General features: G+C 67.3%; 51 protein-coding genes and 6 pseudogenes (1 of these 57 only partly in view). 29 read left to right on the plus strand and 28 right to left on the minus strand.

Features of this window, described 5'->3' with window-relative positions; translation table 11 throughout:
* Nucleotides 1-880, plus strand: partial view of an acyl-CoA desaturase gene (locus AB0M70_RS38945; RefSeq protein ID WP_365828002.1) — the 3' portion only. The gene continues 182 nt to the left of window position 1, outside the view; 880 of the gene's 1,062 nt are visible here — the last part of the coding sequence; the start codon falls outside the window, past its left edge; it ends in the stop codon at nucleotides 878-880.
* Nucleotides 881-1,074: 194 nt separating this feature from the next.
* Here the strand turns inward: AB0M70_RS38945 and AB0M70_RS38950 are convergent.
* Nucleotides 1,075-1,155 (minus strand): annotated as a pseudogene (locus AB0M70_RS38950) (IS5/IS1182 family transposase); the annotation flags it as partial.
* A gap of 408 nt (nucleotides 1,156-1,563) precedes the next feature.
* On the opposite strand from AB0M70_RS38950, the gene AB0M70_RS38955 reads away from it, so the two are divergent.
* Nucleotides 1,564-2,007, plus strand: a complete 444-nt coding sequence (locus tag AB0M70_RS38955; protein WP_365828004.1) for a hypothetical protein — start codon at nucleotides 1,564-1,566, stop codon at nucleotides 2,005-2,007.
* 42 nt (nucleotides 2,008-2,049) lie between these two features.
* Here the strand turns inward: AB0M70_RS38955 and AB0M70_RS38960 are convergent, their stop codons facing one another.
* Nucleotides 2,050-2,460, minus strand: a complete 411-nt coding sequence (locus tag AB0M70_RS38960; RefSeq protein WP_365828006.1) for a hypothetical protein — start codon at nucleotides 2,458-2,460, stop codon at nucleotides 2,050-2,052.
* Between AB0M70_RS38960 and AB0M70_RS38965 the strand changes: the two genes are divergently transcribed.
* Nucleotides 2,447-2,755 (plus strand): hypothetical protein, encoded by a 309-nt coding sequence (locus tag AB0M70_RS38965; RefSeq protein ID WP_365828008.1) that lies wholly within the window; start codon nucleotides 2,447-2,449, stop codon nucleotides 2,753-2,755. The genes AB0M70_RS38960 and AB0M70_RS38965 overlap by 14 nt on opposite strands.
* A gap of 79 nt (nucleotides 2,756-2,834) precedes the next feature.
* Entirely contained in the window at nucleotides 2,835-3,422 is a 588-nt protein-coding gene (locus tag AB0M70_RS38970) for a hypothetical protein (RefSeq protein ID WP_365828010.1), read from the plus strand.
* A 941-nt stretch (nucleotides 3,423-4,363) separates the two neighbouring features.
* On the opposite strand, the gene AB0M70_RS38975 is transcribed toward AB0M70_RS38970, so the two are convergent.
* Both AB0M70_RS38975 and AB0M70_RS38980 read right to left on the minus strand, forming a co-directional pair.
* Complete coding sequence (locus AB0M70_RS38975) at nucleotides 4,364-5,479, minus strand: pentapeptide repeat-containing protein (RefSeq protein WP_365828012.1); 1,116 nt, start codon at nucleotides 5,477-5,479, stop codon at nucleotides 4,364-4,366.
* Nucleotides 5,480-5,802: 323 nt separating this feature from the next.
* A complete protein-coding gene (locus tag AB0M70_RS38980; protein ID WP_365828111.1) occupies nucleotides 5,803-6,486 on the minus strand; it encodes an HNH endonuclease family protein in 684 nt (227 codons plus the stop codon).
* Between the two features lie 384 nt (nucleotides 6,487-6,870).
* On the opposite strand from AB0M70_RS38980, the gene AB0M70_RS38985 reads away from it, so the two are divergent.
* Complete coding sequence (locus tag AB0M70_RS38985; protein ID WP_365828014.1) at nucleotides 6,871-7,092, plus strand: DUF6207 family protein; 222 nt, start codon at nucleotides 6,871-6,873, stop codon at nucleotides 7,090-7,092.
* 709 nt (nucleotides 7,093-7,801) lie between these two features.
* Nucleotides 7,802-8,326 (plus strand): hypothetical protein, encoded by a 525-nt coding sequence (locus AB0M70_RS38990; protein WP_365828016.1) that lies wholly within the window; start codon nucleotides 7,802-7,804, stop codon nucleotides 8,324-8,326.
* Nucleotides 8,327-8,703: 377 nt separating this feature from the next.
* Here the strand turns inward: AB0M70_RS38990 and AB0M70_RS38995 are convergent, their stop codons facing one another.
* On the minus strand, nucleotides 8,704-8,844 hold the full coding sequence (locus tag AB0M70_RS38995) for a hypothetical protein (RefSeq protein ID WP_365828018.1): 141 nt from the start codon (nucleotides 8,842-8,844) through the stop codon (nucleotides 8,704-8,706).
* A 585-nt stretch (nucleotides 8,845-9,429) separates the two neighbouring features.
* Between AB0M70_RS38995 and AB0M70_RS39000 the strand changes: the two genes are divergently transcribed.
* From AB0M70_RS39000 to AB0M70_RS39010, 3 genes are all read left to right on the plus strand, one after another.
* Nucleotides 9,430-10,188 (plus strand): hypothetical protein, encoded by a 759-nt coding sequence (locus AB0M70_RS39000; RefSeq protein WP_365828020.1) that lies wholly within the window; start codon nucleotides 9,430-9,432, stop codon nucleotides 10,186-10,188.
* Between the two features lie 237 nt (nucleotides 10,189-10,425).
* The gene (locus AB0M70_RS39005) at nucleotides 10,426-10,920 is read left to right on the plus strand and encodes a hypothetical protein (RefSeq protein ID WP_365828022.1); all 495 of its coding nucleotides are present in this window, start codon (nucleotides 10,426-10,428) and stop codon (nucleotides 10,918-10,920) included.
* A gap of 32 nt (nucleotides 10,921-10,952) precedes the next feature.
* Nucleotides 10,953-12,467, plus strand: a complete 1,515-nt coding sequence (locus AB0M70_RS39010) for an FMN-binding glutamate synthase family protein (RefSeq protein ID WP_365828024.1) — start codon at nucleotides 10,953-10,955, stop codon at nucleotides 12,465-12,467.
* Nucleotides 12,468-12,661: 194 nt separating this feature from the next.
* Here the strand turns inward: AB0M70_RS39010 and AB0M70_RS39015 are convergent, their stop codons facing one another.
* Nucleotides 12,662-14,347: an acetolactate synthase large subunit gene (locus AB0M70_RS39015; RefSeq protein WP_365828026.1), complete on the minus strand. Its 1,686-nt coding sequence runs from the start codon at nucleotides 14,345-14,347 to the stop codon at nucleotides 12,662-12,664.
* Between the two features lie 245 nt (nucleotides 14,348-14,592).
* Here AB0M70_RS39015 and AB0M70_RS39020 point away from each other — a divergent pair, with 245 nt between their 5' ends.
* From AB0M70_RS39020 to AB0M70_RS39035, 4 genes and pseudogenes are all read left to right on the plus strand, one after another.
* Nucleotides 14,593-14,937, plus strand: a complete 345-nt coding sequence (locus tag AB0M70_RS39020) for a cytochrome P450 (RefSeq protein WP_365828028.1) — start codon at nucleotides 14,593-14,595, stop codon at nucleotides 14,935-14,937.
* Nucleotides 14,938-15,044: 107 nt separating this feature from the next.
* Nucleotides 15,045-15,266, plus strand: coding sequence for a hypothetical protein (locus tag AB0M70_RS39025; protein ID WP_365828030.1), 222 nt, complete (start codon nucleotides 15,045-15,047; stop codon nucleotides 15,264-15,266).
* 13 nt (nucleotides 15,267-15,279) lie between these two features.
* Nucleotides 15,280-16,257, plus strand: a pseudogene (locus AB0M70_RS39030) (IS5 family transposase); the annotation flags it as partial.
* 85 nt (nucleotides 16,258-16,342) lie between these two features.
* Nucleotides 16,343-16,502, plus strand: a pseudogene (locus AB0M70_RS39035) (IS5/IS1182 family transposase); the annotation flags it as partial.
* A gap of 15 nt (nucleotides 16,503-16,517) precedes the next feature.
* Here AB0M70_RS39035 and AB0M70_RS39040 read toward each other — a convergent pair.
* Together AB0M70_RS39040 and AB0M70_RS39045 are read right to left on the minus strand one after the other, a co-directional pair.
* The gene (locus tag AB0M70_RS39040; RefSeq protein ID WP_365828032.1) at nucleotides 16,518-20,393 is read right to left on the minus strand and encodes a hypothetical protein; all 3,876 of its coding nucleotides are present in this window, start codon (nucleotides 20,391-20,393) and stop codon (nucleotides 16,518-16,520) included.
* Nucleotides 20,394-21,388: 995 nt separating this feature from the next.
* Nucleotides 21,389-22,210: a protein kinase gene (locus tag AB0M70_RS39045; protein ID WP_365828034.1), complete on the minus strand. Its 822-nt coding sequence runs from the start codon at nucleotides 22,208-22,210 to the stop codon at nucleotides 21,389-21,391.
* A 124-nt stretch (nucleotides 22,211-22,334) separates the two neighbouring features.
* Between AB0M70_RS39045 and AB0M70_RS39050 the strand changes: the two are divergent.
* Nucleotides 22,335-22,556, plus strand: a pseudogene (locus tag AB0M70_RS39050) (DUF6192 family protein); the annotation flags it as partial.
* Between the two features lie 117 nt (nucleotides 22,557-22,673).
* Here AB0M70_RS39050 and AB0M70_RS39055 read toward each other — a convergent pair.
* Nucleotides 22,674-22,763 (minus strand): annotated as a pseudogene (locus tag AB0M70_RS39055) (IS5/IS1182 family transposase); the annotation flags it as partial.
* 5 nt (nucleotides 22,764-22,768) lie between these two features.
* Nucleotides 22,769-23,212 carry a hypothetical protein gene (locus AB0M70_RS39060; protein ID WP_365828036.1) on the minus strand — a complete coding sequence of 148 codons (444 nt, stop codon included), beginning with the start codon at nucleotides 23,210-23,212 and terminating at the stop codon, nucleotides 22,769-22,771.
* Between the two features lie 293 nt (nucleotides 23,213-23,505).
* On the opposite strand from AB0M70_RS39060, the gene AB0M70_RS39065 reads away from it, so the two are divergent.
* A complete protein-coding gene (locus tag AB0M70_RS39065) occupies nucleotides 23,506-24,798 on the plus strand; it encodes an ISL3 family transposase (protein ID WP_365828038.1) in 1,293 nt (430 codons plus the stop codon).
* 725 nt (nucleotides 24,799-25,523) lie between these two features.
* On the opposite strand, the gene AB0M70_RS39070 is transcribed toward AB0M70_RS39065, so the two are convergent.
* Entirely contained in the window at nucleotides 25,524-25,838 is a 315-nt protein-coding gene (locus AB0M70_RS39070) for a hypothetical protein (RefSeq protein ID WP_365828040.1), read from the minus strand.
* Nucleotides 25,839-25,878: 40 nt separating this feature from the next.
* The gene (locus AB0M70_RS39075; RefSeq protein WP_365828042.1) at nucleotides 25,879-26,040 is read right to left on the minus strand and encodes a hypothetical protein; all 162 of its coding nucleotides are present in this window, start codon (nucleotides 26,038-26,040) and stop codon (nucleotides 25,879-25,881) included.
* 549 nt (nucleotides 26,041-26,589) lie between these two features.
* Here AB0M70_RS39075 and AB0M70_RS39080 point away from each other — a divergent pair.
* Complete coding sequence (locus tag AB0M70_RS39080; RefSeq protein ID WP_365828044.1) at nucleotides 26,590-27,726, plus strand: hypothetical protein; 1,137 nt, start codon at nucleotides 26,590-26,592, stop codon at nucleotides 27,724-27,726.
* Nucleotides 27,727-27,986: 260 nt separating this feature from the next.
* Here the strand turns inward: AB0M70_RS39080 and AB0M70_RS39085 are convergent, their stop codons facing one another.
* The gene (locus AB0M70_RS39085) at nucleotides 27,987-28,634 is read right to left on the minus strand and encodes a hypothetical protein (RefSeq protein WP_365828046.1); all 648 of its coding nucleotides are present in this window, start codon (nucleotides 28,632-28,634) and stop codon (nucleotides 27,987-27,989) included.
* Nucleotides 28,631-28,807 (minus strand): hypothetical protein, encoded by a 177-nt coding sequence (locus AB0M70_RS39090; protein WP_363213300.1) that lies wholly within the window; start codon nucleotides 28,805-28,807, stop codon nucleotides 28,631-28,633. Before AB0M70_RS39090 ends, AB0M70_RS39085 begins: the two co-directional genes overlap by 4 nt.
* Before the next feature lie 309 nt (nucleotides 28,808-29,116).
* Here AB0M70_RS39090 and AB0M70_RS39095 point away from each other — a divergent pair, with 309 nt between their 5' ends.
* Entirely contained in the window at nucleotides 29,117-29,428 is a 312-nt protein-coding gene (locus AB0M70_RS39095; RefSeq protein WP_365828048.1) for a hypothetical protein, read from the plus strand.
* Nucleotides 29,429-29,564: 136 nt separating this feature from the next.
* Here AB0M70_RS39095 and AB0M70_RS39100 read toward each other — a convergent pair whose 3' ends face one another.
* The 3 genes from AB0M70_RS39100 to AB0M70_RS39110 all read right to left on the minus strand — a co-directional run bounded on the left by AB0M70_RS39100 (nucleotide 29,565) and on the right by AB0M70_RS39110 (nucleotide 31,788).
* A complete protein-coding gene (locus AB0M70_RS39100; RefSeq protein WP_365828050.1) occupies nucleotides 29,565-30,407 on the minus strand; it encodes a hypothetical protein in 843 nt (280 codons plus the stop codon).
* Nucleotides 30,408-30,527: 120 nt separating this feature from the next.
* Nucleotides 30,528-30,686, minus strand: coding sequence for a hypothetical protein (locus AB0M70_RS39105; RefSeq protein ID WP_365828052.1), 159 nt, complete (start codon nucleotides 30,684-30,686; stop codon nucleotides 30,528-30,530).
* A gap of 223 nt (nucleotides 30,687-30,909) precedes the next feature.
* Nucleotides 30,910-31,788 (minus strand): hypothetical protein, encoded by an 879-nt coding sequence (locus AB0M70_RS39110; RefSeq protein WP_365828054.1) that lies wholly within the window; start codon nucleotides 31,786-31,788, stop codon nucleotides 30,910-30,912.
* 418 nt (nucleotides 31,789-32,206) lie between these two features.
* On the opposite strand from AB0M70_RS39110, the gene AB0M70_RS39115 reads away from it, so the two are divergent.
* Nucleotides 32,207-32,395 carry a hypothetical protein gene (locus tag AB0M70_RS39115; RefSeq protein ID WP_365828056.1) on the plus strand — a complete coding sequence of 63 codons (189 nt, stop codon included), beginning with the start codon at nucleotides 32,207-32,209 and terminating at the stop codon, nucleotides 32,393-32,395.
* A gap of 54 nt (nucleotides 32,396-32,449) precedes the next feature.
* Here the strand turns inward: AB0M70_RS39115 and AB0M70_RS39120 are convergent, their stop codons facing one another.
* From AB0M70_RS39120 to AB0M70_RS39140, 5 genes are all read right to left on the minus strand, one after another.
* Nucleotides 32,450-32,977: a hypothetical protein gene (locus tag AB0M70_RS39120; protein WP_365828058.1), complete on the minus strand. Its 528-nt coding sequence runs from the start codon at nucleotides 32,975-32,977 to the stop codon at nucleotides 32,450-32,452.
* 291 nt (nucleotides 32,978-33,268) lie between these two features.
* Entirely contained in the window at nucleotides 33,269-33,451 is a 183-nt protein-coding gene (locus AB0M70_RS39125; protein ID WP_365828060.1) for a DUF397 domain-containing protein, read from the minus strand.
* 9 nt (nucleotides 33,452-33,460) lie between these two features.
* Entirely contained in the window at nucleotides 33,461-34,315 is an 855-nt protein-coding gene (locus tag AB0M70_RS39130; protein WP_365828062.1) for a helix-turn-helix transcriptional regulator, read from the minus strand.
* 7 nt (nucleotides 34,316-34,322) lie between these two features.
* Nucleotides 34,323-34,847: a DUF6879 family protein gene (locus AB0M70_RS39135; protein ID WP_365828064.1), complete on the minus strand. Its 525-nt coding sequence runs from the start codon at nucleotides 34,845-34,847 to the stop codon at nucleotides 34,323-34,325.
* Complete coding sequence (locus AB0M70_RS39140; protein ID WP_365828066.1) at nucleotides 34,819-35,226, minus strand: hypothetical protein; 408 nt, start codon at nucleotides 35,224-35,226, stop codon at nucleotides 34,819-34,821. The genes AB0M70_RS39135 and AB0M70_RS39140 overlap by 29 nt, the downstream gene beginning before the upstream one ends.
* 454 nt (nucleotides 35,227-35,680) lie before the next feature.
* Here AB0M70_RS39140 and AB0M70_RS39145 point away from each other — a divergent pair, with 454 nt between their 5' ends.
* From AB0M70_RS39145 to AB0M70_RS39180, 8 genes are all read left to right on the plus strand, one after another.
* The gene (locus tag AB0M70_RS39145; RefSeq protein ID WP_365828068.1) at nucleotides 35,681-36,106 is read left to right on the plus strand and encodes a hypothetical protein; all 426 of its coding nucleotides are present in this window, start codon (nucleotides 35,681-35,683) and stop codon (nucleotides 36,104-36,106) included.
* Nucleotides 36,107-36,132: 26 nt separating this feature from the next.
* Entirely contained in the window at nucleotides 36,133-36,615 is a 483-nt protein-coding gene (locus AB0M70_RS39150; RefSeq protein WP_365828070.1) for an ATP-binding protein, read from the plus strand.
* A gap of 227 nt (nucleotides 36,616-36,842) precedes the next feature.
* Complete coding sequence (gene tgmA / locus AB0M70_RS39155; protein ID WP_365828073.1) at nucleotides 36,843-37,139, plus strand: putative ATP-grasp-modified RiPP; 297 nt, start codon at nucleotides 36,843-36,845, stop codon at nucleotides 37,137-37,139.
* Nucleotides 37,139-38,104, plus strand: coding sequence for an ATP-grasp ribosomal peptide maturase (tgmB, locus tag AB0M70_RS39160; RefSeq protein WP_365828075.1), 966 nt, complete (start codon nucleotides 37,139-37,141; stop codon nucleotides 38,102-38,104). The genes tgmA and tgmB overlap by 1 nt, the downstream gene beginning before the upstream one ends.
* Complete coding sequence (locus AB0M70_RS39165; protein ID WP_365828077.1) at nucleotides 38,104-39,240, plus strand: protein-L-isoaspartate(D-aspartate) O-methyltransferase; 1,137 nt, start codon at nucleotides 38,104-38,106, stop codon at nucleotides 39,238-39,240. The genes tgmB and AB0M70_RS39165 overlap by 1 nt, the downstream gene beginning before the upstream one ends.
* A 60-nt stretch (nucleotides 39,241-39,300) precedes the next feature.
* Nucleotides 39,301-39,618 carry a DUF6087 family protein gene (locus tag AB0M70_RS39170; protein ID WP_365828079.1) on the plus strand — a complete coding sequence of 106 codons (318 nt, stop codon included), beginning with the start codon at nucleotides 39,301-39,303 and terminating at the stop codon, nucleotides 39,616-39,618.
* A gap of 436 nt (nucleotides 39,619-40,054) precedes the next feature.
* Complete coding sequence (locus tag AB0M70_RS39175; RefSeq protein ID WP_365828081.1) at nucleotides 40,055-40,477, plus strand: hypothetical protein; 423 nt, start codon at nucleotides 40,055-40,057, stop codon at nucleotides 40,475-40,477.
* Nucleotides 40,478-40,490: 13 nt separating this feature from the next.
* Entirely contained in the window at nucleotides 40,491-40,784 is a 294-nt protein-coding gene (locus AB0M70_RS39180; RefSeq protein ID WP_365828083.1) for a DUF6087 family protein, read from the plus strand.
* Between the two features lie 1,590 nt (nucleotides 40,785-42,374).
* Here AB0M70_RS39180 and AB0M70_RS39185 read toward each other — a convergent pair.
* The 5 genes from AB0M70_RS39185 to AB0M70_RS39205 all read right to left on the minus strand — a co-directional run bounded on the left by AB0M70_RS39185 (nucleotide 42,375) and on the right by AB0M70_RS39205 (nucleotide 44,056).
* The gene (locus AB0M70_RS39185) at nucleotides 42,375-42,794 is read right to left on the minus strand and encodes a hypothetical protein (protein ID WP_365828085.1); all 420 of its coding nucleotides are present in this window, start codon (nucleotides 42,792-42,794) and stop codon (nucleotides 42,375-42,377) included.
* A gap of 14 nt (nucleotides 42,795-42,808) precedes the next feature.
* Complete coding sequence (locus AB0M70_RS39190; protein WP_365828087.1) at nucleotides 42,809-43,060, minus strand: hypothetical protein; 252 nt, start codon at nucleotides 43,058-43,060, stop codon at nucleotides 42,809-42,811.
* The gene (locus tag AB0M70_RS39195; protein ID WP_365828089.1) at nucleotides 43,057-43,428 is read right to left on the minus strand and encodes a PadR family transcriptional regulator; all 372 of its coding nucleotides are present in this window, start codon (nucleotides 43,426-43,428) and stop codon (nucleotides 43,057-43,059) included. Before AB0M70_RS39195 ends, AB0M70_RS39190 begins: the two co-directional genes overlap by 4 nt.
* Before the next feature lie 49 nt (nucleotides 43,429-43,477).
* On the minus strand, nucleotides 43,478-43,702 hold the full coding sequence (locus tag AB0M70_RS39200; protein WP_365828091.1) for a hypothetical protein: 225 nt from the start codon (nucleotides 43,700-43,702) through the stop codon (nucleotides 43,478-43,480).
* A 165-nt stretch (nucleotides 43,703-43,867) separates the two neighbouring features.
* Entirely contained in the window at nucleotides 43,868-44,056 is a 189-nt protein-coding gene (locus AB0M70_RS39205; RefSeq protein WP_365828093.1) for a hypothetical protein, read from the minus strand.
* Nucleotides 44,057-44,225: 169 nt separating this feature from the next.
* Between AB0M70_RS39205 and AB0M70_RS39210 the strand changes: the two genes are divergently transcribed.
* On the plus strand, nucleotides 44,226-45,128 hold the full coding sequence (locus tag AB0M70_RS39210; RefSeq protein WP_365828094.1) for a helix-turn-helix domain-containing protein: 903 nt from the start codon (nucleotides 44,226-44,228) through the stop codon (nucleotides 45,126-45,128).
* A 55-nt stretch (nucleotides 45,129-45,183) separates the two neighbouring features.
* Here AB0M70_RS39210 and AB0M70_RS39215 read toward each other — a convergent pair.
* A pseudogene (locus AB0M70_RS39215) lies at nucleotides 45,184-45,906 on the minus strand (IS5 family transposase); the annotation flags it as partial.
* A gap of 272 nt (nucleotides 45,907-46,178) precedes the next feature.
* Here AB0M70_RS39215 and AB0M70_RS39220 point away from each other — a divergent pair.
* Together AB0M70_RS39220 and AB0M70_RS39225 are read left to right on the plus strand one after the other, a co-directional pair.
* Nucleotides 46,179-47,165: a pentapeptide repeat-containing protein gene (locus AB0M70_RS39220; protein ID WP_365828096.1), complete on the plus strand. Its 987-nt coding sequence runs from the start codon at nucleotides 46,179-46,181 to the stop codon at nucleotides 47,163-47,165.
* Nucleotides 47,166-47,428: 263 nt separating this feature from the next.
* Nucleotides 47,429-48,034, plus strand: a complete 606-nt coding sequence (locus AB0M70_RS39225; RefSeq protein WP_365828099.1) for a hypothetical protein — start codon at nucleotides 47,429-47,431, stop codon at nucleotides 48,032-48,034.
* The last annotated feature ends 220 nt before the right edge of the window (nucleotides 48,035-48,254 follow it).

Consider the following 48,254-nt stretch of genomic DNA (forward strand, 5'->3'; position numbering starts at 1 on the left):
CTTCGTGGTCGTCGGTGACAGCTGGTGGACGCTCGCTGTCGCAGCTTTCCTCGCTCTGGTCTTCGGGCAGATCGCACTCGTCACGCACGACGTCGGCCACCGTCAGGTGTTCCGAACGACTCCGGTGAGCGCGCTGGTCGGTCGTCTCGCCGGCAACCTGGGGATCGGTATGGGGTACGGCTGGTGGCAGGACAAGCACTCGCGCCACCACGCGAACCCCAACCACGAGGAGCTCGATCCCGATGTCGCCCCCGACATTCTGGTCTGGAGCCAGGCGCAGGCCCGAGCGGCCAGCGGCCTGCCCCGCCTGATCGGGAAGGCGCAGGCCTATCTGTTCTTCCCCTTGCTGGCTTTGGAGGGCTTCAACCTGCACGTCGCGGGGGTGCGTGCCCTGGCGGACCGGTCCCTGAAGCAGCGCAGGCTCGAGGGGACGCTGCTGGCCGCGCACTTCCTGCTGTACTTCGGAGTCCTGTTCGTCATGCTCTCCCCGGGCAAGGCAGTGGTGTTCGTCGTTGTGCACCAGTGCCTGTTCGGGCTCTACTTGGGCGCCATCTTCGCCCCGAACCACAAGGGCATGCCCACGTTCACCGGCAACGACCGGCCCGACTTCCTGCGCCGCCAGGTCCTCACCTCCCGCAACGTACGCGGAGGCTGGTTCACGGACGTCGTCCTCGGAGGACTGAACTACCAGATCGAGCATCATCTGTTTCCCAGCATGCCGTCGCCGAACCTGCGCAAGGCCCAACTCCTGGTCCACCGCTACTGTGACGAGCTGGGCGTGGCCTACCTCCAGACCTCGCTCATCGCCTCCTACGGCCAGGCGCTCAAGAGCCTGCACCAGGCGAGCCGCCCCCTGCGGCAGCAGCCCCGATCCATCTGACGCGTTGAGCGCCGGCGGCGAGTTCTCTCCCCCCCCGTGCTGCCGGCCTGCGCGGAAGGCCTCCGGACCGGCCAGGCCGGCGAGGACGAGCACCGGGACGACGACGGGGCGCGTCGGCCCTCTGCTCAAAAGGTTGTCCCGTAAGTTGATCTTGGCGTGGGTGGGGATGCCTCTTGGGCTTGCGGACCCGTTCTCTATCCGGCGAGGGCCAGGTTGTGCAGCCGGGCGATGCCGCGCATGGCGTGATGGACACCGTCGCCTTTCAACCGGCAGTCACTGCCGATCTGGGCCACGACGCGGCCCCACTGGATCTGATCCATGTGGTGATCCCATTCGTGATCAGAGAGGCCGGGGGCGCAGGCCACCGCACGGCAGCCCGGCGTGAGCCGATAGACCGCCTACGCCACGAGCGCGGCCCCGAGACCTTGCCCCCGCCAGCCGCGCTGCGGCAAGCGGCCGCACCTCTGAGACGCGGCCTGGCACGCCGCGCTGACCGGCAGGGACGTTCACTGGCTCGCACGGGATCTTCGACTCCGTGTCCGGTCCCGGGCGCGAGGGAGGGCGGTTTCCGCGGCCGGTCCTGAGCGCTTCGGATCTGCTCGGTCTCGCACCGGAACCTCTCGTCTTGGATCATGTGCCGGGACGTGTGGTGGGGTCGTGAGCTGAACGAGCGGAGTCTCTATATGGCGTTGGTACGTCGGGAGCAGTTTCCGGTCCGAGTCGAGCGGTTCTTGCTCTGGTTGCAGGAGGCCGACGAGGACGTGATCGACGACTGGCCTGAAGGCACGGAGGGGTTGGTGTCGGCGCAGCACGGGCGGGTGGACATCACGTCGGGAGGTCATACGCACACGGCCGTGTTCACGATCGAGGTCTGGGACGCACCGCCAGAGCCGGATCGCACTGTCTCCTGGGAGGCGACAGGGGAGGCAGAGCTGGACTCCGTGAAGGGCCGCCTGCAGTTCCACACGGCCGGCGGGCCGGACAAGAACGGCATCGACCTCGGCACCGCGAACCGGCGCTGGCGGCTGCGCGCTCATGTGGTGGGGCAGGAGAAGGTCGCGGTCCTCGCCGAGCAAGGCGTGCCCGATGGGGTGAAGCGCTTTTTGCTGCAGTTCTGGCCTGTGTGACCCCTCCGGTGGGCGGGGGCTCCCGCCCACCGGTCGTGCCGGTCAGGACACCTTGATCAGGAAACCGTCGTCGGTGCCGTCGATGATGCGGTTCTTGGAGTAGAAGCCGCTCATGATCCTGCCACCGGCTGCGTTGTCGTCCTTGGGGATCGGCCGGGCGGGGAAATTCTTCTTGGGGGCCTTGCCTTGCGGGTCGTACGTCTTCAGGGCCTGCGCAGCGCCTTCGTAGGTGGTGGAGAAAGGGCATTCATCGCACTGCTTGGTCCCGCCCTTTGAGGAGCCGGCTCCCCACTGCGACAAGAACCGCAAGGTGATCTGCCCGGACAGCTGGGCGGCCGATAAGGGGCACGAGGCTGCTTCGACGGTTCCCGATATCCTCGCCACGGACAAGATGTCGTGTGACGAATTCTCTTTCGCTTCCACATCCAACAGTGGTGGCATGCCGAAGGACATGGAAAACCCCAACCCGGTGACTTCTGGTGACCAGTGCGTGCAGACGTGGTCGCGGAAGCTGACCTCCAGCGGTAACTGGCGCCTGTTCGACGACGACCGTCAGGCTCCTCCGAACTGGAAGGAAGTCTGTGGCCGTTCGGGAATGTCGGGGTGGATCAATTCGACTTCGATGAGCCGGTTCCAGTCGTTCGCGAAGGAGTTCCGTCTCACCGACGAGGACCTCTACTTCGTTAAGACTCCGGGATTCGAGAGGTGCGACGCCTCCAAGGCAGTCGTCAAGTGTGACATCCGGTAGTCCTTGAGGACTGACCGTTCAACGGGGCTCTGGGAGCGGTGTGTACCGTTCTCGGGGCCCCTTCGGCATGGGAGAGAGTATGAGTGAGGAACTGACGTGGCTGGCCAACAGCGACGTGACGTGGGCCGGTTACTGCGTGACGCTGGCCCGTGGACTTAAGCCGGATGAGCTGGTGCGGCGCCTGGCGCGGGACGAACCGGGCCCGCTGGGTGAGTACACGGGCGGAACGCTGGAGGATTTCCTGGGGCGCCGGGATGCGCCCGCTAGGGCGGCGGTGCGCTACGGCTCCAGTGCGGGACTGTCCTTCGCGGTGGCGTACGGGGACTGGCCGGGCTCTACGGGGCCGGGGTTCACCGACGGCCTCTCCCGGGAGGCACACATCTTCCAGCTCTCCTACGAGAGTGAAAATCCAAAGGTGCCACCGCCCTCGTTTTCCTACTTTCACCAGGAGACCTACCTGTGCGGCTTCGACCTGTGTCCGTTCCCCGATGTGCGCGGCATAGCACCGGAGCTGATACTCCGTGATGTCCAGGCTGCCGGTATCGCGGGCGAGGAGGACCGTGACGCCGCCCACGCCAAATCTCTGTCGGTGCTGGAAGCCCGGTTCGGCCTGAGTCTCCCCCGACGACAGATACTGGAAGGGCTGTTGCCCGCCGCGACGATCTGACACCACGCCCCGCCGGCGCCAGCGCGTCTCTCCCAGCCAACGCGCAGGCGCGTGGTGATCGCTGCGGTGGGCCGGTGCTCTGCGCTGCGCACCGGGCGGCGGGCTTGGCGCCAGGGCGGGATGGCCGCCCTGGCCTGGTCGGGGGCGCCGACGCTGTCCAAGCCGAGCGATGAACCCTTCGCCGAGCCGGAGACGGCGTCGGCCCGGGGGCCGGGCTGTGCACGGCCGGGAAGGCCAGCGCCGGATGCTGGCCCGCAGCGGGCACCGAACCCTGCGGCAGTGTGCTCTGGGCCTCTCGCCGGGGGCGGGGTGGCGGCTGTTGCACTGGCACGGCGGGTCCTGGCAGACGCCCATGACCAGGGATGCGGCGGTGCGGGCTTGCAACGCGGCGGCGCGGTACCTGGCGGTATGCGAGCGGTGACGCTGTCAGCAGCTACGGGTTGCCTGGGTCTTGGCCGAGTCGGTGGCATAGCCCTCACGTGCCCGGCACCGGCGTAAAGCTCGTGGCCGGGCGGTCGCCTGCGGTGGGGACGGGAAGGGAGGGTGCTCGCCCTTTCGCGTGAGACATGTGACGTCGTGTGGTGCTGCCTCTGGCGGCCATGTGGCCCGGGGATGTCACCCCAGGGGGTGGGGGGTGTGGGGCACATCGAGTGATCGCGTTGTGGGTGTCTCGACGTCCACTTCAGCTTCACTGTGGCGTGCGTGCCTGGGAATTGAAAGTGTGTCAGCGAGCCGTGTCTTGGAGGTGCAGGCAAGGGCGATCAGAAGGCCCCTCAGTCTTGTGCTTCGTTCGCTGGGCTTTGAAGATCTGTGTCCACATCGGTCCTGCCCCCCCGTGGGATCGGGGCTCGATCGGCGGTGCGACCGAGTTTGGTGTCCGTGCCGGTTGTGCTCGGCGGCGCGGTGTTCGGTGCTGGTGAGGGAGCCTGGAAGGTGAAGCGTCACGGTAGCCAGGATGCTGGGAGGGTCAGACCGGGCGCCAAGGGAGTGCCCACCGGGGGCACCAGGTGCCGAGGAGCGGTGCCTTGTGCTCGTGCGAAGTCCACTGTGCCGCCTAAGAACGTGGCGTAGCTGAAGTCCACTGTGCCGCCGAGGAACGCGGCGTCGCTGAAGTCCATGGTGCCGCCGGAGAACGTGGCGCTGCCGAAGTGCACTACGCCGCCGAGGAACGCGGTGTCGCCGAAGTCCACTGTGGCGCCGCAGAACGCGGCGCCGCTGAAGAACACCGCGCCATCAATGAACGCGGCGTCGTCGAAGTGCACCGAGCCGCCAAGGAACGCAGCGCCGAGGAAGTGCACGAGGCCGCCGGAGAACGAGGCGCGGCGCAAGGTCACCGTGGCGCCGGAGAAACTGGCGTTGCTGAAGTCCACCGTGCCGCCGGAGAATCTGGCATTGCTGAAGTCCACCGTGCCCTCGGAGAACGTGGCGTTGCTGAAGTCCACCCTGCCGCCGGAGAAGTCGGCTTCTTGGAAGTTCATGGGGCCGTCGAGGGTGATGCCGCAGAGGTCGAGGTCGGATCCTTGCCAGGAGCCGTATGTGTCGGCGGGGCGTCGGTAGTGGTCGCCGATGAGGCGCAGGATGGTATGGCGGACGGTACGCAGGGCGAGGTAGCGGTGGTGTTCGTCCCTGTGTTCGGAGCTGGTGCCTGGGTCGGGGGTGTGGGGGAGGTGCAGGTAGGCGCACAAAACGTCGACGCAAGTCTGGCGCAGGGCTTGGGTGGGGGCGTCGTCGGCGAGCCCGGTCAGCGCGTGGACGCCGCCCAGGCGCACGGCGGCCGATGCGTCACCGAGTTGGGACACCGCGGTGGTGAAGCGTTCGGTGTGCAGGCGCATGGCCTCGCGTAATGCCCCGTCCTCATCCACCCGCTGGCGGCGATAGGCAACGACCAGGGCAACGAGCGCACCGGCACCGGCCACGACACCGAAGGAGAGTTTGACCAAGTCAAAGAGAGTACCGGAGTCGATGCGGTTCTCCGGCTTGAGACCATGAACGTCCAACAGATGCCAGGCGGTGAAAAACACGCTGCCCGCGGCCAGCAGGGCGATGGCGAACGTCAAGGCCAAGACCGGGCCCACCGGCCACAGTCGCAGGCCGCGCCGCTCCGTGGTGCGGCGAGGAAGTCGAGGGGTCATCCCCTGAAAGACTCCCCGGCCCTCCTGTCCGGTTCCCCCCCCCGCAGCGTCACGCCACAGCTCTCCCTCAGCACTCCGGAGGCCAACCTGCCCACGGCCCGCAGCCCTGGCCTCGGCATGCCCGCGGGAACATGGCTACGCGGTCGCGGTGCGCCCGTTCAGCGGGGGCCAGGACCGCCCTTCGCCGAACGGGCACGCAGCCCAAAGCGGGCAGCAGGTGCAGCGGGATGGGCCCGACAGCACGGCGGCTATCGTGCGAGCTGCACCTTGATGGGTGTGTTGGGGCAGCGGGTGGCGTTCTCGGCCAGGGCGGCTTCTTCGCTGGGGTCGATGGTGAGCTTCCAGCGGGTCTTGACGGCGATCCACTGGCTCACGTACTCACACCGGTTGCCCTCGGCCGGCGGCATCCAGGTGGAGGGATCCTGGTCGGACTTGCTGCGGTTGGACCTCGCCGTGACAGCGATCAAGGCCCGCGCATCGCCGAGGTCGTTGGCGTACGCCTGGCGCTCGGCTGTGCTCCAGTGGTTGGCGCCGGAGTCCCAGGCCTCGGCGAGCGGGATCCGGTGGTCGATGTCGAGGCCGGAGGGGCCGTCGACGTACTGGTCGTCGTACTCCGAATACCAGCGGCCCCCGGACAGCTTGCACTTGGAGCCCTGGTCGGGGGCGGCAAGTGCTTCGGCCTTGAGGACCTCGGCCCGCGTGGTGCAGCCGTCCTTGTCGGCATCCACCCAGTGCTTGAACGAGGTGCGCTGATAGCCGGAGCGGTCCTCATCGGCGATGGTCAGGGCTTTGAGGGCCACCTGCAGCGGCTGGGTGAGCGTCTCCCCGGCCCGGGGCGCCGGGGCCGGGTTGCCGGCGGGGGAGGCCTGGGCGGCGGCGGCAGGGATGACCAGAGCCGCGGCGGCAGTGAGCAGGACGGCGGTGCGGGCGATGACGGGCACAAGTCTCCTCGAAGGATCACGAACTGTTCATGATCTTCGTAGCGAGCCGGTGCCCCCCGCCATGCCGTAGACGGCGCTGGTGTCACCCGCACGAGCGGTAAGTCAGACCGCAGCGCTGCGCCGTGACTGTCCCGACGCTGTATGGGCGCTTGGAACCTTTCAGTCGCGTGTGGGCGGCGGCCTGCTGGCAGCCCCCGTGGTCCTGCTCGTGGTGTGGCGACTGCTCTCGATGGCGTGGGCGCGGGCTGGGCATGCCTCTCTCGCAGCAGGGTTTGGGGACGACCGGCCGACGCCGCACCGCGGCTGCGATTCTCGGACGGGTGAACCGTGGCATGGAGGCGAACTGCCCCTGCCCCAAGGGGCGTCGGTGCAGGCATGACTCGTCCTCCTGCGCATCTCGTTCATTCCGGCTTGGCCCGCATCACCGTGGAGGCCGCAGACGAGCAGACGGCGCTCGCCGTGGCGCATCGCCTGGTGGCCTGCCACAACCTCACCGGGGCCTCGGAGCCGTTCCGGGTACCAGGCCAGGAAGGGATCAGTGTGCGTATGTACGGTGACGCAGTGCCGCTGCCCGCTCCCGGAACGACGGCGGGCTAGTGACTGGCTGTCCGTCCATCCCGGCCGGACCCATGTGCGTTCGCCTTTCCCAGAGCGAGACCGGGCGGGTGCAACTGGCGGTGTGTGGGGGAGGCCTCGCCCGCGCAGCGGAGTCCTTGATCGACCACGGGGACAAGTAGCTCCCCCCGGGGTGCCTGCACCTCGGGGCCGCGCCGCCCGAGGGCTGCCCCGCAAACCGCTGGGATCCTCCCTGCACCGAGTTGCCCACTGCGGTCGCAGACCGCCGCACGCTGTGGAGGAGCATTCTGCGGTGGGCTCTGCCCAACGGTCCCGTGCACGCAGGGCGCCGCGTTGCTGCGCAGCGTCGGCGTCCGTTGGATCCACCCCGAAACCGGAGCCGTACGTGCACTGGGGGCACGGCAGCTGCGAACGTGAGGACGCCGGGCCGGGCGGGCAACGCGAAGGTCCCTCAGCGGGGTCGCGCCTTGCATGTCCAGGGGACGGTGGCTGCCGCGGCCAGGTTGCTCGTTGTCGTCACGACTCGACCGCACCCGCGTGATACCACCACCCGCCCTGGGCACCCGGACCACCCCGCTACCAGGACGGATACCCGACGGAAGGGGACTCCAGCACCAGGGTTGGGATAGCGCGCAGGCCGGCCGCAACGGGCATCCGGGGATTGGTTGTTCACCGGCCTGGGGCGAGGGGCAGTCTCTACGATGGACGCACGCCGCGCCGGGAGGCCCTCATGGAACCGCACACTGAGCCAGAGGCCACCAAGCCGCGCCCCGATTACCCGCCCAAGACGCCCCCGCCGCCGAAGAAACCGCCGTCGCCTCCGCCGCCTCAGGGCCGGATCGACCCGGCGTCCTTCCCGCTCCCGCAGCGCGGATCGCGCACCGGCCGCCCGGTGATGAAGAACCGGCAAGGTGCCGCATGGAATCTTGAGTCCCAGCCGTGGGCGGGCGCCACAGCGTTCAAGGAGGTCAGCGCAAGGCTCACCAAGTGGGGGCTCCGCGTACCGGACCACCTCGAAAGTCTGCTGCGGCACATGGTCGCCATCGTCGTCGCCGACGGCGGCCGCCATGTCAGCGTGCACGTGGCCGAGCAGAACCAGCAGGTGCTCATCCTGGCCCTCAGCCACCGGCCCACAGATACTCCCGCCGCAAAAGACGTACTGCCGCGCATGCTGGAGATGGGCGCGGTGTCCTGCAGTACCGAGATGACCGCCGAGGGACGCCAGGTGTGGGCCGTCCTGGACCTGATGGCATAGAGGCCCGCGCGCCCGCGCCGCCAGCGTGTGCGAACGGGCACCATGACCGAGCTGTCGCCCACAGCGGATCCGAAGGCGGGCGGATCTCGCTGCCATGGGGCTGGAGGTGCACCACGCCCCACCAGCTGCCGGCCCCCGCTCACGAGGGCATGACAGACGTGGACGGTCCGGGTCGCCCTCGCTGACCCCAACCGGTAGGAAGCCTGCGCCACTCGCGGTCCGTACGGGAAGTCCGACGATCTCCGGGAGCGGAGGAACGACCAGCAGTCGCCGCTTCCTGTGGTGGCCGAACAACTACTGAACCCGGACCAACCCTTCAGCCGGGATCTTGAGGACGTCGTCGAGATGACCAACGGCGTGCTGGTAACCGGCCAGCTTCAGCTGTCGGCGCCCTGGGAGGATTCCGTCATCGTCGCCGCCGGGGCCGCTTCGACGACCTGGGTATCGATTCCCTGCCGGGCGCAGAAAGTTTTGATGTCCGCGTCGTCTTCGGCGGAGTGGTTCGAGCGCACGTGCATGCACGCCGCGGCGCCCTCATCTAGGGAGAGCGTGCCACGGTTATCGCCACCGCGTTCCCTTTGCGGCGACCGGTACGGTGGCCGGCATGACCGACGAGGTACAGAGGGCTGCTGCGGCCTGGGGCCGGATCGGGACGTGGCTTCGGGTGCATGCACCCGCCTCCGCCGCGCTGCTGCGGCCGCCGGCGGGTGAAGCTGATATCGCGGCGGCGCAGGCGGCCCTCGGGCTGGAGCTTCCGGTGGCGCTGGCGGCCTGGTACCGGCTGCATGACGGTTTCGACGAGGGCCATGGAGCTGGGCTTGGTCACCAAGCCCAGCAAGGAAGAGCAGGAGATGGCGGGGACCGCGGCAGCGGCGTCCTGAGGTCGGCTGGAGCCGTGGTTCGGGCTGCCCTGTGGGCCTGCCAAAGAACCAACCGCACGTGCCGCGTCGGTCGCGCAAGTCCGCTGTTGCGCCCGCAGGGAGTGCGGCGCAGGGGTGCACGGCCTGGAGCCCGCTGTCTTTCCTGGCCCTACCCGGCGAACGGGCGGGGCCAGTTCTGCCACATGCCTGCCGGACACAATCTTTCTCCGCCACCCTAGGGCCATGCACGCACTGCGCGATATCGAGTACGAGTACCGGGCGTCCCGCATCATCCGGACGCTCAGTGCCATCCGGATGTTCGCGATCTCTTTCGTGACGGTTCAGGGTCTGGCTGCCTTCTACCTCTCCGGGGTGATCACGTGGAAATCGTTGATCATCACATGGCTCGCCGTCGGTGCCAGCTTCGTCCTGGAGCGCGAGTTCGTGCACCTCGTTCTCCCTACCAAGCACACAGGCAGGACCGGAGATGAGGAGCCCGACCAAGAGCCTGCGTACCGGCCGCCCGCGCCGAGGCATCGCGATCGCGAGGCCTATCTGGTTCTCACCCTCTTCGGGTTCCTGAGCTTCGGGCTCTACCATCTGCTCTGGACCTACGACAGCGGCGTTGGCCTTGGCCCCGGGGACGCCCCTGCGATCGCGGCCGTAGCGGTCAGCGCACCGACACTGATCGCCCTGGGACTCGCAGCAGTCCCGCGGATCCTCCGGGCATGGGGAGCCAGGGCACGAGACACGGGGCAGGGCAAGGGAGCAGCCTCCTTTGGGGAGGCCGACGTCATCCGTGCCCAGAAGGAAGGAGAGGCCGCAGTCCTCCGGGCCCAGGCCGAGATGAAGCGGGCCGAAGCCGAGTACCTGCGGGCAGAGAAGGGCCTCGATCCGCTGCCGCCCGCGCAACTCCCGCCGCCCGATCAGCTGCCCGCACTGCCACCGGGATCAGGCAACGGCGCCACCCCCGGCGGAGCCCCGCAACTTCCCAGCGCCTGACCTCGTCGATGCTCCACAATTCAGGCGTCGCTGACAGCTCCTGACATCCTCGCCCTGCAAGAGTTCATTCGACGAAAGCGGAACCGGCCGCGACCGCTGGGAGAGCGAAGCCGCCTCGCTTATCCAAGACCTGTCCGAAGAATGCGGCCTGAGTGCTTCCGTGCGCGTCAGCGCCGGCCATCCGCACGGCACGGCCCATGGCGGCAAAACTGGCACCGTCCATGGTGGACCGCGTTGATGTGGAACCCCCACACCGTCGATGTAGTCGAAGGGTCATACCGCGCCATCGGCGCTCCCGGTTATCGGCATGGCTGCACCACAGCCCGCTTCGGCGTCGGAGCCAAGGGTCCGGTCCTCATCGCCGGCTACCACGGGGATCTTTTCCGGCTGGGCTATCGGTACAACGAGGCGCTGCGACTCAAGGGCACCACCTGTACGACGGGTGGTGTCCGGCCCGCCCTTGGCGTGGGGGACGTCAACTCGATCTGGATCAGGGCCCCCTCCCGACACCGTTGGGAAGTCGACTTGAGCGAAACCATCGACAAGCGGAGCTTCTCCGTGATCGCCGGTAAGGACGACTGCCAACTGGCGGTCTGCTGGGACGCCACCCTCAAGAAGGTCTCCGGCCTCGGCCTCAGCTCCTGCGGCCGCTTCCCCGACCGTGCCGCAAGAGGAGAGCCTTCGCCGCCCTCCCGTGGCATTTCGCCGACGTGGGGTAGCCGGTCGTGGTGAGGTTCGGCCAGTCGAGGAGAGGAACGTCTTTCATGCGTGCTCGGAACATAGGCGCGTCAGCCGCCACGGCGTTGGCGCTGGTGGCCGCCCGCGACCTCGTGCAGAAGAAGCACGCACTGCTGAGGAACTTCCCCGTGCTGGGGCACGCCAGGTACGTGCTGGAGAAGATCGGGCCCGAGCTGCGGCAGTACATTGTGACGTCCAACGACGAGGAACGGCCCTTCAGCCGTGACCAGCGCAGCTGGATCTACGCGTCGGCGAAGGAGGAGAACAACTACTTCGGGTTCGGCACCGACAACGACGTCGAGCACGTGCAGGGTCACGCGTACGTGAAGCAGCGCACGTTCGCCGGCCGGCTGCCCGATCTGCGCGACGCGCAGGCGCCGTTGCCCTCGGCAAAGGTGCTCGGCGGACCACGAGGCCGCGCGAAGGCGTTCCGTCCGGCGAGTGTCGTCAACATCTCGGCGATGAGCTTCGGCTCGCTGTCCGGCGCGGCCGTCACGGCACTCAACAAGGGTGCGGCGCTGGCCGGGACGATGCACAACACCGGCGAGGGCGGCCTGTCGCCTTACCACCTCAACGGTGGGGAACTCGTCTTCCAGATCGGTACGTCGTACTTCGGCTGCCGCGATCAGGACGGGACGTTCAACCTCGACCACCTCAAGTCCGTGGTCGCCAGCGGGCCCGTCAAGGCGATCGAGATCAAGCTCTCGCAGGGTGCGAAGCCGGGGCTCGGCGGCTTGCTGCCGGGCGCGAAGGTGACCGACGAGATCGCCCAGATCCGCGACATCCCCGCGGGCAAGGACTGCGCGTCGCCGTCGCGGCACACCGCGTTTCACGACGTGGACTCGCTGCTTGACTTCGTGGAACTGCTCGCCACGGAGACCGGATTGCCCGTCGGAATCAAGAGCGCCATCGGGGAGATGGGCTTTTGGGAGGAACTCGCCACCCTGATGGAGCGAGGTGATCGAGGGGTCGACTTCGTGACCGTCGACGGCGGCGAGGGCGGCACCGGGGCTGCTCCCCTGATCTTCGCCGACTCGGTGTCGCTGCCGTTCCGCATGGGCTTTGCCCGCGTCTACAGCGTGTTCGCCGAGCGCGGGCTGACCGACGACATCACCTTCATCGGCTCCGGCAAGCTCGGCCTGCCCGAGAACGCCGTCGTCGCGTTCGCCCTCGGCGTCGACATGGTCAACGTGGGCCGTGAGGCGATGCTGTCCATCGGCTGCATCCAGGCGCAGAAGTGCCACACCGACGCATGCCCCACCGGCATAGCCACCCAGAACCCGTGGCTGACGCGCGGCATCGACGCACCCTCGAAGGCGATGCGGGCCGCGGGCTACCTGCGCACCCTGCGCAAGGAGTTGCTGAGGGTCTCAGGTGCCGTCGGCGTCGCCCATCCCTCGCTCATCACCCCCACCGACATCGACATCCTCAACGGCGACTACGACGCCCGCACCCTGGCGAGCGTTTACGGCTACAAGGACGGCTGGGGCTCGCTGGGCCCCAAGCTCGCCGATGAGATCACCGAGCTGCTCACTGCCTGAGCACGTCCTTGCCCCCTCGTCGGGTATGCGCAGATACGACTGCGGCCTGATCAGCACGCGGCGTCAGGCGTGTGCGCCGTCCTGTCCGGGGCGGCCCTCGGGGCGGCCCTCGGGGCGGGACGCTGCGCGCGAGGCGTCACAGCGGCCCGGCCGGCGCGGCCCGTAGGGGAGTCGGGCCGCGCCGCGCGGGCGGGTCAGAGCGCCGAGTCGAGGTGCCCGAGGTGCTCGATGAGGTTCATGTTCTCGGCGTAGTCCACCGGGCAGTTGATGATCGACACGCCCGGGTCCGCCAGTGCCTCACGGAGCGTCGGCAGCAGGTCCTTGGCGGAGGCGATGTGGTAGCCCTTCGCGCCGAAGCTGCGGGCGTACTGGACGATGTCCGGGTTGGTGAAGTCGGTGTTGGAGTTCTCCCCGACCTCCAGGTCCATCTTCCACTTGATGAGCCCGTAGCCGTTGTCCTGCCAGATCAGCACGGTCAGCGGGATGTTCTCGCGGACAGCCGTCTCGATCTCCTGGGAGTGCATGAGGAACGAGCCGTCGCCGACCGCCGCCAGCACCTTCGTCTGCGGCCTGGCGAGCTGGACCGCGAGCGCGCCGGGCAGCGCAAAGCCCATGGTGGACAAGCCGTTGGAGATGAGGCAGGTGTTCGGCGCGTACGTCGGGTAGAGCCGGGCCATCCACATCTTCAGCGCGCCGGTGTCGACCAGCACGATGTCCTCGCGACCGAGCGCGGCGCGGGTGTCGGCGATCACGCGCTGCGGGGCGAGCGGGTAGCGCTCGTTGGCGGCGCCCTGCTCGAGTTCCTTGGCCAGCAGCGCGCGCGTGGCCGCGGTGTCCTTGTCGTCGATGGTCCACCGCAGGCCGTCGAGTGCGGTGGCCAGGGCATCGAGAGAGGCGGAGATGTCGCCGATGATGCCGACATCGACCGAGTAGCTGTCGTCCACCTCCGCCGGGAAGCGGTGAATGTGGATGATCTTCTTGTCACCATCCGGGTTGATCCGGGACGGGTCGAACTCCTGCAACTCGTAGCCGACGGCGATGACGACGTCGGCCTCCTCGAACCCGAAGTTGGTGTAGTCGCGCCGCATGAACCCGAACGTGCCGGTCGCGCACGGGTGGTCGTCGGGCAAGGCGCCCTTGCCGTGGAAGGTGGTCGCCGTCGACACGTCCAGTGCGGTAGCGAACGCCGACAGCGACTCCTCGGCGCCGCCGCGCGCCGCGCCGTGTCCAGCGAGGATCACCGGCCGGCGGGCCTCCCGCAGCAGCTCCACCGCCCGCTCGATCTGCCTCGGGGACGGAGCCTCAGGCTGCACGACGTCCCTGCGCAGCGGGCGCAGGTCCCAGCCGTCCGTCGCCTCGTCGACATCCTCGGGCACGGCGAGGTAGACGGCGCCCGGCCGCTCGGACTCCGCGGTCTTGAACGCACGCCGCACCATCTCCGGGATGGCCTGGGTGGCCGGGACGTCCGCCGACCACTTCGTGACCGGCGCGAACATGCTCACCAGGTCCACGAACTGGTGGGACTCCTTGTAGTTGCGCTCCTTGCCAACCTGCGCGGAGATCGCGACGACGGGCGTGCTGTTCGTCATCGCGTCGGCGACGCCCAGCATCAGGTTGATCGCGCCGGGCCCCAGCGTCGCGGACATCACCCCCGCCGAGCCGGTGAGCCGGCCGTGCATCTCCGCCATGAAGGACGCGGCCTGCTCGTGCCGGACAAGGACGTAGCGGATCTTCTCCGAGCGGGCGAGGGCGTTGGTGAAACGGATGTTCTCCTCGCCGGGCACGCCGAACACCACCTCGACGCCCTCGTTCTCCAGGCAGCGCACCAGGAGTTCGGCCGCTCCGTCGGGGGTCTGCTTCCGGTACTCGGCGTCGCTCACGCTGATCGTGTCCTCTCCCGGGTTTCGTCCGCGCCGATGGGCGGACCGGTCAGTCGTCTACCCCGGCCCACCGCTCAGACGCCTGCGGACCGGGTCTTACGAGCCAGACCCTCGGATTCTTGATCGCCGCCCAGCGTTCCTCGACGTCCCAAACCGCAGCCAGGGTCTGGCGGGTGCTGGACGCCATTGCAGAGCATCGGTGCCGCTCAGGCCACCATCTGGCCATCCACCGATACGACTTCAGGGTGTTGCAGGAACGTCAATTCGACGGGCCTGTGCAGGGCACCACGCGCATCGCCGTGCGGGCCTGCCGGATCGGCGGCATCGACATCGAGGCGGGGCAGAGGGCCGTCGCCTTGTTCGCGGCGGCCCACCGCGACCCGGCCGCCTTCGAGTGGCCGGACGACCTGGTGCTCGACCGCTCCCCGAACCGTCACCTCGGCTACGGGCGGGGGCCGCACTCCTGCATCGGGACGACGGTCGCCCGGGCGGGCCTGCGCGCCCTGGTCGCGGCCCTGGCCGGGCACTTCGCCTGTCTGGAGGCCGCGGGCGAAGTGTGGCTGCACTGTCAGTGCGCTGTGGTCCACTGAAGCGTCGTGCGGGAACGCCAACTGGCTGAGGAGGCCGGGCGGTTGGAGATGGTGCGCGGGCAGAGCTGAGCGGCAAGCTCGCCGAGTTGCGCGGGCATCATGCGGACGTGCGTTCGACGTTAAGGGCGTCTGTGCCGCACGGGCTGAGCGACGACGAGCATGAGCGTCTGCTGGAGCGGCGCGGGAAGCTGCAGTTCGCCGCGCTCGCCGTAGGGGCGGTCATCACAGGCGCCGCGTTCATCGGCTTCCTCGTCTGGCTAGGCGCCTGGTTGAACGATCACTGGGGGATTTATACGGTCCTGCCGCACGCGAAGCCTTCCCGGTCTTGACCCGGGTCCTGCTATGCCGACCGCTGTCCGCCACCGGCCCCGCCGCTATCCCTCCGACACCACCGTCGCCGAATGGGCCCTGCTCGAACCGCTGCTGCCCGTCGAGGCATGCCAGACCAAGACCGGCGGGCACCCCCAGAAGTGGCCCCGCCGGCAGATCGTCGACGCCATCCGCTACCTCGTCGACAACGGGGCGAAATGGAGGTCCCTGCCCGCGGACTTCCCGCCCTGGCAGACCGTCTACGGCTTCTTCGCGCGATGGAACAGGGCCGGAGTGGTCACCTTCATCCGCGACCAACTGCGGTGCCACATCCGCATCAGCAAGGGCCGCTGCCCCTTCCCGGTGACGCTGATCGTCGACTCCCAGTCCGTGAAGGCGGCTTCCACCGTCGGCCGGGACAGCCGCGGCTACGACGCGGGTAAGAAAATCAATGGCCGCAAGAGACACATCGTGGTCGACACCCTGGGCCTGCCCGTGATGATCACGGTGACGGCGGGCGACGTCCGCGACGAGATCATCGCCCGCCACCTGCTCTGGCGCCTGCGGCTCACTCATCCGCACCTCACCCAGGTCTGGGCGGATTCCGCCTACGCCCGGGACCTACTGCCCGCCTGGACCGCGGACCACCTGTGGATGTCCCTGCGGCCCGTGCTGCGGCCCAAGGGCACCTGCGGCTTCGTCGTCTTGCCCCGGCGCTGGAAAGCCGAACGCTCAATCGGCTGGATCATGAACGCCCGCCGCAACGCGCGGGACTACGAGCGACTTCCCCAACATGCCGAAGCCCACCTGAACTGGGCGTTCATCACCCTCATGACCCGACGCCTGACCCGCAAAGGCCCGCACTTGAGCTAGGCGAAGAATCGCCGGTGATCCGGCACCGCATCCCGCAGCGACCTCGCAGCCGCCCGTGCAACGACTCCTCGTTGACGAACGGCCACTCCTGGTACCGCTCCCCGGTGCACTACCTGGGCATCTAGCAGACGTACAGCCTCGTGGTGCTCTCCTGCTCCAGCTGACCCGCAAAGCCCCGCCGTGAACGAGTGCTTGGGGCCGACTCTGCCACGATGACGGACGACGGGCGGTCGTCGAACGCTTCCAGTGTCATGGCATCGCCGGTGAGTTCCAGCTTGTCTCTCGACACACTGGCCGTCCGCTACCGGGCCGGCCTCCACCTCGCGTCACTCATCCTCTGGCTCCGCGAACCCAGCCATGATCATTTGGCAGACAGGTCCTAGCCAGCCGTCCGGGCATCAGGTGGTGGCGCGGAGGGTGTCGCGGAGGCTGGTGGCCGAGTCGGCGAGGGCTTGCAGTTCGAGGGTGCGGGGGTCGGGAGGGGCGGGGGCCCCGAAGAGGAGGAGGCCGATGAGGCGGTCAAGGAGGGCGACGGCGCGGGTGCGGTCTGCAGGAGGGCCGCTGCGGAGGGTGTCGGCGAGGCCGAGGATCAGCGCGGTGGCTTCGGCCGCGGCATCTCGTTGGCGGGTGCGTTCCGCGGCCGGATCGGGAGCGCCGGGGACGACCGAGGTCTCGTGGTGGCGCTGGGACAGGCTGGTGAGGGCCTCGGCGAGGTCGAGACCGTGATCGCCTGGCAGGGCGGCGTGGACACGGCGGAGCAGGTCGGCGGCGTGGACGCTGGGGCCGGAATCCGGTGAGCCGAAGGAGGCCACCCCGATCAGGCGGGACAGGAGGGGAGCCATGCGCCTCAGGTCCGATTGTGCTGGCGCGGCCTGGACCAGAGGGCCGAGGAGTGCGAGGGCTTCGGCGGCGGCCTCGCGCTGGCGGGCGAGTTCGGCGGGTGGGTCAGGGTGGCCCGGACGGAAGGCCGCCGAGTGGTGGATGAGTGCCTCGTCGGTCCAGACGGCGGCGATGTCAAGGCGGTGGTCGCCGGGAAGGCGGGCGTACAGGTCCCGGGCTCTGGCCCCTGCCGCGACGGCGTCGGCGCTGTCGGCGGCTCCGAAGGCCAGGTAGCCCGGCAGGCCGGCGATGCGGGAGGCGAGGTCGGGTGCGGGGGGCTGTTCCGCGGCCAGGAACTGGTAGAGCTGCCAGGCGTTCTGGGCTGCGGCCAGTTGGAGCGGGATGTCGGCGGGGTGGGCGGCGCGGGCGATGTCGTGGAATCTTCCGGCGGCGGCGATGAGCCCGGCGCTGTCCAGTTCGGGGGTGTCGAAACGAGCCTGCCGGAATTGGTCCAGGATCTCGTGGGTGAGGGACAGGGCGGCGGCGGTCTGCCCCATGCGGAGGCGGTCGCTGGCCAGGTCCGTATAAGCGGGCCACAGCCGGTCGTACCAGGCGGAACAGGCCGGTTTGCCGGTCCGCTTGGGGTCGAGCGGGTTCCGGTAGTCGAGGACGAGGGGGGCGTCACAGCCCGGGGTGTGGATCTCCAGCATGCCCGTATGGCCGTCCGAGCGCAGGAACTCGCCGCTGACCAGGGGCAGGGTGTCCAAGTCCGGGACGTCGCCGCGTTCGTCTTCGATGCGGGCGCGGTACTTGCTGTCCTGGTGGCTGAACCAGATGCGGAAGCTGGTGCCGTCCGGGGCATGGAACACGTGGGTCGAGCCGTGCGCCAGAACGCTCGGCAGGTGGTTGTTGGCCAGCACGATCCGGTTGCGGAAGTCGTCGAAGGTACGGGCCGAGGCCTCGGCGGCGTAGACGAACCCCAGATTGTCGATGGGGGGCAGGCGAGGCTGGTCGGGCAGGGGCGGTGGCGGGAGCGGCGCGGCAGGACGACGGTAGACGGCCAGGTGGATGCCGAGGTGGGACAGATCGGTGAAGATCCACGGGCCGGGGGCGACGAAGGAGCCGTCACGCGAGATCCGCAGGTTGAGCAGGTCGGCGCCCTCGCCCTTCCACGCAAGATGGAGCAGACCAGCCGCGGAGCCGAGGGCGGGCGGTTCGGTGCTGATGTCCGGAAGGATGACCTTGGACGTGAGCCCGTCGATGCCGAAGTCGCCGGCGGTGCTGCCGTACAGGACGACGCGGGCGACGTTCAGGTCCTCGTTCCCCGATCCGCGCCAGCCGAGGTAGAGCAGGTCGTCGTGGGTGGTGAGGGCCGGGCCGCGGTCGCTGTACTCGCCGAAAATGTGCTTGCCGTGGAACGTCAGACCGTCGTCATCCGAGAAAGCGAGGTTGAGGTCCTCGTTGCCGGATCCGCGCCAGCCGAGGAAGAGCCGCCCCAGGCAGGAGACGAGCGCGGGTGCGCCGTCGCTGGTGTCGCCGAGGACGGCCTTCCGCTCGATGCCCTCGATGTCGTACCTACCCGCGGTGCTGCCGATCAGCACGACCCGGGCCACGTTCAGTTGCTGTTCGCCCTCGCCCGTCCAGGCGAGGTACACGCGGCCGTTGTGGGAGGCCAGGGCGGGCGCCATGCCGGAGCTGTCGCCGAGCGTGGTGGCGGAGGAGAAGGTGCGCCCGTCGTCGGCGGAGACGGCGAGGTTGAGCTGATTGTTCCCGGCGCCCTTCCACGCCAGGTAGAGCAGGTCGTCCTGGGACGCGATGGCCGGAGCGGCCTCGGTCGTGAACGCGTGGGTGACGATGTCCTGGAGTCCTTCGACGCCGTCGATGCCCATCAGCGTGGTGATCTGCGCCCTCGAGACGTTGATGTTCTCGTTGCCCGAGCCCTTCCACGCCACGTACAGACGGTCCTTGTGCGTGCACACCGCCGGCCCGTGGGAGCTGGTCTGCCCGATGATCCGCTTCTCCGCCGGACGCAGGTTCGCGCCCGCCATGATGCCGCGGTGGACCCCGATATTGACCGCGGACATCTTCTCGGCGTACGGGTCCTCGTCGGGGTCGTATCGATTGACGACATACGGGTCGAGCTGCGGATCCGGCCAGGACTCGAACCTGAGCAGGTCGGCGTAGGCAACGTCGGCGCCGGTCGGGATGAGCGTGCTGGCCTGGGCTCTGGCGGTCTGCTCCCAGCTGTTGACGCCGATGTTGAACTCATCGCGTCCGTAGCCGCTGTTGAGGAAATTTCCTCCGGCCGTCAGCAGGAAGGACGGCGAGCGGTAGTAGATCTCCAGGCCGCCGTCGGCGTCGTCGGGTGAGGTGGTGAGGCGAGGACGGCTGCCGTGGAAGAAGCGGTGCAACGAGGGCGGCGTCGTGCGGTCCATCGCGATGAGGTAGGCCGCGGCCGGCGGACGGTAGGAACTCGTCGCCGCGATCAGCGCGGTGTCGGTGAGCGAGGCGGGGAAGCGGGCGGGGTTTCCGGCGGTGTCGACGTACCCGGTATAAGCGGCGAACATCCCCGTCACCTGGTCGCCGGAGGCGGCGAACAGGTCGTTGCGCTCGTTGGCGGCGTGATTGATCCGGTGCTGCACACGCCGGAAGGGGCTCACGCGGCGCCCTCGGTTGCTGGAGACCGCGTATTTGACCATGGTGTAGTCGAGCAACACCTGCGCGGCTGTGCGAATCTGTGCGTCTCGCGCGAACTCGTACAGGTTGAACAACGAGTGCAGTGCGAGACGGGCGTAGGGCCTGGAATTGAATTCCAGGAAGTCGTGCTTGGCGACGCGCTGCAGATATCCCAGGAGCCAGTCGCGCAGCCCGTTCTTTACGTTGTCGTACGCAGGGTAGGGATTCCTGTCGTGCAAGAGCTGGTTGTTGAGGTACCGACAGCTCTCGATCATGAGCAGGTGGTTCTCGGTCTCGGGGACGTCGATGTTGAGGAACGTCACCTCGTAGTACTCGATCGACGGGCGGTGGCCGCTCGTCATATGGTAGGGGATCAGCGTGTCGAGGATGAAGTCGTGGTCCTCGGGACCGAACAGGCCGGGGTAGCGGCAGACGGCCGTCATCAGACCCTTGAGCGCGATGTCGTAATCGCGTTTCGTGCCGACCTCGCCGTCTCCGGCATTCCAGTGATGCAGCACCTTGGGGATGAGGGTGCGACTGGCCTCGGCTCCGGGGGCGGCAAACGCCGGGTCCGCAGCCGCGGCGTGGAGGTGCGCGATGAGCGCGGTGGCGGCGTCCTCGCTGAACTTCCTGCCGCCCGGGTCGTCGAACTCGCCGAGAGGATGCGTGTAGGCGTAGTGGCGAGCGATCCCCAGAGCACGTTCCTCATGGCTGGCGTAGGCCGCTTCCGGGGTTCCGTTCAGCGCCGGGGCGTCGAGGTAGGAGTCGGGGATGGGCATGGTCGCGTCACCTCGGCGGCATGAGTTCCGACTTTCTGCTCTTTGCTGTGACTCAACACCAGTGCGGCATTTTCCGTCAAGAAGGGGAATTTCGAACGTATTGACGGTATTTCAAAGGGTGCAAGCTGAGTGAGTTCGCCGAGATGCCTTGGCGCGAAGGGGTCTTCGGCCACTTGAGCGGCACGGGTGAAGGCAGACGGTCCGGACAGTGGAGCCTCTGGTCTTCGAGAACGGCTTGTCTTGGTCGACAGCCAGTTCTACTGGTTCTCTGCTCAGGCGGCGCATGAACCAGCACGGCGGTGCGGATTCCTCTCATCCGAATTCCATCGCTCCGCTGGTAGACCAGCCGTGCGACCGCGCCTTCTCGGTCATCCACGGCTTGCGGCAACGCGGCCGGCCCGCGGCGTTTCCCCAAGCCGTGGTTGGAGCCACAGACCAGCGGAAGACCTGCCCTTCACGGAGCAGCCGGGGGCGGATCCGCCGGCGTGACCGGCGGAGCTGTGACATCGACCCTGAACCAGTTCCGCAAGTAGCGGAATCGAAAGAGAAGGCCCCGATATGAGCACTCTCACCGTTGCGCTGATCGCCGCAGGCATCGGAATTGTTGTCGGCTCACTGACTGTGTTGCTCGTGACGAGGGCCCGGCGACGCCGCTGAGTCAGTAAGCCTTCTTCCCGCACCTTGTTGCGCTGCGTTGTGAAAGCGCACGTCGTCGCTGCCGCTGTGGAGCCGTGGCGTTGCCCTCCGGCATCGCCGCCGTGAGCGCACCTGTTGTGCGGTGGCATGGCGTCGGTGAGCGTCGTGTGTCTTCGCGTCACGGGAGCGCGACCTGATTGACCGGCCGATCCTGTCTGTTGTGCAGCCTGACAACGTCGCGTGGTCCCCGCAGCGTGGTCTGGCGCGTCGGCCTCGGCCAGTGTGCCCTGCGCTGCGTCCGCGGAGGTGGCCCCGCGGAGCGGGAGGGCCGAAGGGCACTGCGCGTCGTTGGTCGTGCGTCAGGTGTTTGCGCGGGCTGATGGTGAGGACGCCTGCCTGTAGTCGGTCCAGGCTCGGGCAGTTGTCTCCATGGCGGCCAGCCACGTCTGGTCGGGGTAGCGCTTGGCCCGTTTGCGGTACATCCGCAGGTTGGCCCGGGCGAATGCGTCGATGGCCGCAGGGTCGGAGTGCGTCCAGGCGGTGCATTGGGATGTCCATGTCTCCGCGTCCTGCGGGCTGTGGCCTGCAGCGATGAGTTGCAGGGCGAGCAGCGCGGGATCGATGAGAGCGCTGCCTCTGGTGGGCCAGGCCCAGTCGACGACCCATGAACCGGTGTCCCCGATCAGGAGGTTGCCGGGGTTGATGTCTCCGTGGATGAGGCTGTCACCCTTAAAGAGTGCGGCCTCGTGAGGGTCGGATGCGAAGCGGTCCCATCGGGTCTCTGGCCAGAGCTCGGCTGCTGCCGGCAGAGGGATCTCCCCGATCCTGTTGACGAGCTGCATGATGGCCGGTAGATCCGGGGAGTTGGGTGCAAAGTTGCTCGGACGGCCGTTTAGCTGCTCGAAGCCGAGAGCGATCCACTGATCGTTTTGTGCATGCCAGCACAGGCGGGGGGAGAGCGGGTGCACGGATGGGTTGATGATCCGCTCTCGCAGGAGGGAGTCACGTCGCCCTCCGGCCCGGTTCTTGATGCCCTTGACGAAGAAGCGTCCCAGGTCGCTGTCGATCAGCGTCAGGACGTCGGAGCTGAACCCCCGCGCTGCGGGCTGCGCATCGAAGATCTCGCCCGTGGAGGGGCGGATGAGGTCGAGGAAATCGGCGCTGGGAAGGCGAGGGTGCATACCGGTTTCCTTCTAGTTCCGGGGAGTGCACTCACTTCCCGGAAACCCGGGCGAGCACTCATCTTCGTTGTCGTCATCGTCGTCGTCATCCCCGCCGTTACCGCCCCTGCGAACTGAGGAGCTGATGAGGGCTTCGCAAGTCGAGCAGTCGCGCCAGCTGCGCGAGGCCCACGAACAGCAGCTCACCGGGGCGGAGGAACCGTTCGAACCGACCGTGCGGCGGATCAACCACGCACTGGAGTTCCTGGATCTGGTCGGGGCCTGCCAGCGGTACGTCGCGGCCACGGGGCGGATCGTGCCGTCGCTGCGCGAGCGGCCCTTCTCCGACGATGAACGCGACACGGTGCACCGCAACGTCGACCGCGTGCGGGCCACGTGCGAATGGATCCTCACCGCCGTGGACACCCATCCAGCGATCATTCCAGCCCAGTCCACTGCGCAACGGAGGGTTTCAAGACGGGTTCTGACCGCGCTCGCGACGATGCGGGATGATCAGGCCGGTACCCCGGTAGCCTCCGTCTGCGATCGCCGTGGTGTTGCCGACGGCTGTCCGAAGGGTTACGGATCCACCGGCCGCCGATGGCCAGGCCACATGTCGTCATACGCCGCATCGAAAAACTGCGCCTGCGGCCCGCGTAGTGTGGACCCCTCGGGTATCCCTTCTCTGGCTGCCTCCGCGAGGCGGGCCGCATAACGGTAGGCAGCGCCTCGCAGGGGCTCGTTCCTGGCCGCCAAGTCGATCTCCGCATGCGCGAGCCACAGATCATCGACGAGCTGGTCGAGCTCGGCATCGGCCGCGATACTGCCCCTGCCCGAGCGAGCGAGCGCCGCCTTCTCCACCTGCGACGCAAGGCCCAGGAACTTCAGGGCCGCGTTCTTGAGCTCCGCCCGGTGCGCGGCCAACTCCTGCACTTCGAGCTGCCGAGTGCTCGCTCGCGAGACGAGGTACTGGCCAAACAGCGATCCGCCCGCGCCGAGCGCTACACCTGCCAGAGACAACAACGCTGGCCCCAAAGTTCCCCAAGATCCCATAACTGGAGTCTCTCAACACCAGGTTCGTCGCTGTGTGAGGGCTCGAGCATCCGCGGACCACTCCTGCCACGGCGGCCACGGACAACTCTGAGCAAGAGGCGCTACACGGGGCTGTGGTCACTAGCGATGGGCGTCTGGATACAGGTGAAGCTGATGCCTGGCCATAAAGGCTCGGGCGTGTCGGCGACGGTTGAAAAGTGGTTCTGGATCACTTTCAGTGCCAGGGCCACGGAGGGTCACCGAAACCGCGATCATGAACGGCCGTGGGTGATGTCCTCCTCCAGGACCTGTGGTTCCACCAGGTCGAAGGTGTCGTGATCGAAAACGTCGTGCCCGACGGCGAGTTGGTGGCAGTGCGGGCCAGGGCTGCTGCCGAGCGGGCTGTGTGTCCGGCGTGCGGGACACGGTCGTCCCGGGTGCACAGCCGATACGTACGTCGGCTTGCCGACAGCGCGGTCGGCGGGCGCCCGGTGCTGATCGAGTTACAGGTCCGGCGTTTCCGCTGTGGTCAACGTTCGTGCAGACAGGCAACGTTGGCCGAGCAGGTCGAGGGGCTGACGGTTCGCCACGGCAGACGCAGCACCGGCCTGCAGAGGGTGCTGGAGCGGGTGGCGGTGATGCTGGCCGGCCGCCCCGGCGCCCGCTTGTCCCAGGCTCTGGCGGCCGGGGTGAGCAGGTCGAGGCTGCTGCGGTTGATCCGCCGCCTTCCTGAGCCCGAGACCTCGACACCGCGGGTGCTCGGGGTGGACGGCTTCGCGCTCCGCAAGGGCCACCACTACGGCACGATCCTGATCGACATCGAAACCCACCAGCCCATCGACCTGCTGGCGGACCGGACGACGTCGACAGTCGCCCGGTGGCTCGCCGAGCATCCCGGCGTCGAGGTGATCTGCAGAGACCGCTCCACGGCCTATGCCGAGGCCGGACGGCTCGGCGCCCCGAAAGCCATCCACGTCGCGGACCGATGGCGCATCTGGTCGAACCTGGCCGAGGCCGTCGAGAAGACGGTCCTCCAGCACCGAGCTCTGCTGCGGGAACCGCACGACCCCTCAACCACCAAGGTCGCCGCAGACATGGAGAACACGAACCTCGAACCATCCCCTCCCACCGGGCCGCGGACAACCGGCCGGCTCTCCGACCGTGTCCGTGAACAGCACACGGCCATCCACGCTCTCCTCGACCAAGGCAGGGGTTGGACACACGCTCGCTGCTGCGGGCACGGCGTTCGGCGCCGGTGTGGGTCTGGCGACGTGCGCACCAACTATCGGTGCCGGCTGTGCAGCAGGTGTTGCTGCCGCCGGTACGAGCATAGTAGAGGGAGTCAACGCGTACGAAAATCTCACGAAGGCATTCGACGAATGATTTCGGACGACCGAAGAGTATTCGCCATCCTCGGGGCTATCCTCGTTCTGGTCGGCGCGGCGGTTGTCGTCGCGAAAGTGATCGACGCCGATGCGAGTAACGCTCTGCGGATAGTGGGATTCTCTCTCATGGCCGTGGGGGTCCTGATGTTCATCGTCAGCTGGATGAGACGGGCGACACGACGGCAGGAGTGAGGCGAGATCCTCCTTGCGGCCCCGACGCTCAGGCGTTGGGGCCACAAGGCACTCGGTGCGCGGCCGAGGCAGGGCAGGCACTTCCTCGACAGCGCCGAGGGCGTCCGTTCCATCAAAGTCCATCCGCCAGGCGGTCCGGTCCGCCATACCGGCTCCCAGTCTGCGGGCCTTGTCGGCCAGGAGCCAGTAGCCGAACTCCGGATCCTCGCGATGCGCGTCTAACAATGCGTTCGCGCGAGTGGCCCGCTCGAATGGATGACCGGGCCGGATCCCCCTTGCCGGAGCGATGGCCGCTTTGAGCAGCACGGCACTGCCCAGCAGGCTTCTGGCCCCCGGGAGTCACGCGAGGGTCAGGCCCCGTCGTCCTTGTCGCCCTCGTCGAAGAGGTCCTGTGTCCCGTTCAGGCCGGCTGGGCACGGCTCGGGTTGCCAGCTGGAGCACGTGGCCGAACAGGCGGAGGACGTCGCGTAAGCCGACTTCGAGAGCGACCCCGAGACCGCGCAACCAGGCCGTGAGGCGGCCGACCGGCGGGCCCAGGCCTTCCGGAACCCGCCACAGTGGCCGACTCAGTCCACCCCTACGACAGGCCCAACGACCAAGGGCAGCTCGTGAACCTGATGCACGCACTGAAGAACCTGCACCACCCTCCCGCCAAGTAACGCCCGCCGCGCCCGATCCCCGCACGGATGCTTCCCGCCTTCAAGGCTTATGCCGACGGTGATCGCCTATTGGAGCTTGTTGCGTCCTGTGGTGGGGGAGGGATTAGAGCGGCGGCCGCGGACGATGCGGCCGGGTCGGCCGCGTCGTACCGGGCCCTGCACACCGGCCGCGCGCTGCGCCCACTTCGCGACCGTCTCCTGGGGCACGTGGATGGAGCGCATCGAGGCGGTGACGGTGGAGGCGCAGGCGGGCATGCCGCAGTGCACGGGGGAGGCGTCGATGCCCAGCAAGGGGTAGGTCATCGAGGCGGGCGGCAGGTACTGGGCCGCGCATCCCAGGCACACGTAGATCTGGCGGCGGGGCGGGTCGGTGTCGTGCATGGCTCTCCCTGGTGGTGCGGGTGGCGCCGGTGGTGCGGTGTCAGCTGATGCCGCTGCCGTTGCAGGTGCTGCAGGGTCCTGTCCATCGGCGTTCGACGGGGAGGAGGTTGCCGTCCTTGTCGGGCTCCCACGTGTGTTCGCTGTGTTCGGTGACGCGGTCGCCTCCGCAGGCCGGGCAGGGCTGCACAGACGGGCTGTTCATCACCGCCACACGCCTTCCAGCATGGACGCTCAGGGGGGCGGCGTCAGTCCTGCGGCCAGATCCGCCCCGTTTGGCGTGGGCCGCTCGCGCCAACAGGCTGAGCGTGTACCGGTCGGCGACGGGCGGGGGCAAGAGAAGGGGCGTCGCGTGGAGTTGGGGTTCGTGCGGCTGTTGCGCAGAGGAATGCCTTTCGGAACGGCCCGGGAACCAGGTCCTTGGAACAACCCGTGGAGGACTTCGGTGAGTTCGATTATGGGGGCGTGCGGCGTGAGGTTCACTACCCCGCCCGGCCTGTGGTCGCCCCCTGACCGTCGCCGACGTCGCGGGTCGGTGGTGGCCTGCCGAGGCCCTCTGGCAGGTCACCACCGGACCGCCGAAACACGGCGGGACCGCGAGGGCCCTCTGCGCTTGTGTGAACCCCACGAAGATAGAGATGGCGTCGGCCGGACCGCGGAGGTCGTGGAGGGGGTGACGGCGTGTCAGCGGTATCTGGTGAACTGGCTGCTACAGGGCCGGGGGTGCTCTCTACGGGTCGCAGGGGGTGGGAGCGTGGAGGTCGAGGCGTTCTTCAGCAGCGGGGACGGCTGGGCCGAGCTGTGGGTGCTCGATGTCGAGCTGATCGAGTCGCTGCGGTTCGGCCCTCCTGCCGGCCGCACCGACCTGGAGGTCGCCGTCGCGCTGACCCGGCTTCTGGAGTACGACTTCGTCTCCCACGGCACCGACGGCAAGGGCAGACACCTTGATGACGAGAACGTTCCCCTCGTCATCAAGGCTCACCGCGCCGTCCTGGAACGCCTCGCTCTGAAGCCGCCCACCTGGCCGTTTCGGACGTTCGACGGGCCGCGCGGCTTCGGCACCTACTGGCGTGACAACGACATGCGGGGCAGCTGGCAGGCCCGCCGGGACTGCATCGAGCAGATCCTCGGGCCGACCCGCGACGCGCTGGAGGATCTGCAAGAGCTGGAGTACGAACGCCGCTTCTCCAAGGGGCCGTCGGGCACCTTCAAGAACCTGATCTTCGCCGCCGACGGCGCGAAACCGCAGATCGTGCTGCGCGACGCGGTGAACAACGACGTGGAAATCGTCCGCCACGCCGACACCTGTCTGGTGTTCACCGACCCCCTGCCGCGGCACGGCCTTACGTGGCGGCAGATGGTCGCCTGGTGGATGAACAACCACCAGCCCGACGCCGACGAGGAGAGTGCCGCCGACGCCCTCTACCGGCGTCTGTACCGGTCGCTGGACTCACCGCCCGAACAGCTCCTCATGATCACCTACTGTTCTCGCTATGCCGAGGATGGAGGCTTCGACCTGCCCGCGCTGATCCCGCAGGTCTACCTCCACTACGACCCCTACACACGGCGTAGTGGCAAGCAGTCCGGGGCGCTGTACCGGCAGAGGATGGATTTTCTACTCTTGGCGCCGGACCGCTCGCGCATCGTCCTCGAGGTCGACGGGGTGCAGCACTACGGCCGCCCCAACCCGCCCGGCAAACAGGGACGGGTCACTCATACCGCCACGCCGAAGCTGTATGCGGAGATGGTCGCCGAGGACCGGCGGTTGAGGTTGGCCGGATACGAGATCTACCGCTTCGGCGGCTGGGAACTGTCCAGGCCGGGCGGTGAGCAAGTCCTGACGGACTTCTTCACCGAACTCCTCGCTCGCCATCAGAAGCCGCCCCTGTGACGGTAGCTCCCGGGGTGAGATGACGAGACCGGTGGCGGGCGGTCAAAGGAGCATCGACGGTCTCGTTGGCGCAGTCGCACGGCGATACACCCGCCGCTCGAAACATGTACGCGTCGGCGGACAGGACGGTCAATGGCACGGCGCCCTGGCCCGGGTCGCCGGAGCACCCCCGCCTGTGCCCCGCTGTCGCCTGAGCGCTGTAGCAGCCATGCAACCAGACGTGATCGCAGAGATCCACACGCCCCCCGGGCGGCAACAATCTAGAGGTGCAATTCTCGGGTCGTTGGCAGGAGGCCCAACTCGCGTGCGGTGCGCAGGTCTTGGTAGGCCGTCGCCCGCTCGACTCGGGTGCCGGGACAGACCCGGTCCTTGATCACTTGCCGGATGGACATGTTGTCGGGTGCGTCCCACACGATCTGCGCGGTTGCCTCGATGCGAGGCAGGTAGATGCTCCACCATTTCGCTCCCGTACGGCGCCGGAGCTCTTTGACCAGCGTGAGTTGCGCGCCGGGCATGGCATCGCTGAGCCGTCCGATCGGCGGCGGGGCCCACTGGGCAGCAGCCCACTGCCAGCCTGACTCGGTGCGCCGGACGGGGCCGTAGGGCATACCGGCCAGCGCCAGAGGCACAGCGAGTCTCCGGGCACCAGATCGGATGAGGTCCTTCTCCCCGTCCGAAGCCGCGCCACTCACGGTGGTGGTGTTCTCCGGCTCGATGAACCCTCCCCGGTCGATCTCGAGCGCGATGCACATGTCGGCGCCCGTCGCGTTGCAGCGCATCCAGATGCGAAAGCGAGGTGGAAAGGCATGGCCGGCGACCGTGACCAGGCCGTCCGCGAACCACGACTCGTCGCCATCGTGGGGAGAGGAGGGCTCGACGCGTAGTCCCTGCGCCCAGTAGCGGTTCACTCAGGTCCCTGGCTGTAGTGGTCCCTGAGTTCGCTGAATAGCAGCAGGCACAGTGTGGTGGTCGTGGCGAAGGCCACGCTGGCGTCCCGGGCTGCCGTGGTTGCCGGTCCGCGGTCGATGACAACAAGGATCACGGCCACGGCGGACGCGATCAGCCCGAGCAAGATGGCCACCAGTACACGGTAGTGAGTAACAGTCACGGCCTCACTCTGATGCCAGGGGCTGTGCCAATCCAGCGATGGGCGGTCTACAGAACCACGGGCCAAGAATTGGACAGCCCTGGACCTGCGCAGATGCATATCGTTGCGCGAGAGCGGTTGCCGCAGATGGCGTCCCGGCGGGTGGTGTAGTTGGACGAGGGCGTGGAACGCGCGGGCGTCTGCTCGGGGCGTGCGCCCGTTGAAGGTGACTGCTCCCTCAGCAAGGGCGGGCCATCGCGCAAGTCTCCGTGATGAACGGCCAGTTCAACCATGGAGGACGCGATGGCCCTGTCTCAGTCTGACCTGATGCGGCTGCTGGAGTCGATACGTACGGCCGACGGGGTCGGGGCGATCAGGGTGGCGTGCGAGCGCATCCTGCAGGAACTCATCGGGGCCGAAGCGACCGAGGCCATGGGCGCGGAGGCGGCGGTTCTCCCGCCGCAGCGCGGCCAGTTCCTCGCGCTCGCTGCTGTCAGTCCGTTGCGTTCGCCCGCGTCGACCCCGGCCTGTTTCGCCCAGTCCCGCACCGCGGTCTCGGTCAGTTCGAAGTCCTTGGCGATCTGGCCGAACGAGCGGTCACCCCCACCGGCATAGCCCGACGATCCCAGTCTTGAACCTCCGGCTGAACGAGCGGTGAAATTTCTTTCCCCATGTTCTCCGTGATGGACATCCTCCCGGGGCTGAACCTCTGATCTCGAATGTCCGTCGAGGAGCAAGCTCACGATGCCTGCTATCTCTCTACGGTTGTCGTGAGTTGAATCTGGGTTACAGCTCGTTGGATCAGTTCTTTACGAACGGGGTCCCAGAGAACATAAATACCGGATGACTGTCCTAGATACAGCATCTGCCGGGATTCATCGATCACCTTGCCGCTCGAATTCAAAAACTGAGCTTCGACTGGGCGAACCCGGACGCCCAGCATGTATGGAAGTGTGGTGGAGTATTTTCCGGCAGCTAGTTCCTCTGCATTTCGCGCCATCACCTGACCGAGAGCGTACGCAACCCCTGCTGTGACCGTCAGGATGAGGAAAGCGCCTGCGAGAAGTCGACCGATTCCGTGAACTCGAGACAGGAAGATGACCGTCAGGTAGATGAGCCCTGTGCCCAGAAGCCACAAGGACCAGCGGGGAAAGCCCGGGGTGGTGGCAGGACTCTCGGCGTAACTCATCAGTACCCATATGAGCCCGACCGTCATGCTGGCGAGCAGCTTGCGCAGCCAGGAGTGCCCTTTAATGAATTCCCCCACGCCTCCGAGGAATGGCTCGCACCAAGCGGAAAGGAAGGCCATGGCGGGCCACACAGCCAAGGCCGGAACGACGAAGAGGACTGTGAATACGCCGAAGGTCACGACTGCCCGTGTAGCCAAGACTGCGACATCCAGGCCAACCTCCTCGGGAGCGAGTCCGCCAAACCGTTCGAAGAATCGGTCCACTGCCCAGTATTGAATAAGGGTTAGTAGGGCTCCACCGATTGCAAGCGTAGCCGCGAAGTGCTGGAGGACATGCTTCAGGCCGAGCGGATTGCGCTCCGAGTTCGCGCTGGAGCCCGCATCTCCATGGGTATTTCCCGCCATCCCGTCCCCCCATTGAACCTATCTTCTGGCCCGCCAACGGTATATCGCGATCGGCCCCTCGGCGATCCGTTCCACGTACCCGGCGAGGACGTCCGGGGCCAGCTCCACGTTTGGCGGGGCTCAACGATCGGGATGAGTCGGCACGATACGCGCCGCAGTGGCTCGGTCCTTCTGGTCTGTGAGGGCGAACAAAGCCATCAGCACGCTGGCCGCGGTGAGCCGGGCGTCGCCGGCACCGGCGAGCATCACGAGGTCCTTGAAGGCCTGGCGCTTGCGCATGGCGTCCGCGCCGCGCCAATGAGCGAGCTTGAACTCCGCGATGCGCTGGTCTGTCTCCAGGTCGTACGGGCGGCTCGGGTCGTTGCCGGCGCCGAGGGAGGGGCGGACGGCGATGCCTTGAGGGAAGGGCCCTACTCCGCATCCCTGGCCACCTGGTCCCGCCCTGGAGAGGCCTCAGCAGTGGCGAACAGCAGAGAGCGAAAACCATCTCGCGCCATCGCCGTCAGTCGGCGTGGTGTCTGTCCACCCCCAGCAAGGCCGGGTAGTACGCCGAGATTTGCCCATAGGGCATGGTTTCTGCGTACACATTGACGGTGGAGCGTTTCATGAGGGATCGCGTCTGCGGATCACTCCGTCGTCCTTCGTACACACCGTGCTCATCAGGAGTCCGCCCGCGCTGCCACGCTTCCCACGCGCTCCAGAAGGTGACAGACCGTGCTCGTTCTTCCGCCGACGTGAGGGGGCAGACATCGTTGGCTCCCCACGCGTATTCGCGCCTGCCGTCTTCCTCGCCGGTTCCCACCTGCTGGGAGACGGCCGCTTGGCGTGCACCGGTGGCTGTCATCCACTGGCGCACCGTCGAGATTTCTGGTCGGACGTCGGCCAGGGGAGTGCCAAGAGTGATCGTGAACCGGTACTCGGCGCTTCGTCGGTTGTTGCGATCCACCTCGAAGGAGGGGCGGAAATCGGGTCGGCAGGACGTCACCGCGTACACCAGGGTCGAGTTACCCGGCTCGGTGATCACCTCGACCCGGTAGTCCTCGCGTGGGCGGAACACGTGCATCGTCAGCCTGGCCTTGTCCATGCCCGGGACCTCTACGCCGGGGGCATGGTCGCGAAACGCGAAGCGGTAGGAAGCCGGGCCGAGCGTCTGGGTAAACCGTTCCAGCGCGTGGCCACCGCGCAACGCGCGCAGCTTGCGGTACTCGGCCGGCCGCCAGTCCGCCGTGGACTGACGCAACACCCCCCAGGCCGTCGCCAGAGTGCTGACGGCCGTCACAATGTTGGACAAGAACAACACCGCAACGATCAGCAGGTTTCGCTTGGTCAGCCCGTGCACCCACGCGGTTACACCGCCGCCAGCTTCCTCATGATCGGCCATGCTTTCGACGCTAGAGTCGTGTGCCCGTTCGCGCATATCGCACGAGCGCCGTCCCGGTGGCCCAGCCGCTTCCCGTCACCCCGGGAGCCCAGATCACCTGGTGTCTCTTTCAAGCAGCCAACGTGTCCGCGATCCGTTCGAAGTCCTGGGCCTTGCGCATGCCGGCACAGATGGCCGCGTTCCTGCGGGCGGGGATGGTCCCGTCGTGCTCCTCAACCAGAAGGCAGCTGCGGACTGCTCCCCGCACCCGCGGGGGATGGACCCAAGATGATCAAAGTGGCGGAGACGATGCGTCGCAGCTCCCTGCGCGAGGGGATGGAGGGCGGCTCCCGCCGAGGACCGTGTAGAGATCGGAGACCTTCGACAAGCCCTTGCCCTGATGGAATGCGACCTGCTGCCGTTGGCGGCCCACCATGCCATGAGCGACCTCACCCTGGGACCGCGTGCCCAGCGTGCCGTGATCCTGGCCCATACCGGCGACTTCACGGCCGCAGATGCCGAGATGGCCCAACTGGAGCACTACAACCTCACGCCCGAACAAGCCGAAGAGATCGGCAGTCAACGCACCCTGATCAAGCTCCTGGCGTCGCAGCAGGGCGGTTTATGACCTTCCCGGTCGTGGCCGCACAACTCAGACTGCGCTGGCCAGATGACACGGACGTCAGTTCTGATTTTGCTCGGCGTCCCCGTCAGTCGCTGTCCGTCGCGCTCGGGACCGCTCCCGCGCCCATTGCGTGTATGTATGCAGAGGGACCGCAAAGTACGCGTTGAACCAGGTGGCGATTGGGATGGCCACCAGCATGACCAGCCCGAGCATGATGGAGGTCAGCAGTTCATGCGCCAGTTCAGGCGAACCTTCCGGAGCGCCTTCTGCCAGGTAATACAGCGACTGATATGTCACCACAGCGAGAACTATGGAGATCAGGACCCAGAAGACACTCACACCCATGGGCAGAGCAGCCTTCAGCACAGCACGCCGGGTCATTCCGCCCAGCTCGGCTCTGATCTCCGCCTGACGCTCTCCGCTTGCCCCGTCCACCTCCGCCAGCAGGGGCTCGGATGCCTGTCGGTCGTTTTCATGCTGCCTCGTCAGCACCTGAGCGTAGGAGCGCATCTCAACGACACCAACAAGCAGAATAATCGGGGCAGTTGCAGCAATAGCCTGGGCGAAATCCGATGTCATCTTCACGGAGTCAGCCTGACCATCGCCAAGATCACATAAACGCGGCGCCCTCGCCTGTTCCGATGCCGTGCGACGCGACCCCTCTGCTCCTTCGCGCTGTGGGCCGCAGCGGGCTGTGCGTTGACTCGCTCGAGCCCAAACCCCTCCACGCGCGGCGCTTCAGCAGGGCGGGGAGCCGTTGTTGCCTGCTGGCCTGCGCCGATTGTGGGGAGGGTCCCTTTGCTGCGGTATTTGGAGACTGAGTGGTGGGGCGGGTGGGTTCGGGGCGTGGTGGTGATGGTTTGTGGGGGTCTGCGTCTAGATCTTCCGAACGTGTTCCAGCAATGCGGTCCAGGCGGGTGGTTGGAGGGATAGGTATCCGTGTTCGGGTGCTTTGGTGTCCCGGATCATCACTTTGTCCGGGTTGTTGTCGGCTACTTCGAGGCAGTTTTCCGTTCCGGTGTAGGAGCTGGTGCGCCAGTGGGGTGTCGTGGTCTGCATGGTGTTGTCCTAGTCGTCGGGCATGTGGTCGAAGTGTTGGATGGCGGTGAGGATGAGGTCGCGGACGGCGCTTCCGTAGACCGCTGATTGCTGCAGGAGCGCGAACGCTTTGGTGTAGAGCTCGATCTCCCGGGGCTGGGTGACGGAGAGTTCGGCCGAGTAGGTCTCGACGAGGACGAGCTTGTTGTCGAACATCGAGAACGAGTTGCCGGGCCAGATGGCCGCCGGGGCGGACCGGGGGATGATGCCCAGGCTGAGGCGGGGCAGCCGCATGACGGCCAGCAGGCGGTCGAGCTGTCCTTTCATCACCTGTGGTCCTGCGAGATTGGTGTAGAGCGCCTGTTCGCCGAGGACCACGTTGAAGATGCGGTTGCCTTGGTAGAGGTATTGCTGGCGTTGGAGTCGCTGGGCCGTGGCGGCTTCGGCGTCGTCGGGGATCTCGTAGTAGTCGACCACCTGCCGGAAGGTTTGTGCCGCGTACTCGGCCGTCTGGAGCGTCCCCCACACCAGCGTCGGATGCCAGATACGGAAGACCTTGGTTTTGGCGTAGACGGGCAGGGCCTTGCGCTGGCGTCGTTCCGCCCCGGTCTGCAGCTGCCGGCGCCACTCCAGCCACAGCTCGTCGATGTGGCGCACGGTGGCGATCAGGTCGTCGATGTGTTCGTGCCTGTCGGTGGTGGTGCACCAGGTGCGGATGTCGTTTTCGCTGGCGTTCTGGCGGCCGTTCTCGAGCCGGGACACCTTGGACTCGGCCCATCCGGTGGCCACGGCGAACGCCCGGCCGCTGGTGAAGCCCGCATCCTTGCGGAATGCGCGCAGCCGGGCGCCCAACGCCTCGCGTGCTTCTTGCGCTTGGTTGCTCACCGCTGGATCAGGGCTTGTACTCGGCGTGGGCAATGCCGAGGGACCACAGCAGGTCCCGCACCCGCACGCACTGGGCCACGAGGTCGGGGTCCTCGGTGAGTTCCGTCCCCAGCACGCGGCCTTCGGCATCGAAATGACCGATCGCCAGGAGCCGGTCGTCGTACAGCCACCAGTCGTTGCCGTCGGCGGGCAAGACGATGCCCTGGGGCAGCTGGTGTCGTGGCAGCCACCGGATGTCCTCGCCCGCCTCGATGTTGAGCGGGGTCAGCGAGTGCTCCCAGGCGACGTACCGACTGTGCGGCTCGGTGACCACCCGGACCCGGCGCACCGTTTTGCCCTGTCCGGTGACCCGCCCCATCAACGCCCTCCAGGGATCGAGCCACGCGTAGTCGTCACGCTCCCCTCTTTGCCATCGGGCGTAGGGCGTGTCCTCGATGGGAGACCCGTAGTCGTCTCTCAACTCCAGGTGGAAGGCGTCACGCTCGAAGCTGTTGAACAGCTCGTCACGCTGGGCGGGCGTGATCAGGTCCACTGACTTCCTCCAGCAGGGCCGTGATCGAGGACCGGGGGACCTCGATGCAGGTCTCGTAGTCGGGCAGGCGCATCTGGCCCAGGGCTTCGGAGTCGTTCATCTCCGGGCCTTGGAGAACGCATGTCCCTTGTTCGGTGACGATCATGACCGGGGCGGCGAACTTCTTGAGTTCGCCGGACGCTTGCCCGTCCTTGGTCAGGTGCTCGAACAGCTCGATGGGCACCTCGACGGCTGTCTCTCCTTGCCGCACCTCGAGCTGCATGAGCAAGTCGTTGGCGAACACCTTCCAACCTTGGATGACGTAGGTGTCCTCATCGCTGGCGTACAGGGTGGGGCTGTCTCCGGGGGTGGAGTTCTTCCCGAGGAACCGTAGCTGCATCGCTGGTCTCCCGTCCGCTGTCTTGCGCCTGTTTGCGCGACAAGCCGATCGTCGCGAGCCCATTCGAGGTAGTCAATCCACTTGCTGCAAACTCACGCAATCTTCTTGGGAGTTGGGAAGCAGCAGCCCTACGTTCGTCCCAGACCTGAACAGCCGCCGCACCGGATGCGGCACCGAGGGGGCCCGGACCAGTGGATCAGCACCGAAGCCGACACTGCGGATGCATGCGGCGAGCCCGAGCGACTCACGGTCCTTGGCTTCCCCTTCACACCGGCCGTTTCCTTCGGCCATCAGCGCCACCGGAACGGCACGTCGATCATCTGGGCCGAAGCCGTGGCCCGTCGGCGGGGCAAACCACGAGCCCCGCAATCCGCCTGTGTGCAGCTCCCCAGCGACGCGCTTCGGGGCATGCGCCCAACAGCCCTCCTCCACACATGCCATGGAGCTGAGCACAATGTCCAAGACCCCCGCCGGCGCACCCACCGTGCCGATCACCACCCTGGTGGGTGCGATGCCCGACCATCCCCGCGCAGTGCTCTACACCTGCCACACCAATACGGCGACAGCGGCCCAGGCTCTGGCGGACCTCCGCGATGTCGCCGATGCGCACCGCTGGCCGGTCGTTCACGAGGTGTACGACCTGGCATCGCCCGCCCTCCCGCGCCGCCGGCGGATCGGCTGGTGCACGCTCGAGCAGCTGGTGCTGCGCGACGCGACGAACACCGTTATTGCCCCGGCAGAGCGGGAGATCGCCTGGACGCAGAGCGAGCGGATCACGCTACGGGCGTGGCTGCGCGGCGTATCAGGCTGCGCCCTGTGCCCGCAGGCCGGTTTCCCGCGGGCCTGCGCCCCGGTGCGGCCGGAGGGGAGGCCCGCGTGATGTATCCCGCAACATCTGGAGACCGCGTGAGCGTGCCGGACGCCTGCAGATCACAGTCGTTGAGCGCGTGCCGGCGGCTGCCTGGGCATTCCGAGCGGACGCCCGGTGAGGCCCGTGCCTATGTCGGTGTGACTCTCGCCGACTGGGGTGTGGCCGAGGCCGTCCGGGCGGACCTGCAGCTGATCGTCAGTGAACTCGCCACCAACGCCCTGGCGTACACCCGCAGCCCGGAGATCGTCGTGTCGATCTGCCTCGGCGCCGGGACGGCATCGGTAGGCGTCGAGGACTGCGGCCCTCATCGCCGGCTCACCCCCCAGTGTCCCGGTTCTGAGGCCGAGCGCGGACGGGGGCTGCTGATCGTGAAAGAGCTGGCGAGCCGTTGGGAGCAGAGCAGGGCCGACAACGGCGGCACCACGGTGCGAGCGGAAATCGACCTCCCCACCCACCAGCGGCTCTCAACCGGCCACACCATCAAGGAGGCACCGGATGCCGCCCGACCCCACCCCTGAACGAGCCCGCGCGCTATATGAGGAGATGAACCCCCGCGTCGAGTGGCAGCACATGCCGTCCGACGTGGAGCAGCAGGCAGCCAGAACCTGGCGCGACTACCGGACCTCTACCGGCTAGGAACTCGGTCGTAGCCATCGGGCGGGCAGTACCCCGCCCATCGGGCGGGCAGTACCCCGCCCATCGGGCGGGCAGTACCCCGGCATCAACGAGCAGATGGAGAAGACAGGTGACAACAGCCCAGGACCGTGAGGCCTTCCCTCTCACCCCGCATGGTGGGCGCACCCCGTACAGCTCCGAGGCGCCGACGGGCGAGGGGACCCGTCCGTGGGCGCTGCGGTTCGCTCGCATCCCTGACTCGACGGGGGCCGCCCGGCTCCCGGCTCACGACTACGACCCCGAGCGCCAGATCAACCTAGGCAGCGACGGCGGCCCGCTGACGTCTATGGCGAACACGCACACGCCGACCGTCCCAGACGGCGACCCGAACAACCCGCCGCCGCTGGATGAAGGGCCCAAGGACTGATGGCCGCGCCCGTCCTGATCATCGCCGCGCCCGACGACTGGCCCACGGACCGCATCGTCGTCGAGCTGGAAAGACGCGGGGGCGAGGTGTTCCGCATGGACACCGCCGACTTCCCGCAGCATCTGAACCTGGCCGGAAGGATCGACCAGGGGCGCGCGTGGACGGGCGACCTCACCACCAGGCACCGGACGGTAGAGCTGTCCCGGGTTGGCGCGGTCTACTACCGCACCCCCGGGGCGTTCCGCTTTCCCCCGGGGATGTCTGGGCCGGAGGAGAGGTTCGCTGCCGCCCAGGCCCGCGCCGGTCTTGGCGGTGTCCTGTCCGCGCTGCAATGCCGCTGGGTGAATCATCCGACCGCCATGGCCCGCGCCGAGTACAAGCCCGTGCAACTGGCCTCCGCGCGTGTCTGCGGACTGCGCATCCCGTCCACGCTGGTCACCAACCGGCCTGAAGAAGTGGCGACGTTCGCCGCGCAGACCGGCGGGCGAATCGTCTACAAGCCGGTCTCCTCCCCCGTACTCATCGAGACCGGCCAGCTCAAGTCGGTGTATACGCAGCGTCTGCGCCCCGAGGACCTGGAGGACCTGGTGGGCATCGACACCACCGTCCACCTGTTCCAGGCGTGGGTCGACAAGGAGTACGAGGTGCGCCTGACGGTGGTCGGGGAGCGGATGTTCGCCGTGGCCATCCATGCCGGCAGCCAGGCCGCCCACGAGGACTGGCGCAGCGACTACGGGTCCCTGACGTACACCGCCACCACGGTTCCTGATGAGGTGTCTGCGGGGATGCGGGCTCTGATGGGGCGGCTGCAACTGCGCTACTCAGCGGCAGATTTCATCGTGGGCCCGGACGGGCGGTGGACGTTTTTGGAGGTCAACCCGTGTGGCCAATGGGACTGGATTCAAGGGGCGAGCGGCCTGCCGATCGCCGAAGCGATCGCTGACGAGCTGCAAGGAGTGTCCTGATGGACTTCAAGCCGTACGCGGCCACGCTCGCGACCCGGGCCACGCATCCCGGGTCCCCCTGGTGGGCCCCGATCAGCCAGACACCCCGGCACCTGCTGGTCAGGAACTGGTTCACCCCTGGCGAGCACGGATGGACAGTTGTCAACGGCCCGGCCGACGAGGACAGGTGGGCGGCGGGCGCCTACTCGGACACCACGCTGGTCACCCGCATCGGCCCCGTGCACGCCGACCAGGCCGAGGCCGGGCATCTGGTCACCGGTCATCCCACCTCCTCCTCGACGCTTCCGAGTCTGGTGGTGACGATGCTCGAGCACGGCCGTCTCACCCCGGGCATGCGGCTTCTGGACCTGGCCACCGGCTCCGGGTACAGCGCTGCTCTGGCGTGCCACCGGCTCGGCGACAACCTGGTGACGACGCTGGACGTCGACCCCTACCTGACCCGCATCGCCGCTGAACGCCTCGACGAGATCGGCTGGCATCCCACCGTCATCACCGCGGACGGCAGCGCCGATGACCTCCCCGGCACCTTCGACCGGATCGTGTCCATGGTCTCGATGCCCCGCATCCCCCTCTCGTGGCTGTCCTCCCTCGCACCCGCCGGGCGTCTGGTCACCACCATCGCGGGCACCGGCCTGATCATCACCGCGGACAAGACCGACGACGGCGGCGCCAGGGGGCGCGTGGAATGGGACCGCGGCTCGTTCATGACCACCCGCACCGGAGACGACTACCCGCCCGCACTGCGAGAGGTGTTCATCAAATCCGTCGAGCAGGAAGGAGAAGAGGTCACCACATCACCGTTTCCCGTGCTCAACGTCATGCAGGCCTGGGAGGTGTGGTCGATGCTGTCCCTCGCGGTCCCGGGCATCGAGCACCGCACCGGAACCGATGACGACGGCAGCCGCATGACGTGGATGCTCCACCCGGACGGGTCCTGGGCGCGCGCCTGCACCCGGCCAGGCGAGCAGACAGCGACCGTGCACCAGAGCGGCCCACGCCGCCTGTACGACAAACTCCACAAAATCCGCTGGCGCTGGATCGAGCGGGGCGAACTTCCCCTCTACGGTGCCCAGGTCACCATCGCCCCCGACGGCACGACAACTCTGTCCCGCGACGGGTGGACAGCAACGCTGTAGCCCTGAAAGCAGCACCGACAGGGCACACTGGACGGGAGCCGACGAGGAGGGAGCACCCCTATGGAAGACGAGTCCCTCAACGCATGGGCTGCACGCCGTGCACAGCGTCGCCCCAAGCCGGGGGAACGTCGCGCCACCCCGCTCGGTGAGGATTCCACGCACGGGGCCCACGTTGACCCCGCAGCACCCCGCGGTATCCAGGAATGGGACGGGCACCAGTGGATTCCGGCCGGAGTCGCCAAGGACTTTCCAGCCGCTGCGGACGAGACCGGCAAGGACACGGCCCCCCGGGCAGAGCGGGTCCCCCTGCCGGCGTTCAGCAAGCTGCCTCCCGCTACCGAACCCTGGCGTCCGACCGAGCCGTGGCACCGGCCCTGACACTGCCCAATCCACACGACGGCTGTGCCCTCGAAGCCCCCCTCCGCCTGATGCCTTCCTGACGGCAGAGACTCACGCGCATCTGACCTGGCCGTCCACAGTGCCCTGGGCAGTCGTGCAGCCGGCTGCCCTGCCCTGGCAGGCACTTACCCAGGGCGAAACGCTCCATGTGATCAGCACCGCCCCCAGCGGTACTCCGGCACCGGCGTGCCCATTACCTTCTGGGTAGAGCCCGAACTGGGCTCGTGGCCTCCGGGGCCGGTATGGCTCCTTGCCCCTGTCGTTGATGATCCGGGGGGTGCTGCCGCCGGTCCTGGCGGCACCGGATGGTCGCTGATAGAAGCGTGTCCGCCCGACGGCAGGGCTGCGTAATGTGGCTGCCGGCCTCCGGTGCCCGGTGGGCCACCGGCCGTGACTCCGGGGAGGGGAAAGCCCGGTGACCAGCACAGACTTCACCTCGATCGATGTGTTCTGCGCCCTGGACGTGGGCAAGGCCGAGCACGCCGGTGCCCGCGCGGTATCCGCCCGGGACCTCGCCGGGCTTGGCCGTCCCCGCAAACGAGCGAGCACCCACTTCGAGGATGCACTGAAACTCAGGAAGCCGGGGTTCGACCGCGTCCGCGTCATGGACCGCGTTGGGCTCGCCGCCGCGCTGTTCGACGAGGGCGAGGCCGAGAGGGGCGCCGCGGCGGCCCAGCAGGCGCTCGACGACGCCGCTCGGGTTGACTCCACACTGGTGGCCTCCCGGCTCAACACCCTGCTGTACGCAGCCCGTTCGTATGAGACAGGCGCCGTCGACGAGGTGCGTACGAGGGCGAGGGATCTCGCCGCTGCCCGGCCGACCACGATCGCGGCCTGAGACCATCGAGCGCATGGGCAAGCACAGTCGTCCCGGGCCGCCGAACCAGCCGTCGCGCGCTTTCCCGCGCGTCGATGCCGACAACCCGCTCGCCGCGTACACCAAGCGGCGCCGTCCCCCGATGGATCAGTACCGGCGTCACCGGCCGCTGCACGGCGGTGCCAGCCACCGTCAGCCCGAGGAACCCAGGGCCTTGGAGGAGTGGGACGGTTTCGTCTACGTCCCTGTCGGCACTGCCCCCGACCTCGCAGCAGCCACAGCGTGGGCTCACGGGCCCGGCTCCCGCGACTCGCCCGATCAGGAGTAGGGCCTCGATGGAGGTGCCCGGCGGCGCAGGGTCTTGGCCGACACGGCCGCCGGGTTCGGGAGCAGAACCGTTAGGACTCGGCGGCGTCAACGGCCACTGGCACGGCTTTCGTCCCGGATCATGCGGCGGAGGCCGGTACGGGCCACCGCGAGGTCGTCTTCGGCCTCCTCCAGGCGCCGACTGAGCTGAGTGTCGTCCTGCCGAACCTGCCGGAGCTGGAGGGAAAGTTCGTCGTCGCGGCTGGTAGGGCTGTGTGCGGGGTGAGGCGGCGTAAAGCAGCTCGCTGAGGCCCCTGGGCCCGGGCAGGCAGCTGGCGCCACGTATCTGCGGACAGGGTCGCCGTGCTGGCGCGGCTGGCGCCGCCGAGCGTGTGGAGCGGGCCCTCGACATCGCCGCGCACCGCCGCGCCCTGCGTGGGCAGGTGCCCGTACCAGACGAGCGGCACGGCGACATCGCCAGTTGCGGGCACGACCTGCAGCGGCGGACCCAGTGGCTCGAGCTGCTGGGCGAGCGCGGCCAGCATCTGGTTGCGCAGGGGCTCAACGGGACGGGGAGCCGCCCTCGTGGCGTGTGTCTGAGGGCGGGGCTGATCACGCGATTTTCCCTTCCCTGGTGGGCTGGGCCGGGGTCATTCGATGCGGCCCGCATCCCAGCGTTTCTAGAGAGTGCTTCTGTCGTGGCTGGCGGCTGGGTGGCGGGTCTGTCGGGCTTTTTTGGCTACTGGTGGGGAGGGCAGCGGGGTGCGATCAGATGGTCGTTCACGGGGGCTGGACCATGGTTACGGCATTGCAGCACCTTGGGTGGTGGGGCGGTGGTCGGGGTGGCGCGGCGTAGGACCGTTGGCCGGGGCGCTGAGGTCTTGGGCTCTGGCGGGCCTGGTGGGCGTCAGGGGCGGGACAGAGCGCCTGGAGAGGTAGGGCCGTGTCCGGTCTGCCGCAGCCGTGGCTGCTGGCGCGCTGCGGTGCCGCGGCACGGTGGTGGTGAGCCGTGCTGTGCTGGCCGTCGTGGGGCGCCCGGTCGGTGAGGTGCAACTCCCGCTGCCGGGGCCGCGTTCGAGGGGCGCGTTCGTGGGGTGGTGGGGTGGAGAGCCCGTGCACTGCTGGGTGTTGTTTCCTGGTTCGTTGGGCGGCCTGCTCAAGAAGGTGTTGGCGAGCGAGTTCAGCGTCAGCGTCATCGAGGAGGGCAGGTGGCTCGGTGTGGGGTGGGTCGCCAAGACTCTGTCCTGGAAGCGCAGATGTCCGGGGTGTGGGTTTCGGCGGCCGTGCGGCGGATGCTGCCGGCAGGCGCATGGTGGCGGTTCCTCAAGGTCAGGCAGATGCTGCGGCGGGAACGGCTGTGACCGCGGGCGATGCGGATGCAGCCTCCGAGATGATCTCTTGCATCGGCATCTCGTTCTTGCAGCGGTGCCCCACTCCTTGACGGCGGCGTACTCGGGGCCGGCTTGGGGCGGCACTGTGCGGTTTGAGCGGGAGCCGGCCGCGATGCCGGAAGGCAGAACGGGCCCGACAGGCCGTGCCGCACGGCGAGAGGCAGCTCCGTGACGGGTGAAGTCCTCAATTGCTGCACCGGCGAGGCAGCATGGATGCCGCGCTATCGGATGTTGTCGATGATCGACATGGCGGTCTGGTGGCGCAGTGCGCTCAGCTGTTCCAGAAGGATCCCTGTTGCCGCTTCGTCCTTCAGCCGCCGTCGGAGAAGGTAGCGTGCGCGCCTGCGGGGACTCATGTATCGCAGCAGATGCTTGCGCCACCGTGGGAGCGTTCCGCCGATGACGGTTCCCGGTGTGACGGCAGGAATATCGAAGGTCGGTGCAGGCTCAGCTCGACGGGAGGCGCCACGGGAAAGGGTCCACCGCAGGCGGAAGGCCCCCCGCAGATTGCTCAGTGCCAACTGCCAGCGAGTTGCCGCATCTTCGCAAAACGCCAGGTCGGCAAGCCATTCTTCTGCATACCGGTCGCGCCCGTCGGCGGGAAGCAGGACCACTGTGAGCAGCACAAGCCGCTCAGGCACGCTCCTGCGCTGTGTCATGACCTGCCCGGGCCGCTGTCCGAAGGATTCGGAAGGGCGAGCTCTTCCACAGGTCCGTCGGCGGGGGCCTCGCCGATGGCAGCGCGCACGACTTCCGCCTGGTTCTCTGGTGCCGATTTGTCGAGCGCACGTCGGCCCAGCGACCACCGCACCATCCAGGGAGTGGTGCCGATCGTGACCCAGCACAGCAATGCGCCGATTCCGAGCACCAGTACGACCGCTGCAGGCAGACCGAGCACTGTGATCATGAAACTCCCCCTGCTGTACCAGGACGCGGCACCGAGGTCTTTGCTGGCGCAGGACCAGGCGTTGGCTGCACTGAAGGCGCAGCGGGGCGAGCGATCGGCCCCCCTTCGGACAGAGCCGTGCGGGCGAAGGTGATACCGCTTGCGTTGACTGTGTAGAAGCGACGCCGGGGGCGGCCGTGCACGGGTTCCGCTGTCTCCCAGGCGCTCGTGACCAGGCCCGCCTCTTCAAGGCGGGCCAGCAGCGGATAGACGGTGCCGCTTGGCAGGCCCGTGCGCTGGATGAGTTCCAGGCCGTAGGGGCGGTCCAGGTGAAGAAGCGCCTCAAGGACCGCAAGCATGGCTGGGGTTCGGCGTAGTCTCGCTCCCATAGGTATCAGACTATCTATGTAGAGTTAGAGATTGCAAGGGGCCTGTCGCCTACCCCAGAGAGCGCCCCGACACTGCCTCAGATCCGATGTCGCCCTCGCCGTCCACGTCGGTGCGCAGAGCGAGGGTGAGGTGCATCTGCCCGAGACGGAGCTCCGCGACCTGGTCGCCGTCGGCGAGGTCCGAGCCGGGCTTCCGCCGCCACAGCGGCAGGATTTGCGGTCCGAACACCCGGTGTGCGAGCAGCAGGTCGCCCAGTCCCTCACCGTCCCTCACTTCCGTCTCGCCCAAGAGTGGCGTTGCGGGTTTGGGGCAGGCGCTCCAGGAACGGCAGCAGCCGGTAGAGGCCGTCGGCGGAGATGACCTTGTTGAAGCCCCTCCGCCTTGAGCTGCGGGTGCGAGTGGAGCACGGCCTTGTACTGCCGGAATACAGCTTGTGCGTCAGTGAAGGAAGAGATACACCGTCACAGCCGCCGTCATGGGCAGGCACAGCGCGATGCAGGCCAGAGTGAGGCGCAGGACAGCAGACCAGCTGGCCATGGCCTTGTCGAGGATGGTGCCGAGCGTCTGCGTGAACGGGTCGCTCGGCGGTGCCGCCTCGCGCGCCGGACGATTCTTCTTCCTACTCACCGGAACTCCTTCTTCAGCGATGCTGACTGGTGAGCACAGGCTGTACGCTCCGACCGTTCTGAAGCGACAGCGTTGGTCAGTAGTGCGCGAAATGGCTCATCCCTCCAGGTCGCAGAGCATTCCGGCTACCATTCCGAATGGCAGCGAAAGGCCCGTTGCGGAGAATTAGATGGCGCAGATCAATCCGGATCAGATCCACAGTCGGGAAGACCTGATCGAGCAGTTGGCACAGCTGTTCGACACTCGCGGATTGAGCATTCAGGCGTTGGCGGGCGAGAGCGGGCTCAGCGCTTCGACGATCCACGGCATGATCAACGGTGCAACCGGTGTCCCACGACGGAGCACCTTGGAAGAGTTCGTCAAGGCCTGCGGACGGGACCCGAAACCCTGGTTGGAAGCGAGGGGCCGTCTGGGGTGTTCACCCCGACAGGCCACTGCCGCGAGCCGCACAAGAGGCCGTCAATTACGGGAGTTCTGGCGCGACTTCGTCAGGCCTGATCTCACGCTGGTGGTCGGCTTGCATCAGTTTGCCAGTTGGGAGCCGTCAGGTCTGATCGGAGTGGGCGACGCCTTCGCGCTATCCGAGATCCAACAGCACTTCGTCCGGATTGGCGCGGCGTCTCCCGTGATCAGATACAGCGACCGGGTGGACGGTGAGGCCAGACGCAAGCCCCTCATTCTGATTGGAGGGCCAGACGCCAACAAGATCACAGATGAAGTCGTGCAGCGCCTGCGGTGCTCACTGGGCTTCACGCGACACACTCCTCACGACATCTCCATCCGAGACAGCCAGACTGAACGGATCTACGTCCCCAGGCTGTTGAACCAGGGCGAAGGAACCGACTACGGGCTCGTGGTGAAAACCAAGAACCCGTTCAACCCACAGGTTCCCGCTCTGATCGTCGCTGGCAGCTTCGGTTACGGCAGCTGGGCCGGGGCCAGATTACTCACGGACCCCACGAGCGCAGAACTAGCAATATCGCATGCACCGTTCGAATGCCTCTTTGACACGGAGATCGTTGATCGAACCCCGCAAGCGACAGAGGTCCTTGTTCTGCGGGCACTCACGTAAAGTCGCTGACCAAGGCGTTGGGCGTGTCGGTGGGTGATGAGGCAGGTGGCGAGGCTAGGAAGGTTTCGTGGATGTCGTCGCGTCGTTCCCCGCGGATGCGAAGACGGCGGAAGCCGTGCAGCCAGGCGATCGTGCGTTCGACGACGTAGCGGAAGATGCCCGGGCCAGAGCCGTGTGGCTGGCCGCGTTCGGCGATGACGGGGCGGATACCGCGCTGCCGGAGCAGACGGCGGTACAGGTCGAAGTCGTAGGTGCGATCAGCCAGCAGGGCGTCCGGCCTTTGCCGGGGCCGGCCGTCGCGTCCGGCGTCGGCCGGGATCTTATCCCAGAGGCGGCAGCTGCGTGACGTCGTGGCGGTTTCCGCCGGTGAGCGAGACTGCGAGGGGGATGCCCTGGCCGTCGGTGATGAGGTGGTGCTTGCTGCCCGGCCGTGCCCGGTCGACCGGGCTGGGCCCGTTTTTGGGCCCCGCCGGGCCGCCCGCACGTGCGGGGAGTCGATCACCGCCCGGGACCAGTCCAGCTGGTTCTTCGAGCGCAGCTTCTCCAGCAGGACGAGGTGGAGTTGGTCCCAGACGCCGGCCTCGTTCCAGACGGCCAGCCGCCGCCAGCAGGTCATGCCCGAGCCGAAGCCCAACTCCTGGGGCAGGTACTCCCACTGGATGCCGGTGTGCAGCACGAACGAGATGCCGCGCAGGGCCTGCCGGTCCGGCACCCGCGCTCTGCCCTGCACCAGCTTCGGTCCCGGTTCGGGCAGCAAGGGCTCGGTGAGCGAGAACAGTTCATCCGACACGATCCACGGCCGCGACGATGTTTCGCCACAACCAGACCAGCGAGCGGCCAGGCCAACAGTCACATGATCAACCGCTTTTGTTAGAACAGTTAACCGGCTGCACCAATCGGATCCGCCGGAACGCCTGCGGCAGCCAGTGTTGGGGCAGTCGAATGGTCCTCATGTCGCACCGCCGTAACCAGCAACTCCGTCGGGTCGGTGAGCGCGCTGCCCAGGGACTCTCTTCTCCGGCCGCGGACCCCAGCCCTCCATCTGAGTCCGTGCAGCCTCAGCGGCTGGACTGGGCCCGCCGTATCGAACTGGGCGCCGTGGTCTTCGGCGTGCTCCTCTCGACCGTCGTCTCGGCGGCCGCCATCTGGTACTCCAACGATCAGGTCAACGAGCAGTTGAAGATCAGCAGCAGGGAGTTGGGCATTGCGCAGGAAGGACAGATCACGGACCGATACACCAAGGCGGTGGAGAACCTCGGCGACGATTCCTTGGACGTCCGGTTGGGTGGCATCTATGCCCTGCAGCGAATTATGGAGGACTCCGTACGCGATCACCCCACGATCGCCGATGTCCTGGTGACCTTCGTGCGTACACACGCCACGAAGTTGCCTGCGAAGGGCAAGAAGGTCTCACCGGACGTGCATGCGGCCCTCAAGGTGATCGCTTTCCGGGACGAAACCAGAGATGGAACATTCAGGCTCGACTTGGGGGGTGCCTGCTTACCCGGCGAAGAGTTGGGGCCGCTGATTTCCGCAGGAGCGATTGAGTCCCGGACCGCGGCGCAGCTAGCCAACGCGGACCTGAACAGGACAGATCTTTCCGATTCGAACCTATCGAGCGCTGATTTGGCTGGCGCCTCTTTGTTCAAGACGAAGTTGTCCCGCGCGCGTCTACCTCAAGCGAACTTGGCGAGCGCCGTATTCTTTGAGGCAGACCTGCGAGGCGCCGACCTGCATGGTGCAAAGATGATGAGAGCGACCATCCACCGCTCAGACGCGAGGAACATAGACCTGAGGGAGGCATCGCTAAGAGATGCGGATCTGTCAGGTGTGAACCTGAGCGGAGCGAATCTTCGCGGCGCGGACCTGACCGGAACGGATCTGCATAACGCGGACCTTACCGGCGCTGAAGTGGATAGGGAGGGCCTACTCAGAGCCTATCTGTCCAAGGGAACGAAGCTCCCGGAGTACCTGGCGGAAGATCCGGATCTCAAGGGTCGGATGGTCCCGAAGGAGTGGCCGGGGCAGATTTCGTGATCACGCAACTGAGCCCCCCCGAGCAAGAGCAGTGACCGTACACGCGACTGGCCTGGCGATAATTTCGACTACCCGCAGCACAGTTGGTGCACGGCGTCAGGTCAGGAGGGTGCATGCCCACAGGCAGCGACCAGAGGCGAGAGCGGCTGAGGCTGGCGAGGCGTCGTCCCTCACCTGACCGCGTGAGGGCCCGAGTGCGAGACAGCGGGGAGCAGGATCGAGGCGGGAGGTCGCGACGCATCGACTGGACCACGTGGGGGACGGTGGCCGGAGTCATCGCAGGTATCGGTTCGTTGCTGTTCACCGCGATTGCGACCTACTACGGCGCTGCGGTATCGCAGGATCAACTGGAACAGTCCCGAGAAGACGCCGCTCGCGACAGTCGAGACCAGGCAAGCCGCGTGGCCGCGTGGGCGGAACTCGACAGCAAAGGGGACTTTGCTGTCCACCTGCGGAACAGGTCTCAGGACCCAGTGGAATCAGTTCGCATGCACTTTTGGGTACACATCGAATCCAGGCAAGGATATGGGCATTCGACTGTCGTCCTCTTCCAGCAACCCATGTCGGTTATCGGGCCCTGCACGGACTTGATAGTTGACGAAAAGTCCCTGCTCTACACCAAGACCTTCCTGGGCCGCACGCACAAGTTGCCTGATAACGCTGGTGTCGAGCTCAAGTCCGTGCAGTTCATAGACCGAGAAGGGCTGCGATGGGTGCGTGCCTCCGGGAGCGGTCTTGACCAGGTCAAACCGGGCTCGCGCGAAGGGTGGATGAGGCCAACAGCCCCCGGTGCGAAGCAACTGGAGGGCCTCATCGACGGTGAGCCGGTCTTCAAGAGAGCGCCCGGGTGCGGCGGTGATGGTGGGTAGAAGCGAACGCTGGGTCACGTCCTGCGAAGTGGTGTAGCGACAAGGACGGTTCGCCGTGTCCTTACCGGTGCGCGCCATGTGTAAGACGCACGGTTACACCACTCGGCGGGACACCACCCGAGTTCGATGGCGTCCCGCCGAGTGGTGTATTCAGTCGAGTTCGTGTGGTTCCGGTTTTGCGGGGGTTGGCCGCTGCGGGGTGGTCTTGTCTGCGAAGAGT

Origin of the sequence: Streptomyces sp. NPDC051214 (assembly GCF_040682375.1) — a bacterium.
Taxonomy (GTDB): domain Bacteria; phylum Actinomycetota; class Actinomycetes; order Streptomycetales; family Streptomycetaceae; genus Streptomyces.

Excerpts from the sequence above, each read along its gene's own strand:
- AB0M70_RS39125 (WP_365828060.1), bottom strand. The coding sequence starts at position 33,451 with ATGCAGACCACGACACCCCACTGGCGCACCAGCTCCTACACCGGAACG.
- AB0M70_RS39010 (WP_365828024.1), top strand. The coding sequence starts at position 10,953 with ATGCGTGCTCGGAACATAGGCGCGTCAGCCGCCACGGCGTTGGCGCTG.
- AB0M70_RS38955 (WP_365828004.1), top strand. The coding sequence starts at position 1,564 with ATGGCGTTGGTACGTCGGGAGCAGTTTCCGGTCCGAGTCGAGCGGTTC.
- AB0M70_RS39100 (WP_365828050.1), bottom strand. The coding sequence starts at position 30,407 with ATGGCGGGAAATACCCATGGAGATGCGGGCTCCAGCGCGAACTCGGAG.
- AB0M70_RS39145 (WP_365828068.1), top strand. The coding sequence starts at position 35,681 with ATGTCCAAGACCCCCGCCGGCGCACCCACCGTGCCGATCACCACCCTG.
- AB0M70_RS38990 (WP_365828016.1), top strand. The coding sequence starts at position 7,802 with ATGGAACCGCACACTGAGCCAGAGGCCACCAAGCCGCGCCCCGATTAC.
- AB0M70_RS39095 (WP_365828048.1), top strand. The coding sequence starts at position 29,117 with ATGGCCCTGTCTCAGTCTGACCTGATGCGGCTGCTGGAGTCGATACGT.
- AB0M70_RS39110 (WP_365828054.1), bottom strand. The coding sequence starts at position 31,788 with ATGGCCGATCATGAGGAAGCTGGCGGCGGTGTAACCGCGTGGGTGCAC.
- AB0M70_RS39180 (WP_365828083.1), top strand. The coding sequence starts at position 40,491 with ATGGGCAAGCACAGTCGTCCCGGGCCGCCGAACCAGCCGTCGCGCGCT.
- AB0M70_RS38995 (WP_365828018.1), bottom strand. The coding sequence starts at position 8,844 with ATGCACGTGCGCTCGAACCACTCCGCCGAAGACGACGCGGACATCAAA.
- AB0M70_RS39005 (WP_365828022.1), top strand. The coding sequence starts at position 10,426 with ATGTGGAACCCCCACACCGTCGATGTAGTCGAAGGGTCATACCGCGCC.
- AB0M70_RS39070 (WP_365828040.1), bottom strand. The coding sequence starts at position 25,838 with ATGCACGACACCGACCCGCCCCGCCGCCAGATCTACGTGTGCCTGGGA.
- AB0M70_RS39105 (WP_365828052.1), bottom strand. The coding sequence starts at position 30,686 with ATGCGCAAGCGCCAGGCCTTCAAGGACCTCGTGATGCTCGCCGGTGCC.
- AB0M70_RS39075 (WP_365828042.1), bottom strand. The coding sequence starts at position 26,040 with ATGAACAGCCCGTCTGTGCAGCCCTGCCCGGCCTGCGGAGGCGACCGC.
- AB0M70_RS39140 (WP_365828066.1), bottom strand. The coding sequence starts at position 35,226 with ATGCAGCTACGGTTCCTCGGGAAGAACTCCACCCCCGGAGACAGCCCC.
- AB0M70_RS39195 (WP_365828089.1), bottom strand. The coding sequence starts at position 43,428 with ATGGGAGCGAGACTACGCCGAACCCCAGCCATGCTTGCGGTCCTTGAG.
- AB0M70_RS39190 (WP_365828087.1), bottom strand. The coding sequence starts at position 43,060 with ATGATCACAGTGCTCGGTCTGCCTGCAGCGGTCGTACTGGTGCTCGGA.
- AB0M70_RS39040 (WP_365828032.1), bottom strand. The coding sequence starts at position 20,393 with ATGCCCATCCCCGACTCCTACCTCGACGCCCCGGCGCTGAACGGAACC.
- AB0M70_RS39165 (WP_365828077.1), top strand. The coding sequence starts at position 38,104 with ATGGACTTCAAGCCGTACGCGGCCACGCTCGCGACCCGGGCCACGCAT.
- AB0M70_RS38985 (WP_365828014.1), top strand. The coding sequence starts at position 6,871 with ATGACTCGTCCTCCTGCGCATCTCGTTCATTCCGGCTTGGCCCGCATC.
- AB0M70_RS39045 (WP_365828034.1), bottom strand. The coding sequence starts at position 22,210 with ATGCACCCTCGCCTTCCCAGCGCCGATTTCCTCGACCTCATCCGCCCC.
- AB0M70_RS38970 (WP_365828010.1), top strand. The coding sequence starts at position 2,835 with ATGAGTGAGGAACTGACGTGGCTGGCCAACAGCGACGTGACGTGGGCC.
- AB0M70_RS39000 (WP_365828020.1), top strand. The coding sequence starts at position 9,430 with ATGCACGCACTGCGCGATATCGAGTACGAGTACCGGGCGTCCCGCATC.
- AB0M70_RS39115 (WP_365828056.1), top strand. The coding sequence starts at position 32,207 with ATGAGCGACCTCACCCTGGGACCGCGTGCCCAGCGTGCCGTGATCCTG.
- AB0M70_RS39170 (WP_365828079.1), top strand. The coding sequence starts at position 39,301 with ATGGAAGACGAGTCCCTCAACGCATGGGCTGCACGCCGTGCACAGCGT.
- tgmB (WP_365828075.1), top strand. The coding sequence starts at position 37,139 with ATGGCCGCGCCCGTCCTGATCATCGCCGCGCCCGACGACTGGCCCACG.
- AB0M70_RS38965 (WP_365828008.1), top strand. The coding sequence starts at position 2,447 with ATGCCGAAGGACATGGAAAACCCCAACCCGGTGACTTCTGGTGACCAG.
- AB0M70_RS39210 (WP_365828094.1), top strand. The coding sequence starts at position 44,226 with ATGGCGCAGATCAATCCGGATCAGATCCACAGTCGGGAAGACCTGATC.
- AB0M70_RS38960 (WP_365828006.1), bottom strand. The coding sequence starts at position 2,460 with ATGTCCTTCGGCATGCCACCACTGTTGGATGTGGAAGCGAAAGAGAAT.